Here is a 57,671-nt window from a genome sequence, read left to right on the forward strand (position 1 = left end):
TATGTCATAACTGCGGCGCCTGCCTGCACGCGTGCCAGTACGCGCCGCCCCATGAATTTGCCATTAACGTGCCGAAAGCGATGGCGCAAGCCCGCCTGGAGACGTATCAACAGTATGCCCAGCCCGCCGCTTTTGGCGCGTTATACCGTCGGGCGGGGATCACCGTCGCGCTGGCGCTGATAGTCGGTCTGACGCTCTTTTTATTACTGGCGATGGCGCTGAAAGGGTCGCTGATTCATCCGCCGCTGGCCGGTGACTTCTATCAAATTTTTCCGCATAGCCTGCTGGCATGGATGTTCGGCTCAGTTTTTGTGCTGGCAATCGGTTTGCTTATGGCGGGCGTAATCCGCTTCTGGCGTGAGATCTCGCCGGGCGTACCGCGTTCGGCAGAGATTGCGGAAGCGTCGCACAATGCGTTAACGCTGAAATATCTCGACGGCGGTCACGGCAAAGGCTGTAACGAAGCGGACGATGCGTTCACGCTGCTGCGCCGTCGCTTTCATCACTTTACCTTTTACGGTTTTATGCTCTGTTTTGCCGCCACGGTCGTGGCGACGGGCTATCACTACGTCGCCGGTTGGGAAGCGCCCTACCCGTTTTTTAGCCTGCCGGTCATGCTCGGCACGCTGGGCGGTATCGGTCTGCTTATCGGCCCGGCCGGGCTACTGTGGCTCAATCTGCGGCGGTCGCCGTTACATGGCGATGCGCGCCAGAAACCCATGGATCGCGGCTTTATTCTGCTGCTGTTCTTAACCAGCCTTACCGGGCTGGCGCTGCTGGCAGGCAGAGACACCAGCGGAATGGGCATACTGCTGGCGCTCCATTTAGGCGTGGTGATGGCGCTCTTTCTCACCCTTCCCTACGGAAAATTCGCCCACGGATTTTTCCGCTGCGCGGCCTTACTCAAATGGGCAGTTGAGAAGCGACGCGGAAAACATGCGGGGGATACAGGCAACTGACCCGCAACATCTTACCCATAAAACAATAAAGACAGTGGAGAGCAAACCCTATGGCACAACACACACCTGCAACATCGCGCGCCGGCACGTTCGGCGCAATACTGCGCGTGACAAGCGGCAATTTCCTTGAACAGTTTGATTTTTTCTTGTTCGGATTTTACGCCACCTATATCGCCAGAACGTTTTTTCCGGCGGAAAGCGAATTTGCCTCATTAATGTTGACCTTTGCCGTCTTTGGCTCCGGTTTTTTAATGCGCCCCGTCGGCGCGATTGTGCTTGGCGCCTATATTGACAGAATCGGACGTCGTAAAGGGCTGATGGTGACGCTGGCGATTATGGGCTGCGGTACGTTGCTCATCGCCCTCGTCCCCGGCTACCAAACGATCGGCCTGGCAGCGCCTGCGTTGGTGCTGTTGGGCCGGTTATTACAAGGATTTTCTGCGGGCGTTGAGTTAGGCGGCGTCTCGGTCTATCTGTCCGAAATCGCAACGCCAGGCAATAAAGGGTTTTATACCAGCTGGCAATCCGCCAGTCAGCAGGTCGCGATCGTTGTCGCCGCGTTGATTGGTTATAGCCTGAATATCACGCTGGGACACGACGCGATATCGGAGTGGGGCTGGCGAATTCCGTTCTTTATCGGCTGTATGATCATTCCGCTGATTTTTGTTTTACGTCGTTCATTACAAGAAACAGAGGCGTTTTTACAACGCAAGCATCGCCCCGACACCAGGGAAATTTTTGCAACTATCGCCAAAAACTGGCGCATTATTACGGCCGGAACGCTGCTGGTGGCGATGACCACCACAACGTTTTATTTTATCACCGTTTATACGCCGACCTATGGCAGAACCGTGCTTAATCTCAGCGCGCGGGACAGTTTGATCGTCACCATGTTGGTGGGGGTGTCCAATTTTATCTGGTTACCCATTGGCGGCGCGATTTCCGACCGGATTGGCCGTCGCGCCGTGTTAATGGGCATTACGTTGCTGGCGCTGATCACCACCTGGCCCGTCATGCAGTGGCTGACCGCCGCGCCTGACTTTACCCGCATGACGCTGGTACTGCTGTGGTTCTCTTTCTTTTTTGGCATGTATAACGGCGCAATGGTCGCGGCGTTAACCGAAGTGATGCCAGTCTATGTGCGTACCGTTGGTTTCTCGCTGGCCTTTAGCCTGGCGACGGCGATTTTTGGCGGCCTGACGCCGGCCATCTCTACCGCGCTGGTAAAGTTAACCGGCGACAAAAGCTCGCCCGGCTGGTGGCTGATGTGCGCGGCATTATGTGGACTTGCCGCGACGGCGATGCTGTTTGTACGTCTGAGTCGCGGCTATATCGCGGCAGAAAATAAAGCCTGAAAAAACCACGGGCGGAAAACATTCGCCCGTGGGTGGCAAGGCAGGGTCTTATTGCACGTTATTATGACTGCGAATTTCCTGCCAGACCTTATCGCAGTCAGCCTTGACCGCCTGATCGTTACCCGTGCGCGTCGCCTGAATGCACTGCTGATAGTCCAGTACCCGCACGCTTTCTTCGTTAGCAAATTGCTGATGTTTGCGGTCTTTTTTAAGGACATTCAGTACGCTTTGGCAGGCCTCTATCTTCTCAGGCGAGCCCTGTGCGGTATTGATACAGGCGCTGTACGCCTCTTTCAGCCGGCTATCTTCTTCCGGCGCGGGTGATGACGCGCAGGCCGTCAAACCGGCGGTCATGCTGGCGATGAGTAAAATTTTTTTCATAGGTCGTTCCTCAACAGCGCGGCAGACCGGCAGCCTGCCGCATCTGACATCAGAAAATAGTGAATGGCGCAATAACGATAAATTTCACGTCACGTTCATCCTGGAAGATGTTGCCGTAACCACCGCCCCAGCTTGGAATATTGGAGTGGTTGTCATATTCGGTGAAGTGCAGTTTGAACATGGTGCCTTTGGCACGCCCCTCCTGCAGGGTATAGACCGCATCCAGACTGTATGAGGACTCTTCGATAGTGCGGTTTTTGTCGTAGTAAGCATCCGGGTTACTTTGCCAGGTTGCCGGTTTAGCATCCCAGGCGTAAACGTAAGACGCGCCCACAGCCCAGCCCGGCAGATTCCAGTTTTTCAGGTCATACATCGCGCCGAAGAAAACCGCCTTTTCACCGTTAGCGTTAAAGTCGGAGCGGTTATCCCACCAGATATCCAGACGACCGTTTGAAGAGGCGTAGGTTGGCGTCATACGTTGCAGAAAATAGCCCTGCTGACCGTCCGCTTTCACCCAGGTGCCTTCCAGACGCAGGTCAACCACTTCCGCGACTTTGTAGCCGAAGGTCAACGCCTGCAGCCAGGCCGTACCGTCGTAAATATCATTCACGCTGCGATCGTCTACTTTGTCGCGCGCGCCGTAGAACTGGTAACTGGTGGTGAACGGATTGCCGCCTAAATCAAATTTATAGCTGGCCTTCGCGAAATATTGATCGACATAGCCTTCGGACTGACCAAACGCCGCTTCCAGCACCAGATCATTTTTGAAGTCGTACTTCGCGCCGATGGAGTGGAGATAATCTACATTGGTTTTTTTATCCGCCTGATAAAACTTATCCATTTCGGTATGCCACGGCGCTTTATATTCGTTAGTCCACATGTAGGAAAAACTTAACGCGCCCGCATCGCCATAGTCAAAACTGGCGCCAGCTTCCGCACCCTGATAGGTACCCGGCATAAAACTCCAGTGCGGCGCTAACAGCGTCTGACCGGTAGGCTGAATATAACCGGCGCGCGCCCAGACCGGGCCATATTTAAATTTCGCTGCGGCTTTATAAAGACTGATACCGCTCTTATCGCCGGAATAGTCTTCGTCGTAGCCTTTATTCTTTTTCGAGAAGGCAATTTCGTTTGGATGACCGCTGTCGCCGTTTTCTGCCATTTCAATCGCGGTAAACGCCGCGATATCCAGACCGAACATATCCGCAGCGTAACCAGACTGAAAATCCAGGTTAGCGTTCCAGGTCGCATGAGAAAGGTTAGTTTTATATTTGTCGCCGTCGGTCACATCTTTGCGATCGCGTTCACGCTGCCAATAATAGATGCCGCCCGTTAACGTGGAGTCGTCGAAAAAGCCGGAGGCTTGCGCCTGCGGAACAACGATCCACCCCGACATTGCTGTGATACCGGCGATAGCCAGAGCCAGCGTACTACGTTTGCCACTAAACGTACGCATAAGTTAATCCTCTTTGACGTATAAATTGCTGCCGACAAAAGCGAACAGCGAAAAAATAAAAATAAAAAGTAGCGCTGAGAAACCTCATTTACTACGTTAAATAGACTATTTTTCGCGATGCGAATTATCAATCTCTTTCTGTAACCAGTATGTAATAATATGAGCAACCGCACATATTTAATTGCTTTCTGTTACATTCGACTGCTGGTGGGGGAAGCAGACCGCCAGAAAGAAAATTGACTTGTTTTCCATAGGCATGAAAATAATTGTCTCCTGTTGACCTGACGCTTATAACATTTAGATTAATAATCATTTATCAGATCAATAATTTTCAGAGAATAATTAATTCGCCTCGCAAAAAAGAGAATCGACTTAGAGCCTATCCCACCAGGCGTTATTGGCGCAGCCAGTTTGGACACGGACAGCGCGCAAAAACCGGAGCGTACACGTAGTACGTGAGGTTTGACTCGCTACGCTCGCCCTTCGGGCCGCCGCTAGCGGCGTTCAAAACGCTAACGCGTTTTGGCGAGCACTGCCCAGGTCCAAAATGGCAAGTAAAATAGCCCTAATGGGATAGGCTCTTGGAAATGCAGAGAAAAAACGCCGCAGAACGCGGCGTTGACAAGGTATTTTTACAGCATTCGCCTGTTGGCGCAGTGCTTATTCGCCCGCTTTCGCCCAGGTATCACGCAGGCCCACGGTACGGTTAAAGACCAGCTTATCGGCCGTTGCATAGCGGCTGTCGAGGCAGAAGTAGCCTTCACGTTCAAACTGGAAAGCTTTCCCTGCTACCGCCGCTTTCAGCGACGGCTCGCCATACCCCTGCTTAATCACTAATGATTCGGGGTTGATAACGGACAGGAAGTCCTCCGCGGCGCCTGGATTCGGCACGCTAAACAGACGGTCGTAGAGACGAATTTCAATCGGCAGCGCATGTGCTGCGCTAACCCAGTGGATTACGCCTTTCACTTTACGCCCGTCAGCCGGATCTTTACTCAGCGTATCGGCATCATAGGTACAGAAGATGGTGGTGATATTCCCTTCGGCATCCTTCTCTACGCGCTCCGCTTTAATGACGTAGGCATTACGCAGACGCACTTCTTTGCCCATCACCAGACGCTTGTACTGTTTGTTCGCTTCTTCGCGGAAATCCGCGCGATCGATCCAGATCTCACCGCTAAACGGCACTTCACGGCTGCCCATCTCCGGTTTATTCGGATGGTTAGGCATGGTAACCATTTCGCTCTCACCCTGCGGGTAGTTTTCGATAACCAGTTTTACCGGATCGATTACCGCCATCGCGCGCGGCGCGTTTTCGTTCAGATCTTCGCGAATGCAGGATTCCAGCGACGCCATCTCAATGGTGTTGTCCTGCTTAGTGACGCCGATGCGTTTGCAGAACTCACGAATAGAAGCCGCGGTATAGCCGCGACGGCGCAGACCGGAAATAGTCGGCATACGCGGATCATCCCAGCCTTCGACGTGTTTGTCGGTCACCAGCAGGTTCAGCTTACGCTTGGACATCACGGTGTATTCCAGATTCAGCCGCGAGAATTCGTACTGGCGCGGGTGAACCGGAATGGTGATGTTGTCCAGCACCCAGTCGTACAGACGACGGTTATCCTGGAACTCCAGCGTACACAGAGAATGAGTAATGCCTTCCAGCGCATCGCTGATGCAATGAGTAAAGTCGTACATCGGATAGATGCACCACTTGTTGCCGGTCTGATGATGCTCGGCGAATTTAATGCGATACAGCACCGGATCGCGCATCACGATAAACGGCGACGCCATGTCGATTTTAGCGCGCAGACAGGCTTTACCCTCTTCAAAACCGCCGGTACGCATTTTTTCAAATAGCGCGAGGTTCTCTTCGACGCTGCGATCGCGGAACGGGCTGTTTTTACCCGGCGCGGTCAGCGTACCGCGGTATTCACGGATCTGCTCCGGCGTCAGCTCATCAACGTAGGCCAGGCCTTTATTGATTAGCTCGACCGCATAGGCGTGCAGTTGGTCAAAGTAATCGGAGGAGTAGCGAATATCGCCAGACCAGTGAAAGCCTAACCACTCGACGTCGTTTTTGATCGAATCAACGTACTCGATATCTTCTTTTACCGGGTTGGTGTCATCGAAACGCAGGTTGCACTGGCCCTGATAATCTTGCGCGATGCCAAAGTTCAGGCAGATAGATTTCGCGTGGCCGATGTGCAGATAGCCATTCGGCTCCGGCGGAAAACGGGTATGGACAGTGGTATGTTTACCACTCGCCAGATCTTCATCAATAATCTGACGAATAAAGTTAGTCGGGCGGGCTTCAGCCTCACTCATCGTGGATTCCTCAAAGCGTAAACAACGTATAACGGCATATGATCTTATAAGCCGGACAGACTGACAACCTTTAGTTACTTAAAAAGTGGCTTTGCAGAAAATATTGGGGCTAATTGCGGTAAAAAAAAGCGGCGAAGGTTTCCCTCTGCCGCTTATGTTTCCTGTGATATCGCCGGATGGCGTCTTACGCCTTATCCGGCCAGGAAGCGATTATTTGCTCTTGATCTCGTACAGTGGCGTTTTACCCGCTACCACGTGACCATCCGCTTTGATGACCAGAGCGCTGAAGTCATCGCTGTTGCTGCAAACAACCGGGCTTATCATGGAACGCGCATTGGCATTCAGGAAGTCCAGATCCAGTTCCAGCACCGGCTGACCCGCCGTGACTTCCGCACCCTCTTCTACCAGACGCTTAAAGCCCTGACCGTTCAGCGCGACGGTATCGATACCCATATGGACAACGATCTCCGCGCCTTTTTCGGTTTCCAGACAGAACGCGTGGTTAGTGTTGAAGATTTTCACGATAGTACCCGCCGCCGGAGAAACCACGGTTTTATCGGTGGGTTTCACCGCCACGCCGTCGCCGACCGCTTTGCTGGCAAACGCTTCATCCGGTACCTGATCCAGCGCCACTACCTCACCGGTAATCGGAGAGACCAGTTCAGCGATAGTCACCGCATTCGGCACCGCCTGGGGTTTGGCCGCCGGAGCAGGTGTCGCAACGTGAGCCGCATCAGCAGACGCTGCCGCGACCGGCCCCCGCGCCACCACTTTCTTCATTTCATCGCCAATCGATTCCGCTTTCGCGCCGACAATAACCTGAATGGTCTGTTTGTTCAGTTTCACCACGCCGGAAGCGCCGAGGCGTTTGCAGGCCGCATCGTTGACGCGAGCAGAGTCGTTCACGGTCAGGCGCAGACGGGTAATACACGCATCGATCGCTTTCAGGTTGTCCGTACCGCCAACCGCAGCAATATAGCTGGTCGCCAGTTGCGTTAACCCTTCTTCGGTGTTGCTGTTGGCTTCTTCCGTTACCATCTCATCAACTTTATCTTCGCGGCCCGGCGTTTTCAGGTTAAACATACGAATAACCGCGCTGAACAGCAGGAAGTAGATGATAAAGAATACAACGCCCATCACCAGCAACATCCAGACGTTATTGCTGGCCGCTGGCAGGTTATACATCAGAACATAGTCGATCGCGCCTGCCGAGAAAGAGAAGCCCGCATGGATACCCAGCAACGTCGCGACGAACAGGCTGATACCGGTCAAAATGGCGTGCAGGAGGTACAGCAGCGGCGCCAGGAACATAAACAGGAATTCCAGCGGCTCGGTTACGCCGGTCAGAAACGCGGTGATCGCAACAGACAGCAGCATACCGCCCACCATCGGACGACGTTCTTTCGGCGCGGCGAAATACATCGCCAGAGCGGCGCCCGGCAGGCCAAACATCATGATCGGGAAGAAGCCGGACATAAACATCCCCGCCGTGCCGTCGCCAGCATAGAAGCGGTTGATGTCGCCGTGGAATACAGTGCCTGCGGCATTGGTGAATTCGCCAATCTGGAACCAGGCGATGGTGTTCAGTACCTGATGCAGACCGGTGGGGATCAGCAGACGGTTGATGAAGCCAAAGATACCGGAACCCAGCGCGCCTGCGGAAACGATCCATTCACCGCCCGCATGGATGCCATGCTGTACCGGCGGCCAGACGTAACCGAAAATAGCGGCCAGCACCAGACAGAAAAAGCCCGTTGCGATCGGCACAAAACGTTTTCCACCGAAGAAACTGAGAAAATCAGGCAGTTTGATACCAGACCAGCGATTATAAACCGCGCCGCCGACCAGACCGGTAATAATCCCCGCCAGCACGCCCATGTTGATTTCCGGGTTAATCGTCACCATCGCTTTGGTCATGACGAAGTAACCCACGGCTCCCGCCAGCGCTGCCGCGCCTGCGCTATCTTTAGACCAACTGGAGGCCACGCCGATAGCGAAAACCAACGCCAGGTTATCGAAAATAGACCCGCCCGCTTGCGCGATAAACGGCATATTCAGCAAATCTGGTTGGCCGAATCGCAGCAACAACGCTGCCACCGGCAACACGGCGATAGGGAGCTGCAACGCCCTACCCAGCCGCTGGAAAAAACCTAAAATATTCATCTTATTCCCCCTACGAGACGCCGATATGGCTTCTTTGAAGCCGTTTTTTATTGTGCTGCAAACGTTAAAAACGTGATGTTCTGTAATCGAACGGTGAGATCATCTTCTGCAGAGTGTGTGGAAAATTAATTCGCCTCGCAAATTAAACGGGTGTTTTTTGTGATTATAATCACTAAATATCGTAATTACCCCCACCATCCACTGGCTAACACGGAAAACTTATTTTATGATTCAAAAAATCAGGACGGATTGAACACGAACCCTGGATATCCAGGTTACGCTTAATACGATCCGCCAAATTTTGACATTGATTATTGAGGTGAAGAATGAGACTGATCCCCCTGAGTACCGCAGAACAGGTTGGCAAATGGGCCGCTCGCCATATCGTTAACCGTATTAATGCGTTCAAACCGACCGCCGATCGTCCGTTTGTCCTTGGGCTGCCTACCGGCGGCACGCCGCTAACGGCGTACAAAGCGCTGGTTGAGATGCACAAAGCGGGCGAGGTCAGCTTTAAGCATGTGGTCACCTTTAATATGGACGAATATGTTGGCCTGCCGAAAGAGCACCCGGAAAGCTACCACAGCTTTATGCATCGTAACTTTTTCGATCACGTTGATATTCCAGCAGAAAACATCAATCTTCTCAACGGTAACGCACCGGATATCGATGCGGAATGCCGTCAATATGAAGAAAAAATTCGTTCTTACGGTAAAATCCATCTGTTTATGGGCGGCGTCGGCAACGACGGTCACATCGCCTTTAACGAACCGGCGTCTTCCCTGGCTTCCCGTACCCGTATCAAAACGTTAACCCATGATACTCGCGTAGCGAACTCCCGCTTCTTTGACGGTGACGTAAACCAGGTGCCGAAATACGCGCTGACGGTAGGCGTAGGCACGCTGCTGGATGCGGAAGAAGTGATGATTCTGGTGCTGGGCCATCAGAAAGCCCAGGCGCTGCAGGCGGCGGTTGAAGGCAACGTCAACCACATGTGGACCATTAGCTGCCTGCAACTCCATCCGAAAGCGGTTGTGGTATGCGATGAGCCTTCCACAATGGAACTTAAAGTTAAAACATTGAAATATTTCAATGAATTAGAAGCAGAAAATATTAAAGGTCTGTAATGTTGTCTCCGCCCCGCCAGTCAATGTGGGGCGGTAAATTTTTGATATCGGGGGTCAGAATGTATGCTTTAACCCAGGGCCGGATCTTTACCGGTCACGAAATTCTTGATGACCATGCGCTTGTTGTCGCTAATGGCCTGATTGACCGCGTTTGTCCGATGGCCGAACTGCCGCCGGGAATAGAACAACGCTCATTGAATGGGGCCATTCTCTCCCCCGGTTTTATTGATGTGCAGCTAAACGGCTGCGGCGGCGTGCAGTTTAACGATACCGCAGAAGCCGTCAGCGTTGAAACGCTGGAAATTATGCAGAAAGCCAATGAAAAATCGGGCTGTACTAACTTTCTGCCAACGCTTATCACTACCAGCGACGAATTGATGAAACAGGGCATTCGCGTCATGCGCGAATACCTGGAAAAACATCCACACCAGGCGCTGGGTCTCCACCTGGAAGGCCCCTGGCTTAATTTGGTAAAAAAAGGCACCCATAATCCTGATTTCGTGCGTAAACCAGACGCTGCGCTGGTCGATTTCTTGTGCGATAATGCCGACGTCATCACCAAAGTTACACTCGCGCCGGAAATGGTGCCTGCCGACGTAATCGCTAAACTGGCGAATGCGGGCATTGTGGTTTCCGCAGGTCACTCCAACGCGACGTTAAAAGAGGCAAAAGCGGGCTTCCGCGCCGGGATTACCTTTGCGACTCACCTGTTTAATGCGATGCCGTACATTACAGGGCGTGAGCCGGGCCTTGCTGGCGCTGTTCTGGACGAAGCGGATATTTATTGCGGCGTTATCGCCGATGGTCTGCATGTCGACTACGCCAACATTCGCAATGCCAAACGCCTGAAAGGCGACAAACTTTGTCTGGTGACAGACGCCACCGCACCGGCGGGGGCCAATATTGAGCAGTTCATTTTCGCAGGTAAAACAATATACTACCGCAATGGACTGTGTGTGGATGAAAACGGTACGTTGAGCGGTTCGTCCTTAACCATGATTGAAGGCGTACGCAACCTGGTCGCGCATTGCGGCATCGCGCTGGATGAAGTGCTGCGCATGGCAACGCTCTATCCGGCACGCGCTATCGGCGTTGATAAACATCTCGGTAGCATTGCGCCGGGTAAAGTCGCCAACCTGACCGCGTTCACCCACGATTTTAAAATTATCAAGACCATCGTTAATGGTGACGAGGTCGTTGACTTGAGTAAGTGAGAATATGACACCAGGCGGACAAGCTCAGATAGGTAACGTTGATCTCGTAAAACAGCTTAACAGCGCGGCCGTTTACCGCCTGATTGACCAGCATGGTCCTATCTCGCGCATACAAATTGCCGAGCAAAGCCAGCTTGCTCCCGCCAGCGTAACGAAAATTACGCGTCAACTCATTGAACGCGGGCTGATCAAAGAAGTCGATCAGCAGGCCTCTACCGGAGGCCGCCGCGCTATCTCTATCGTCACGGAAACCCGTAACTTCCACGCCATTGGCGTTCGCCTGGGCCGTCATGACACCACTTTAACGCTCTACGATCTGAGCAGTAAAGTGGTCGCTGAGGAGCATTATCCGCTACCGGAGCGCACCCAGGAGACGCTGGAACATGCGCTGCTCAACACCATCGCCGTCTTTATTGATAGCTGTCAGCGTAAAATTCGTGAATTGATCGCTATCTCGGTGATCCTGCCAGGGCTTGTCGATCCGGAAAGCGGCGTGATTCGTTACATGCCGCACATTCAGGTTGAAAACTGGGGACTGGTCGAAGCGCTGGAAAAACGGTTTCACGTTACCTGTTTCGTGGGACACGATATCCGTAGCCTGGCGCTGGCGGAACACTACTTCGGCGCCAGTCAGGATTGCGAGGACTCGATTCTGGTGCGCGTTCATCGTGGTACAGGCGCCGGGATTATCTCCAACGGACGCATCTTCATTGGCCGTAACGGCAACGTCGGCGAAATTGGGCATATTCAGGTGGAGCCGTTGGGCGAGCGCTGCCACTGCGGTAATTTCGGCTGTCTGGAAACCATTGCCGCCAATGCGGCGATTGAACAACGGGTGCTGAATTTGCTTAAACAAGGGTATCAAAGCCGTGTTCCGCTTGACGACTGCACGATTAAAACCATCTGTAAGGCGGCAAACCGGGGCGACAGCCTGGCCTCGGAAGTCATTGAGCATGTTGGTCGCCATTTGGGCAAAACGATCGCCATTGCTATCAACCTGTTTAATCCGCAAAAAATCGTCATTGCCGGCGAGATCATTGAAGCCGATAAAGTCCTGTTGCCCGCTATCGAAAGCTGTATCAATACGCAGGCGTTAAAGGCCTTTCGCAAAAATTTGCCGGTGGTACGCTCCACGCTGGATCACCGTTCTGCTATCGGCGCATTTGCCTTAGTTAAACGCGCCATGCTCAACGGAACATTGCTGCAACGTTTGCTGGAAAGTTGATGCGCTCTTATAGTATCGGATTATTCACAAATTCCCTGGGTAGTTCATGACCATCAAGAATGTAATCTGCGATATCGACGGCGTGCTGATGCACGACAACGTAGCCGTACCCGGTGCGGCGGAATTTCTGACGGGGATTCTGGAAAAAGGTCTGCCGCTGGTGCTGCTGACCAATTACCCGTCGCAAACCGGCCAGGATCTGGCGAACCGTTTTGCTACCGCTGGCGTTAACGTGCCGGACAGCGTGTTTTATACGTCAGCAATGGCGACAGCCGATTTTCTGCGCCGTCAGGAAGGTAAGAAAGCGTATGTCGTGGGCGAAGGCGCGCTCATTCACGAGCTCTATAAAGCGGGTTTTACCATTACCGATGTGAACCCTGATTTTGTCATCGTTGGAGAGACCCGCTCCTACAACTGGGACATGATGCATAAAGCAGCATTTTTCGTCGCCAATGGCGCGCGCTTTATCGCCACCAACCCGGATACCCACGGTCGCGGCTTTTATCCGGCCTGCGGCGCGCTGTGCGCAGGCATTGAAAAAATTTCCGGCCGGAAGCCGTTTTATGTCGGCAAACCCAGCCCGTGGATCATCCGCGCGGCGTTAAACAAAATGCAGGCGCACTCGGAAGAGACCGTTATCGTCGGCGACAACCTGCGCACCGACATTCTGGCGGGGTTCCAGGCCGGTCTGGAGACCATTCTGGTGCTTTCAGGCGTATCAACAATCAATGATATTGACAGTATGCCGTTCCGCCCAAGCTGGATTTACCCTTCCGTCGCCGAGATAGACGTTATCTAAACCTGCCCCCTGCCCGATGACGCGCCGCTTTCAGGCCTACGGTTCGAACAACATTGTAGGCCTGATAAGCGAAACGTCATCAGGAAAAACATAATTCAATTAAACCACGATAAAACTGAAGATCCATCAATAAATCCGCGCAATACGTAATCATTTTTCACTAATCAACAATGACGATTGCATTTTTCATTTTTCAGACCGTAATCCCCTTGCGCCTTCCACGCCTTTGCGGCATTTTTTAGTCAAGCAAACACAAAAAGTACGACGCAACAGATTAACGGAGAAGGCTATGTGTTCTATTTTCGGCGTATTCGATATCAAAACAGATGCAGCGGAACTGCGTAAAAAAGCCCTTGAACTGTCACGCCTGATGCGCCATCGCGGCCCGGACTGGTCCGGCATCTACGCTTGCGATAACGCGATTCTCGCACATGAACGTTTGTCGATTGTTGATGTTAACGCCGGCGCCCAGCCCCTGTATAACGCCAGAAAAACCCACGTGCTGGCGGTGAACGGTGAAATTTATAACCATCAAACGTTACGCGCGGAGTATGGCGATCGTTACGCGTTCCAGACAGGCTCCGACTGCGAAGTTATTCTCGCGCTATATCAGGAAAAAGGGCCGGATTTCCTTGACGATTTACAGGGGATGTTCGCCTTCGCCCTGTATGACAGCGAAAAAGACGCTTATCTGATTGGTCGTGACCATATCGGTATTATTCCGCTCTACATGGGCTATGACGAATTCGGCAACTTCTACGTAGCGTCAGAAATGAAAGCGCTGACCCCGGTCTGCCGCACCATTAAAGAGTTCCCGGCGGGCAGCTACCTGTGGAGCAAAGACGGCGAAATTCGTCAGTACTATCAGCGCGACTGGTTCGATTACGATGCGGTAAAAGACAACGTCACCGACAAAAACGCGCTGCGCCAGGCGCTGGAAGAATCCGTGAAAAGCCACCTGATGTCCGACGTGCCCTATGGCGTGCTGCTCTCCGGCGGTCTGGACTCGTCGGTTATTTCGGCAATCACCAAAAAATTCGCCGCCCGTCGCGTCGAAGATCAGGAGCGCTCCGAAGCCTGGTGGCCACAGTTGCACTCTTTTGCGGTCGGTCTGGAAGGTTCGCCTGACCTGAAGGCGGCCCAGGAAGTGGCTAACCACCTCGGCACCGTGCACCATGAAATTCACTTCACCGTGCAGGAAGGCCTTGATGCCATTCGTGATGTTATCTATCACATTGAAACCTATGACGTGACCACTATCCGCGCCTCAACGCCGATGTATCTGATGTCGCGTAAGATCAAAGCGATGGGCATCAAAATGGTGCTCTCCGGCGAAGGTTCCGATGAGGTGTTTGGCGGCTACCTGTACTTCCATAAAGCGCCGAACGCCAAAGAGTTACATGAAGAGACGGTCCGTAAGCTACAGGCGCTGCATATGTATGACTGCGCCCGCGCCAACAAAGCGATGTCCGCCTGGGGCGTGGAAGCGCGCGTACCGTTCCTGGATAAAAAATTCCTCGACGTGGCGATGCGTATCAACCCACAGGATAAAATGTGCGGCAACGGCAAGATGGAAAAACACGTGCTGCGCGAGTGCTTCGAGTCTTATCTGCCAGCAAGCGTCGCGTGGCGTCAGAAAGAGCAGTTCTCTGACGGCGTAGGCTACAGCTGGATCGATACGCTGAAAGAAGTGGCGGCGAAACAGATTTCCGATCAACAACTGGAAACCGCCCGCTTCCGCTTTCCATACAACACGCCGTCGTCTAAAGAGGCGTACTTGTACCGGGAAATTTTTGAAGAATTGTTCCCGGTGCCGAGCGCGGCGGAATGCGTACCCGGCGGCCCGTCCGTGGCCTGTTCTTCCGCCAAAGCCATTGAGTGGGATGAAGCATTCAAAACGATGGATGACCCGTCAGGCCGCGCGGTCGGCGTGCATCAGTCGGCGTACCAGTAAATTAACGATGACGAAAGAGCCCTTAGGGGCTCTTTTTTTATAGCAAACCACTTTCGGAAAAACGATTAATAACCAATAATTGCCGAATATTGCGCCACGCTGTTCGCAACCTAACCAAACAGACACTTTCCGACGTTTTTCGATGAAAAAGAGGTTGACGCTTCAAGGCTCAATACGCATAATGCGCCCCGCAACGCCGATAAGGTAACGCGAAAAAAGATGGCTACGTAGCTCAGTTGGTTAGAGCACATCACTCATAATGATGGGGTCACAGGTTCGAATCCCGTCGTAGCCACCATCTTTTTTGCGGGAGTGGCGAAATTGGTAGACGCACCAGATTTAGGTTCTGGCGCCGCAAGGTGTGCGAGTTCAAGTCTCGCCTCCCGCACCATTCACCGATAAGCGTTGTACGGATGGGGTATCGCCAAGCGGTAAGGCACCGGTTTTTGATACCGGCATTCCCTGGTTCGAATCCAGGTACCCCAGCCATATTTCTTCGAGTTTGCGGTTCACCGCGACGGTATTGGGGTATCGCCAAGCGGTAAGGCACCGGTTTTTGATACCGGCATTCCCTGGTTCGAATCCAGGTACCCCAGCCATCGAAGAAATCATCTGGCTACGTAGCTCAGTTGGTTAGAGCACATCACTCATAATGATGGGGTCACAGGTTCGAATCCCGTCGTAGCCACCATATTCAGAACACGTCGAGGTATTCGACCGGTTCGAAAATAATTTGTTGGGGTATCGCCAAGCGGTAAGGCACCGGATTCTGATTCCGGCATTCCGAGGTTCGAATCCTCGTACCCCAGCCAGTTTTAAAGACGCTCTGCTAATGAGCGCAAGAAGTACGACAATTGGGGTATCGCCAAGCGGTAAGGCACCGGATTCTGATTCCGGCATTCCGAGGTTCGAATCCTCGTACCCCAGCCACCTTTAAAAAGCTCGCTTCGGCGAGCTTTTTGCTTTTCTGCGTTTATAAATTCCGAAAGAGGTTTTCCCCTTAATGCCCTGCTATCAGTAAAACGCTATCATAAAGCCTTACAGGGAGCGTTCGGTAACCTCACAATGAATTACCAGTTTTGTTGGTATCTCTTTTTGCGGCCATTAACATTTTTTATGGTCGTCTTGCTCTGCGCTTTCACCTTCATTGATATCACGGCCAGCGCCGCCTGGTTGATTATTTTGGGTCTGGTTTACCCCGTGGCAGTGTCAATGAGGCTACATATACTGCACCAGAAAAAGGCCGTCATGTTGCGCCAGAATAGTGCGGAATGGATAGTGTATCTGCCAGGGATCCCTGTGCAAGAAAAACAAAGCGCGCTGATTAATGTCGCGTTTTCCTCGAAAACGGCGCTGCGTGGATTCTATATTCGCGCCCTGTCCAGCAAAGTCATTCTTCACATCATCACTTTTTATATTCTGTGGTTTGATGTCCAACATGCAACACTGACGTGGTATCGGATTATCGCCGCATTAATCACCCTGGCGATTCTTGTAAAATCAATGAGTTCCACATTACTGATGCTACATAAAGTAGTACGTTGCCAATACAACGTATGCACAATTGAAATGGCATCACCTTGGTATGAAATTGATTTTAAAGGGAAATTAGGTTTATGTGCTTTATTTGCAGTAAAGTAAGATGTCAATACGCTTACCCGACCTGCAATTGAGCGTTTTTACAAACCGGGTAAGGCATTCAGCGGGTTACAACCCCAACGCATACTTCAGCGCCTGACGTTTTAGCACGCCTGCGCGCTGCGCCGCCATCAGCCCCATATTGCGTAAAATACGCAGCGGCGGCAGTTCATTGCTGAACCCGGCATAGAACAGATCCATTCCACTTTGCATCATAAAATTATCTGCCATGCGCCGCGTCTGATAGCGTTTCAACACCGAATGGCTGGCCCAGGACTCGCCATAGCTACGGGCACTCGCCAGCACATCAATCAACGCATCAACATCCCGATACCCCAGGTTGACGCCCTGCCCGGCCAGCGGATGAATGGTATGCGCCGCGTCGCCTACCAGCGCCAGCCCCGGTTGTACATACTGCAACGCGTGACGACGGGTTAGCGGAAACGCGCCCGCCGCGACAGGCATCACCGCCCCCAGACGCGCCGGAAAGTGCTGGTTAATTTCCACCTGCAATTGCGTCATCGATAAACCCTGCAGCTGGCGAATACGTGCCGGAGCGTCATACCACACCAGCGACGCCCAATCGTCGAACAGCGGCAAAAAAGCGCGCGGCCCCGTTGGCGTAAACTGCTGCCAGGTGCTGTCGCCTGGCGAATTTTCACACTTGACGGTGATAAGCATACACGACTGCGCATATTGCCAGGCATGAATGCCAATTCCCGCCATTTGCCGAACCTGCGAATTCGCGCCGTCGGCGCCAATCACTAACTTCGGCGTTACCCATTCGCCGTCGGCCAGTTCCAGCGCATAACCATCGTGGCGGCGGTGCAATGCCGCCAGTGAAGCCGGAACGCGCAGCGTCACGCCGGGGTGCGCTTCCAGCGCCTGCCACAGCGCCTGTTGCAGGACGTTGTTCTCTACCATATAGCCTAACAGCGGCAGCTTGAGTTCAGCGGCGTCGAACACCACATGGGCGTTTTCCCACTCCCAGGTCTCCAGTCGCCGATAAGGATGGCTACGCATCCCCTGCACCGCCTCCCAAACGCCCAGCCCCTTGAGCAGCGCCACGGATGCCGCGCTAATGGCCGAAATCCGCACGTCAGGCTGGCTGTCAGCCACAAACGGCGCAGGCGCGGCATGTTCTATTACCATCACCGTAAACCCTTGCTGCGCCAGACCCAGCGCCAGCGCGCCGCCGACCATTCCCCCGCCGACAATGGCAATTTCCGTTGGTTGATTTGTCATGGTCATTCATCCTGTTACGTTTTAGACAAGTTTACAGGATTTTTTACCCATTAGGACTGACGTCAGTCATACTGGTCACAACCGCGCCAAAGCATTACACTATGCGCCCTGCTTTTCAGCCACTATTTCGCAAGAGCAAGTCGATGACTAAAAAACTCCATATTAAAACCTGGGGCTGTCAGATGAACGAGTACGATTCATCGAAGATGGCCGATCTGCTGGACGCCACCCACGGCTATCAACTGACCGACGTGGCGGAAGAGGCGGATGTGCTGCTGTTGAATACCTGCTCAATCCGCGAGAAGGCTCAGGAAAAAGTCTTCCATCAATTAGGTCGCTGGAGACTGTTAAAAGAGAAAAATCCCGATCTGATTATCGGCGTCGGCGGCTGCGTGGCTTCCCAGGAAGGCGAGCACATTCGTCAACGCGCCCATTACGTCGACATTATTTTTGGCCCGCAAACCTTACACCGCCTGCCGGAGATGATTAACTCCGTGCGTGGCGACCGCAGCCCGGTGGTCGATATCAGCTTCCCGGAAATCGAGAAGTTCGACCGTTTGCCGGAACCGCGCGCCGAAGGCCCGACCGCTTTCGTTTCTATCATGGAAGGCTGCAATAAATATTGTACTTACTGCGTGGTACCGTATACCCGCGGTGAAGAAGTCAGCCGTCCCTCAGACGATATCCTGTTCGAAATCGCCCAGTTAGCGGCGCAGGGCGTGCGTGAGGTCAACCTGCTGGGCCAGAACGTTAACGCCTGGCGCGGAGAAAACTACGACGGCACCACCGGTACCTTTGCCGATCTGCTGCGTCTGGTTGCCGCCATCGACGGCATTGACCGTATTCGCTTTACCACCAGCCATCCGATTGAGTTCACCGACGATATTATCGAGGTGTACCGCGATACGCCGGAACTGGTCAGTTTCCTGCATCTGCCGGTACAGAGCGGTTCCGATCGCGTGTTGAATCTGATGGGGCGCACCCACACTGCGCTGGAATATAAAGCAATCATCCGTAAACTGCGCGCGGCGCGGCCGGACATTCAGATAAGCTCTGACTTTATCGTCGGATTCCCTGGCGAAACTACCGATGATTTCGAAAAAACCATGAAGCTTATCGCTGACGTCAACTTTGATATGAGCTACAGCTTTATCTTCTCTGCGCGTCCGGGAACGCCGGCTGCCGATATGGTTGATGACGTACCGGAAGAAGAGAAGAAGCAGCGTCTGTATATTCTGCAAGAGCGTATCAATCAGCAGGCGATGGCATGGAGCCGCCGTATGCTCGGCACGACACAGCGCATTCTGGTGGAAGGCACGTCACGTAAAAACATTATGGAACTGTCTGGCCGTACCGAAAACAATCGGGTGGTGAACTTTGAAGGCACGCCGGAGATGATTGGTAAGTTTGTCGATGTGGAAATTACTGACGTCTATCCGAACTCCCTGCGCGGAAAAGTGGTGCGTACCGAAGATGAAATGGGGCTGCGCGTCGCCGAAACGCCGGAGTCCGTCATTGCCCGTACCCGTAAAGAAAATGAGCTAGGCGTAGGATTCTACCAGCCTTAACCCTGCTGAAAAGGCAATAATGCCCGATGGCGCTACGCCTGTCGGGCTTCCTGGTCATGGCCTGTCGCCCGACGGGCCTTGCAATTTTCTCTCTTCATCCCCATCTTCATTGCAATGCTTGCGCCTTTTCCCTATGGCGTGAATAATTTCCTTAGATGCCGGTAAATGTTCAGCGTCCGGCGATACAGACACAAGAGGAACAGTTTGAATATAGACACTCGCGAAATTACCCTTGAGCCTGCAGACAACGCCCGTCTGTTGAGCCTTTGCGGGCCGTTTGATGACAATATTAAACAGCTCGAACGTCGTCTCGGTATTGAAATCAACCGCCGTGACAATCACTTTAAACTGACCGGTCGTCCGATTTGCGTGACCGCGGCGACAGATATTTTGCGAAGTCTGTATGTCGATACCGCACCGATGCGCGGCCAGACTCAGGATATCGAACCGGAACAAATTCATCTGGCGATCAAAGAAGCGCGGGTGCTGGAACAGAGCGCGGAAAGCGTGCCTGACTATGGCAAAGCGATCAATATCAAAACCAAGCGCGGCGTGATTAAACCGCGTACCCCGAACCAGGCGCAGTACATCGCCAATATTCTCGATCATGATATTACCTTTGGCGTCGGCCCGGCGGGTACCGGTAAAACTTATCTTGCGGTCGCCGCTGCGGTAGACGCCCTGGAGCGCCAGGAGATTCGCCGTATTCTACTGACCCGTCCGGCGGTGGAAGCGGGCGAAAAACTCGGCTTTCTGCCAGGCGATTTAAGTCAGAAGGTGGACCCGTACCTGCGTCCGCTGTATGACGCGCTGTTCGAAATGCTCGGCTTTGAAAAAGTCGAGAAGCTGATTGAACGCAATGTGATTGAAGTCGCACCGCTGGCCTATATGCGCGGACGCACGTTAAACGACGCCTTTATCATTCTGGATGAAAGCCAGAACACCACTATCGAACAGATGAAGATGTTCCTGACGCGTATCGGCTTTAACTCGAAAGCGGTGATCACCGGCGACGTGACGCAGATTGACCTGCCACGCAACACCAAATCCGGCTTGCGTCATGCCATTGAAGTGCTGGCGGAAGTCGATGAAATCAGTTTCAACTTCTTCCACAGCGAAGACGTGGTGCGCCATCCGGTCGTTGCCCGCATTGTTAACGCCTATGAAGCCTGGGAAGAGGCCGAACAAAAACGCAAAGCTGCGTTGGCGGCAGAGCGTAAGCGTGAAGCCCAGGAGCAGGAACAGAAATGAGCCAGGTGATCCTCGATTTACAGTTGGCCTGTGAAAACCACGCGGGCCTGCCGGATGAAGCTCAGTTTCAACGCTGGCTGGACGGCGTTATTCCGCAGTTTCAGGAAGAGGCGGAAGTCACAATCCGTCTGGTGGATGAGGCCGAAAGCCACGACCTTAATTTGACGTACCGCGGGAAAGATAAACCCACTAATGTTCTCTCCTTCCCGTTTGAAGCGCCCCCCGGCATTGAAATGCCGCTACTGGGCGATCTGATTATTTGCCGTCAGGTCGTGGAGCAGGAAGCGCAGGAACAGAGCAAGCCACTGGAGGCGCACTGGGCGCACATGGTCGTACACGGTAGCCTGCATTTGCTGGGTTACGATCATATCGACGATGACGAAGCGGAAGAGATGGAGTCTCTCGAAACGGAGATTATGCTTGCTATGGGCTATGAGGATCCGTACATTGCCGAGAAGATTGCAGAATAGTAGCTTGCCGGATGGCGGCGCTTGCGCCTTATCCGGCCTACATTCATGCCTTTTGTAGGCCTGATAAGCGTAGCGTCATCAGGCAAAACATGCCGTCACAGCTGAGTATACGCATGACGAGCTTTGTATTAACTAACATGAGAACCCATACGACGCCATGAGCGACGACAATTCACACAGTAGTGACACAGTAAACAGTAAAAAGGGATTTTTTTCCCTGCTACTCAGCCAGCTTTTCCACGGTGAACCTAAAAACCGTGATGAGTTGCTGGCGCTGATCCGTGATTCCGGGCAGAACGAGCTTATCGATGAAGATACGCGCGATATGCTCGAAGGCGTAATGGACATCGCCGACCAGCGCGTTCGCGATATTATGATCCCGCGCTCCCAGATGATTACCCTGAAACGCAACCAGACGCTGGACGAATGTCTCGATGTTATCATCGAGTCCGCCCACTCGCGTTTTCCGGTGATCAGCGAAGATAAAGATCACATTGAAGGGATTCTGATGGCCAAAGATTTGCTGCCGTTTATGCGCAGCGATGCCGAAGCCTTCAGCATGGACAAAGTGTTACGCACCGCGGTTGTCGTACCGGAAAGCAAACGGGTTGACCGTATGCTCAAGGAATTCCGCTCCCAGCGCTACCATATGGCGATCGTGATTGATGAGTTTGGCGGCGTTTCCGGCCTTGTGACTATCGAAGACATCCTCGAACTGATTGTCGGTGAAATTGAAGATGAGTATGACGAAGAAGACGATATTGACTTCCGTCAGCTTAGCCGCCATACCTGGACGATTCGCGCGCTGGCGTCGATTGAAGACTTCAATGACGCTTTCGGCACCCACTTCAGCGATGAAGAGGTCGATACCATCGGCGGGCTGGTGATGCAGGCGTTCGGCCATTTACCGGCCCGCGGCGAAACCATTGACATTGATGGTTACCAGTTCAAAGTGGCGATGGCCGATAGTCGTCGTATTATTCAGGTGCATGTCAGGATCCCGGATGACTCGCCCCAGCCAAAACTGGACGAATAACAGCAATAGTGGACTAAAAATGGCATTTGCCTCGTTAATTGAACGCCAGCGTATTCGCCTGCTGCTGGCGTTATTATTCGGCGCCTGCGGAACACTGGCTTTCTCTCCGTATGACGTCTGGCCCGCAGCGATAGTGTCGCTTATCGGGCTGCAGGCCTTAACGTTCAATCGCCGCCCGCTCCAGTCTGCCGCCATCGGCTATTGCTGGGGACTCGGACTTTTCGGTAGCGGGATTAACTGGGTTTATGTCAGTATCGCGCAATTTGGCGGCATGCCGGGCCCGGTTAACGTTTTTCTGGTGGTGCTGCTTGCAGCTTATCTCTCGCTGTATACCGGACTGTTTGCCGGGATTTTGTCGCGCCTGTGGCCAAAAACCAACTGGCTGCGCGTCGCTATCGCCGCGCCTGCAGTATGGCAAATCACCGAATTTTTACGCGGCTGGGTGCTGACCGGCTTCCCCTGGCTGCAATTTGGCTATAGTCAGGTCGACGGCCCGCTAAAAGGCCTGGCGCCGGTAATGGGCGTCGAAGCGATCAACTTCCTGCTGATGATGGTCAGCGGCCTGTTAGCGCTGGCACTGGCGACGCGGAACTGGCGTCCGCTGGCTGTCGCCGTGATTCTGTTTGCTTTGCCCTTTCCGCTACGTTATATCCAGTGGTTTACGCTGGAACCGGCCAAAGCGACCCAGGTATCGCTGGTGCAGGGCGATATCCCGCAGTCGCTGAAGTGGGACGAAAACCAGCTACTGAATACGCTAAAAATTTATCTCAACGAAACTCGCCCAGAGTTAGGCAAATCACAGATTATTATCTGGCCTGAGTCGGCGATTCCGGATCTCGAAATCAATCAGCAGCCTTTCCTTCGTTCGCTGGACGAGATGTTACGCGAAAAAAATAGCACGCTGATCACCGGTATTGTCGATGCGCGTCTCAATAAACAGAATCGATACGACACCTACAATACGATTATTACGTTGGGCAAGGATAATCCATACAGTTATGACTCGCCCAATCGCTACAATAAAAATCACCTTGTACCCTTTGGCGAGTTCGTTCCGCTGGAGTCTATCCTGCGTCCGCTGGCGCCGTTCTTCGATCTGCCCATGTCCTCCTTTAGCCGCGGCCCTTATATCCAGCCGCAGTTACATGCGCACGACTATAAGCTGACGGCGGCAATCTGTTATGAAATTATTCTTGGCGAACAGGTGCGGGATAACTTCCGCCCGGACACCGACTATCTGCTGACGATTTCTAACGACGCCTGGTTTGGTAAGTCCATTGGCCCGTGGCAACATTTCCAGATGGCGCGGATGCGTTCGCTGGAGCTGGCGCGTCCGTTGCTGCGCAGTACCAATAACGGTATTACGGCGGTGATTGGCCCGCAGGGCGAAATCCAGGCGATGATCCCGCAGTTCACACGCCAGGTACTGACCACCCACGTCACGCCAACCACGGGGTTAACTCCCTATGCCCGTACCGGCAACTGGCCGCTATGGGTACTGACCGCGCTGTTTGCTTTTGGCGCGGTAGTGATGAGTCTGCGACAACGACGGAAATAATCTCTCCCCAGGCCGGATAGCGCTTCATTTATCCGGCCTGAAAATCCTCCTTTTTCCCCCATTCTGGCACGTCTATTGCTTTGTTAAACATGGCAAACCTGTTCTGGCTGCTTGTGCAACCGGGTCGCACCAAAATCGATCATCGGTAGCACCTGAACGGTGCAATGTAGGATTTTTGCCTCTGAACGGTGCGGCGCACTTCGCAAAAATAAACAATATCGCAGCAAAATATTTACAACGAGCCACACTAAATGTTAACAAACACACATAACACTGCACGCGCAAGTTGCAGGCAATAACAACATCACAATAGCTATCAATGCGTCGACGGCGCAGATGATAAAGGAGTTGGATATGCAATTACGTAAGCTAACCACAGCAATGCTGGTCATGGGACTGTCTGCGGGCCTTGCGCACGCAGAAGATGGCGCGCCTGCCGCTGGTAGCACCCTGGACAAGATCGCTAAAAATGGCGTGATCGTCGTCGGGCATCGCGAATCTTCTGTGCCCTTTTCTTATTACGACAACCAGCAGAAAGTGGTCGGCTATTCCCAGGACTACTCCAACGCTATTGTGGAAGCGGTAAAAAAGAAACTTAACAAGCCCGATCTGCAGGTGAAGCTGATCCCGATCACCTCGCAAAACCGTATTCCGCTGTTGCAAAACGGAACCTTCGATTTTGAATGTGGTTCAACGACTAACAACCTTGAGCGCCAGAAACAGGCCGCCTTCTCCGATACGATTTTCGTCGTCGGGACGCGACTGCTGACTAAAAAAGGCGGCGATATTAAAGACTTCCCGGATCTGAAAGGCAAAGCGGTCGTCGTCACCTCCGGGACGACCTCTGAAATTCTGCTGCATAAGCTTAACGAAGAGCAAAAGATGGGGATGCGTATTATTAGCGCGAAAGACCACGGTGACTCGTTCCGCACCCTGGAAAGCGGTCGCGCCGTCGCCTTTATGATGGATGACGCGCTGCTGGCCGGCGAGCGCGCCAAAGCCAAGAAACCGGATAACTGGGAGATTGTCGGTAAACCGCAGTCCCAGGAAGCCTACGGCTGTATGCTGCGTAAAAACGACCCTGAGTTTAAAAAGCTGATGGACGATACCATCGCCCAGGCGCAAACCTCCGGCGAAGCGGAAAAGTGGTTTGATAAGTGGTTTAAAAATCCGATCCCACCGAAAAACCTGAACATGAATTTCGAGTTGTCTGACGAGATGAAAGCCCTGTTCAAAGCACCAAATGATAAAGCGCTTAACTAACTAAAACTAAATGGGACGGGACTCCTGTCCTCTCGATTGTCGCTCAGCACGGACAGACTATAAGCCTGATGGTCGTTCCCCATCGGGCCTGAAACCGCAAATCGCCGGGCAACAATCTTCGAGGGTAGCGCTGCTACCCTTTTTTTTCGGAGTAGATGTATGTCAATAGACTGGAACTGGGGTATTTTTTTACAGGAAGCCCCCTTCGGCAATACCACCTATCTCGGCTGGCTATGGAGTGGTTTTCAGGTCACCGTAGCCCTTTCGATTACCGCCTGGATTATCGCTTTCCTGGTAGGATCTATTTTCGGCATTTTACGTACCGTTCCCAACCGTTTCCTCTCCGGACTGGGCACATTGTACGTAGAACTGTTCCGCAACGTGCCGCTGATCGTGCAATTCTTCACCTGGTACCTGGTGGTGCCTGAACTGTTGCCGGAAGATCTTGGCATGTGGTTTAAGGCGGAACTCGATCCCAATATTCAGTTTTTCCTCTCCTCAATGATCTGTCTGGGACTGTTTACCGCCGCCCGCGTTTGCGAACAGGTGCGCGCCGCGATTCAGTCTCTGCCTCGCGGGCAGAAGAACGCGGCGCTGGCGATGGGGCTAACGCTGCCGCAGGCTTATCGCTATGTCCTGCTGCCGAATGCCTATCGCGTTATCGTACCGCCAATGACGTCAGAGATGATGAACCTGGTGAAAAACTCGGCTATTGCCTCAACCATCGGCCTGGTGGATATGGCGGCGCAGGCAGGCAAACTGTTGGATTACTCGGCGCACGCCTGGGAATCCTTCACCGCCATTACGCTGGCCTATGTGCTGATTAACGCCGTTATCATGCTGGTCATGAGCCTGGTTGAACGCAAAGTCCGCCTGCCGGGCAACGTGGGGAGCAAATAATGTACGAATTTGACTGGAGTTCGATTATCCCCTCACTGCCTTACCTGCTGGCCGGGTTGGTCATCACGCTGAAGATCACCGTCACCGCCGTTGTCGTGGGGATAGTCTGGGGAACCATTCTGGCCGTCATGCGCCTCTCAAGCTTTGCCCCTATCGCCTGGTTTGCTAAAGCGTATGTTAACGTTTTCCGTTCCATCCCGTTGGTGATGGTCTTGCTGTGGTTCTATCTGATTGTACCCGGCTTTCTGCAAAACGTGCTGGGACTATCGCCGAAAACCGATATCCGCCTGATCTCCGCGATGGTGGCATTCTCTATGTTTGAAGCGGCCTACTATTCCGAGATTATTCGCGCCGGTATTCAAAGTATTTCCCGCGGGCAGTCCAGCGCCGCGCTGGCGCTGGGGATGACCCACTGGCAGTCGATGAAGCTCATTATTCTGCCGCAGGCGTTTCGGGCGATGGTGCCGCTGTTGCTTACGCAGGGCATCGTGCTATTTCAGGACACCTCTTTAGTTTATGTACTCAGCCTGGCGGACTTCTTCCGCACCGCGTCGACTATCGGCGAGCGTGACGGAACTCAGGTCGAAATGATTCTGTTCGCCGGCGCCGTTTATTTTGTTATCAGCCTGAGCGCGTCGTTGCTGGTCAGCTATTTGAAGAAAAGGACAGTTTAATGATTACCCTGAAAAATGTTTCAAAATGGTATGGTCACTTTCAGGTGCTGACCGATTGTTCAACAGAAGTGAAAAAAGGTGAGGTGGTGGTAGTCTGCGGGCCATCGGGTTCCGGTAAATCCACGCTGATTAAGACCGTCAATGGTCTGGAACCGGTGCAAAAAGGCGAAATTACCGTTAACGGCATTATTGTGAACGACAAAAAAACCGATCTGGCGAAACTGCGTTCCCGCGTGGGCATGGTATTCCAGCACTTCGAGCTGTTTCCCCACCTGTCGATCATCGAAAACCTGACGCTGGCGCAGGTGAAAGTGCTGAAACGCGATAAGGCCGCCGCCCGCGATAAAGGCCTGAAGCTGCTGGAGCGCGTTGGCCTGTCTGCACATGCCAACAAGTTCCCGGCGCAGCTTTCCGGCGGTCAGCAGCAGCGCGTGGCGATCGCCCGTGCGCTATGTATGGACCCTATCGCCATGTTATTCGATGAACCGACTTCCGCGCTCGATCCGGAAATGATCAACGAGGTACTGGACGTAATGGTCGAGCTGGCGAACGAAGGGATGACCATGATGGTGGTGACGCACGAAATGGGCTTTGCCCGTAAAGTGGCTAACCGGGTGATCTTTATGGATGAAGGTAAAATCGTCGAAGATTCGCCAAAAGAGGAGTTCTTCGCTAACCCCAGTTCCGATCGCGCAAAAGACTTCCTTGCGAAAATCCTGCACTAATCTTCCCGGCGCGCACGTCAGAGTGCGCGCTATCTCACGCTTTACCGCTTCGCTTCTCGAAACGTATCCAGCCGGGCGTTAACCTTGTCACAAAGTACCGCTTACAAGGAGCCACAATGGCACTGCCCATTATTATTGATTGCGATCCGGGTCATGATGACGCGATCGCCCTCGTTCTCGCCCTCGCCTCCCCTGAACTGGAAGTGAAAGCGATCACCTCTTCCGCCGGCAACCAGACGCCGGATAAGACGCTGCGCAACGTGCTGCGGATGCTGACACTGCTCAAACGCCCGGATATTCCGGTGGCGGGCGGCGCGGTGAAACCGCTCATGCGCGAACTGATTATCGCCGATAACGTTCACGGCGAAAGCGGCCTCGACGGCCCGGCGCTGCCCGAGCCGTCATTCGCCCCGCAAAGCGGCACTGCCGTTGAGCTGATGGCAAAAACACTGCGCGAGAGCGCACAGCCGGTCACCATCGTCTCCACTGGCCCACAGACCAACGTGGCGCTGCTGCTGAATAGCCATCCGGAACTGCATACGAAAATCGCCCGCATTGTGATCATGGGCGGCGCGATGGCGCTGGGTAACTGGACGCCCGCTGCGGAATTTAATATTTACGTCGATCCGGAAGCGGCAGAAATTGTCTTCCAGTCAGGCATTCCGGTGGTGATGGCCGGGCTGGACGTCACTCATAAGGCACAGATTCACGCTGCCGATATCGAGCGTTTCCGCAACATCGGCAATCCAATTTCGACGATCGTGGCTGAACTACTCGACTTCTTCTTTGAATATCACAAAGACGAAAAATGGGGATTTATCGGCGCGCCGCTGCACGACCCGTGCACCATCGCCTGGCTGCTCAAGCCCGAGATTTTCACCACCGTTGAGCGTTGGGTTGGCGTGGAAACCCAGGGGAAATACACCCAGGGGATGACGGTGGTGGATTATTATTTTCTGACGGGGAATAAGCCGAATGCGACGGTGATGGTCGATGTAGACCGCCAGGGATTTGTCGATTTGCTGGCGGAACGGCTGCAATACTACGCATAAAGCGCAAAGTAGAATCCAGGGATGAACAGCGATGTTTTGGCGTAACAATAGACCTGAAATCAGCCTGCTACAGCACGACGTAGCCCATATTACGTTTTCAGTACGTAACGGAAAAGCATTGCTTCGTCCCTGCGTTATCCACGATCCCGACTCTGACGCCGGTATTCATACGCTCTCCTGGCATGGCTCGCCGCTGATTCGTTTTTACACTGAAGCCTGGTGCCCAACCTGCGCAGAATTTGTTTATGCTGGTTTTAGCAATGATGATGAAGGCGCCGCGGAGTTTTTATCCTCACTTGCCGAGTGGAATCAGCCAGGAGTCGGGTTGAACGAAGCATTTACCGCCCTGACGCCGCTGTTTTCACTCTTTGCCGATGGCTATTACCGACTGGAGGAACGCGAACTTTATCCCACAGATGGCAACGGACATTTTTTCTGGGCGGTGGGTAACGAAAAACAACCGAATCCCGCGACCACAGGGCAGTGGATTGCTGACGTGGACTATCACTACCAGTCCGGCGAACCCTGTTTTTTACTGCCAGGCCAGCCCCCATCGCGATTTAACCCACAACGCGCCGGGTATTATCGCGATAAGCCAGAGAGCCACGCGCTGGCCTGGTATATGAATGACAGCTGGCTTTGCGTCCTGCTTGATGGTCACCATAAAGCCACCGCCGCCGCGCTGGAAGGCCGGCCCGTGAAGACCTGGGTCATCAGCCAGCCGGTGGCGATGACATGCTACGAGACGCGACAGCAATGCCTGCGATTTTATGACGGCGAGCGCCTGGAAGAAGCCCAGTTTCAGCGCCGCATCCCCCTGAAAATACAGTACGAAAAACTACCGCCATCCCTTTGGGAGGATTACTTTACTCGCCATGACGAACGTTATACCCGCGTCAACTGGCCGAACGCATTGGCTAACTGCGCAACGCATTATCCCGATCTTGCGGCCTGCGCAGATATTATTGCCGCAGGCGATTTGAGCGAAGCCGGCCTCAACAAAATCATGGCGCAAGGGATCACCGAAGAGGGATTTCCCGCCGTACTGTTACGCGCGCTGTTTTATACCCATTCTCCCTTGTTGATTGATTTTGTCCGTTTTCTGACTCGCGCACCCGGTTATGCTTGCCACTACCCGCTGGCGTTTCGTTTACTGGCCCAGAAACGCACGCCACAGGCCGATGCTTTTTTCCTCGATTTCGCCATCAATGATGACGGCGAGCGCCCGGAGTTAACGAATATTATGGATGAATACTTTCGCCAGGCGTGACATTGATAAAGATCACCACGCCAGAGGGTGGTGTTCTTTATTCTATAAACTCTCTTTCCCGATAAATTAAACGCAATGGATAATGCAACGTTAGCGATTGGTATCGATCTCGGTACCACCAATAGTTTAATCGCCGTCTGGCAAGACGGAGCCGCACAATTAATACCTAATAAATTTGGTGAATATTTAACACCATCCATAATTAGTATGGATGAAAATAAGCAAATTCTGGTGGGAAAACCTGCCGCAGCTCGTAAAACATCTCATCCAGATAAAACCGCTGCCTTATTTAAACGTGCAATGGGCAGTAATACTCACTGGCATTTGGGTGAAGAGTCGTTTAATGCGCCGGAATTATCTTCGCTGGTTTTACGCTCGCTGAAAGAAGATGCGGAAGACTACCTTCAGCAGCCAATCAAGGACGTCGTGATCTCGGTTCCGGCTTATTTCAGCGATGAGCAGCGTAAGCATACACGCCTTGCCGCTGAGCTTGCGGGGTTAAACGCCGTGCGCTTGATCAATGAACCCACGGCGGCGGCAATGGCTTATGGCCTGCATACGCAGCAAAACAGCCGTTCGCTGGTTTTCGATCTGGGGGGCGGAACCTTTGATGTGACCGTTCTGGAATACGCTACGCCGATTATCGAAGTTCACGCCTCCGCTGGCGATAACTACCTCGGCGGCGAAGATTTCACGCATTTGTTACTTGATGAAGTGCTGAAACGCTGGAACCTCGATAAATCAGCGCTGACGGATAGCGATCTGGCTGCGCTGTATGCCTGTGTTGAAGCCGCAAAATGCGCCAGCAGCTCCCCGCTGCGCATGAGCTGGCTTTATCAGGAGAGCGTTCTGGAAAGCACGTTTTATGACGATGAGCTGGAAGCCCTGTGGCTACCGTTGCTCAACCGGCTGCGCACGCCCATTGAGCAGGCGCTGCGCGACTCCCGACTCAAACCGGAGCAAATTGACAGCCTGGTGCTGGTCGGCGGCGCGTCACAGATGCCGCTGGTGCAACGCATCGCGGTGCGCTTATTCGGTAAATTGCCCTATCAAAGTTACGATCCCAGCACCATCGTGGCGCTTGGCGCCGCAACTCAGGCCGCCTGTCGCCTGCGCCATGAAGACGTTGAAGAGGTGATCCTCACGGATATCTGCCCCTACTCGCTGGGCGTGGAAGTCAACCGACAGGGAGTGCCTGGTATTTTCTCGCCCATCATTGAACGCAATACCACCGTTCCGGTGTCAAAAGTGGAAACGTACTCCACCATGCACCCTGAGCAGGACTCTATTTGCGTCAGGGTATACCAGGGCGAAAGCCATAAGGTGAAAAATAATATCCTGATTGATTCTTTTGACGTCATGCTGAAGCCGAACGGGCACATTCAGGCCATTGATATTCGTTTTAGCTACGATATTAATGGTCTGCTGGAAGTTGACGTGCTGCTGGAAGACGGCAAGAGTGAATCCAGAATCATCAGTCACAATGCCACCTCACTGACGACGCAGCAAATCGACGCCAGCCGCGAGCGCCTGCAGGCGCTGAAAATTTATCCCCGCGATATGCTGATTAACCGGACGTTTAAAGCACAGTTAGAGGAGCAGTGGTCACGCGCGTTAGGCGATGAGCGCGAAATGCTGGGGGAGATTATTACCGATTTCGACGCGGCGCTGCTGTCTAATGATATGCAGCGCGTCGATGATGTGCGCCGTCGCGCCTGTGAATATCTGGGTATTGACGAGCCGAAAGCGCCGTAACGGCGCTTTCACTGCCCCTGTTCAGAAAAAATGGAAGAATCGATTTAACGCGCAGACAATCAACGCGATCAAACCGACAATCTTCATGATTTTCATCACCCCGCCAGATTCCGCCTGACGGGGTGCTTCGGTTTTCGCTTCAGAAGACAATTTTTTCTCAGCCGCCAGCCTGAGCTCTTCCGCCAGCTCCTTTTTGTCGCGAATATCGCCTGGCTTCATGGCAATTTTAGATGACAATGCCTGCGTTATCAGCGCCTCCAGCGGACAGGCTTGCCCCTCCTCCAGCCGGATCAGCAGGCGAAAAAAGGGCTTTTCTTTGGGAAACGCTTCCAGCACCACCTGCTCCGCCGTCCGGTACAGATCCAACAGCGGCGTTTCGGGTTCCCCCTGGGTACTCAGCCGCGAATTTGCCCACGCCATCGCTTTTCGCTTATAAAACAGGGAGTCAACAAATGAACGCCCCAGCGGTGATAACCTACCGCTGTGCAAAATATCCGCCCACAGTAAACGCGTGCGCGCGCTTTCACCGGGCACATATTCGGCATCCACCATACAGCGCGCTTCGACCGCCATCACCGCCAGCGGGAAGAAATCAGGCCGATGCTGGCGGCACCAGCCCAGCAACAGGTCGTCCGCCTGCGTGGAGGGATAACGCTGCCAGAAATCGCAAAGATCGGCCAACAGGCTTTCCCCTTCACCGCAGAGCAAACGCTGTTTGCACAGGTAATAGTGCGCATCTTCGTTATCCGGCTCCGCGGCCTGCCAGCGACGAGCAATATCGACCAGTTCCGCCATGCCCCACTGCTCGGCGCTAAACCAGTGTAATAGTTTACGATGCAGCTGTTTATCATCGGGAATTATCCAGGCTCCCTGAACCTGCAGAGCGTCGGCAAAATGTTCGGGATAAAAGCGCCAGATACTCTCAAGCTTAAAAAAATAGGCGTCAGTTTGGTCTTGAACAACAAGAGGCAATTTGGCCAGATTTAGCAGATCAAACGCATCGCCCCGCTTTACGGTCTCCAGAAATGCTTCCAGCTCTTCTCCCTCAGCATCATCGTCTGCTTCCTGCGGCTGCCAGTTCAGACGCTGCGCCAACAATGCCAGGCAAGACAGCGAGATCGTTTCCGTTTTCATGGCGATGTCGCACAACTGCCAGCGCAGCTTATCTATCTCATCCATTGAACACTGGTTCAATTGCTGAATAAATTTCTGCCATGCCGAGGGCTGAAAGCGATCGCGCTCTGATGCCAGCAATTCCCTGAACGCCACCAGTATTTCATGTTCGTCGCCCACCTCTTCCGTTTTTGCGTCCTCCGCAGGCGAGGCGGCCCAGTGCTGCGCTTCTTCATAGGCCTGGCGCAATCGCTTAAAACCCTGCGGATCGCTCTCAGGGTGGAATGAGGGCAACAGGGCAAGATAAGCCTGACGGATACATTCCAGATCGGTGGTAGGTTCAATGCCCAGGATTTCCCAACAGATATTCATAAATCGCTCACTCCTTTAAGCGTTTCCGGGCATGTCGGTTGTTCGTTGAGCGGACGCCACGGTAGCTGCGCATAATAACTCTCTGTCGTAGAGGCCAGTTCATTAAACATCCGCGCGCCTGAAGCGTCGTACTTTAGGTGAGCGAAATATGCCTGTATGGTGTCCCCTTTAGCCTGCCAGTACAGCCGACCCAACGAATAGGCGGCAAAATATTGCGTCCAACCGTCGTAAAAATAGTACGCCCGCGCATAGATACGCGATTGCAGCCACAGGCTTTCCTCTTCCGTCAGCCATTGATTCAACACCCCCATCCGGCATAAAAACCCCATACGCACATAGTCCCAGGCTTTAATGCCGCCACGCCCGCAGCATAGTGCGGTTTCGGCAACAAATCGCGCATAAATCTGGCCCTGTTCGCTAAGCTGTGCGGTGAATTCGCGCCATTGATGAGGAGATAGCGTAAACCAGCGGATATAAAAGGGAGCCAAATCTGCCGCATGACCGTCGTCCGTCATTCGATAGATGGTTTGAATAAGATCTTCACGATTATCAATCCCCCATGAATCGGAGAGATCGACAGCAGGAATTCCGGTATACATTGCTGGAGAGGTATGCGAAGGCTCATTGCCGATATATAGCACCTCCATCGGCGTGGAGAGCGCAAAAAGTAAATATTGTTCTTCCTTGTCCATATTCGATATCCCTAATGCATAAACTGGCGTAATACATGGCCGACAACGCCAATAAATAAAATGATTTTAATCACCTGCCAGAGGCCAAAGCCGCCGCCAGATTCCTCCGTACTCGGCGAAGTCACCGTCGTCACCGGTTCTTCATCTGCGACTACAGCTTCACACGGTGTGGCGACAGCCGCAGCCCGCCCCAGCAACCCGCGAATAACCAGCGCTTCCAACGGGCAGATATCCGGCGCATCAAGCTTCGTTACCAGACTCTGTAACAATGCCGCTGACGGCTCCTCGGCGCACGCCAGGCTATCCGCCACCTGATACAACAGCCAGTATGGATGCTGGCTATGCGCCTCACTCACCGCTGGCGCGCCATAATTCAAACGCCGCGCAATAAAACTTTCGCTTAGCGGCGATAATGCGCCGCTGTGCAGCGCCTCGGCCCACAGCAAGCAGGAACGAGCGCTTGAGCCGGGAATATACAGCAGCTGTTCAGCGTTAATATCCACCTGCTCACGCCCCTCAACCGCCATCACCAGCAGCGGGAAAAAGTCCGGTCGATGCTGACGGCACCAGCGCAGCAACAGATCGTCAAGCTGGGTAGAAGGATGCGCCCACCACTGCGCGTAAAGTTCTGGCAGCAGGCTATCGCCTTCACCGCAAAATACGCGCTGGGCTAAGTAGTAATAACCCGGCGTTGCGTTATCGGGTTCGGCTTCCTGCCATGCCAGGGCGACAGGCAGCAGCTCCGCAATACCCCAGTGCAAGGTGCTGAACCAGCGTAACAGACGTCGTTGAAAGCGTAGATTGTCCGGGATAATCCAGGCGCCGTGCTGCGCCATAAGTTGGGCGAAATAGAGAGGATGCTCGAAAAAGGTGTTGTCCAGGGCATCATAAAAAGCAATGGTCTGGTTTTGTACCGCCACTGGCAAATGCAGCAATAGCGAATAATCAAACAGGTCGCCACGGCGGATTTCAAACAAAAGATCCTCCACCTCCTCGGCATCGACATCTCGATTATCACTCCCCTGTTCCCAGGCCAGGCGATCTGACAGCAGTTTCAGACACGAGTACGAAATAGGAAAGGTCTTCATCGCGATAGCGCACAGCCACCAGCGCGATTTTTCGACCTGTGAAATCGATAATTTATTGATCTGTTGGATAAACTCCTGCCATGCCTGCGGCTGAAAGCGCCGTTCGCCATCCGCCAGCAAATCACCGAATATCTCCCTGAGATAATTCACCCACGGGGTATCGGGATCCTCATCAACCACCGTAATGGCGGGCGATGTTGTCCCCTGCAATGCATTCTCATAGGCTTCTCGCAATTGCTTGAAACCCTGCGGATCGGTTTCCGGATGAAATGACGGCAGCAGCGCCTGATAAGCCTGACGAATGGCGTCGGTATCCGTGGTGGCCTCAATGCCAAGGACTTGCCAACAGGTTTTCATAGATCGCTCACCTCCTGAAGCGTGTCCGGGCATTCAGGGTAATGGGGCAGGTAGCGCCACGGCAGCGTGGCGTAAAAACTGTCCTTCCCGGCGATCAGCTTATTCATCATACGTCGCCCCGCGTCATCAAACTCCTTACGGGCGAATGTCTCGCGTAGCAGCGGTAGGTTATCGCAATGCCGTAACTGCCAGTACAAACGCCCGGTGTAATAGGCGCTGAAATATTGCAACCAGCCGGAATAATAGCTGAGCGCGCGAAGCTGTATCCGCGACTGCAGCCACAGGCTCTCCTCTTCCGTCAGCCATTCATTGAGCACGCCCATGCGGCAGAGAAACCCCATCCGCACATAATCCCAGCAGCGAATACCGCCTTCGCCGCAACACACGGCGGTATCAGCGACGAATCGGGCATAAATGCGATCTCCCTCGTCCAGCGCGTCGGTATACTCCTGCCACTCCTGCGGCGCATACCTGAACCAGCGGCGATATAGCCATTCCAGTTGCGTGGCATGACCGTCATCCGTCATGCGGGAAATGGTCTGAAGCAGTTCATCACGATTTTCAATACCCCACGACGATTCAAGATCGAAACGTTTTATCCCTAAATACATTTTCGGTGACGAATGTGAAGGTAAACAGTCCTCGTTCAATACTTCCATCGGCGAGGAAAGTGCAAAGAGTAAATATTGTGATTCTTTATCCATAATAAATCGCCAAAATATATTCACACCACAAATAAAAACGCAATTGAAAACTAAAATAGAGTACAACAAAGCCAAATCGCAATATATTATTAATCTAAAAAACAATGGCGGGATAAATTAAAAAATGAATCATTCCATAACCAGTCATCCCTGCGACAACGTATCTTTAGCACAATTAACCGAACTGGCGCAGTCAGGAAATAGTGAAGCTCAATATATATTAGGCCGTTTATATAATGACGAACGTATAGATGGCAGCGAAGAGGATAAGCTCTCTTTTTATTGGCTACAGCAGGCGGCCGAGCAAGGGCATTGCGAGGCGCAATATTGGCTCGGCTTACGATACAAAGACACGCCTACCGACATGAAAGATAATACGCTGGCTTTATTCTGGTCAGAAAAAGCCGCACAGCAAGGACACCGCCACGCTTTCAACATATTAGGCTGGGTTCAGGAAGGAGAAACCGGGATGGCGCCAGATTATGCCCAGGCCGTTGCCTGGTATCGCAAAGGAGCAGAACAGAGCCACAACCTTGCGCAATATAATCTCGGGAGAATGTATCGTTCAGGAACTGGCGTAGAGCAAAATGATACACAGGCACTCTACTGGTTTAAACAGGCAGCATTACAAGGCCATTGCGCCAGCCAGGAAAGACTGGCGTATATGTATGGCAATGGGAAAGGATGTCGGAAAAATTTATCCCTTGCCGCTCTTTGGTACAAGAAGAGCGCGCTACAAGAGAGCAGCTACTCGCAATATCAGATGGGCTATTGTTATTACATCGGAGAAGGTATCAAACAAGATTACCAGCAGGCAATATACTGGTTTCGAAAAGCGGCAGACCAGGGTGACGATGGTGCCTATAACAGTATCGGCTGGATGTACAAATGCGGTCATGGCGTCGAGCAAAATTATTCGCTAGCACTGGAATGGTTCCACAAATCAGCAGAATGTAACAATTCATCGGGCTGGTACAACCTCGGATGCATGTACAGAGATGGACACGGTACCGCACAAGACCTACAACAAGCGCTCTACTGGTTCAAAAAAGCACAGCCCACGGGCAAATGGAACGTCGATGAAGAGATCCGCAAACTGGAAGCCCAACTGCACGCTTAACATGGCGGACGGCAACCGTCCGCTCACGATAATGAACCTTACGGCTCAAACGGCCTGCGCTGGAACTGATCGTGGCCACACTTCGGGCAGAGCGGCAACACATCCGGCGTGTAAACCGCCAGATGATAGTGGCATTTCTCGCACACCAGATTCCCCAATCCCACCACTTCGCCACTATGATACACTCCGTGGTGATTCAAATCCTGGAATACCTCGCGCCATTCCAGCTGGGTTTTGTCGGTAATGTCCGCCAGTTCCTGCCAGAGACTCTCTTTAATCACCCGTAAGAAGACGCTATCGTCCTGGCTCTCTTCGTAGCTCATGGCGAACTCTTCCAGATCGCGTCTGACAGCGCGCGTCAGTTCGTCCACCTCGGTTCGCGTTAACTCCCCTGTTTGCATCACGCGCTGGCGCGCCTGCTCCACCAGCGCATCAATGTCGCGCTCGCCATTGCGTAAACGCTCGCTTAATGAGGCCACCAGTTCACGGTAATATTGAGCAACCTTGTTCATCACTTCACCTCTTGGATCGTTAACTGCCTATAATAATAGACGTTATTTGCGTTACGCTTTGCAAGGCTGCCCACAGAGTCTGTAAATTCTTGTCAGGCCGACTCGCGTATCCAGCGCGTCAGCGAGGTACGATCGACATTTAACCGTTTCGCCACTAACGATTTATTATCCCTTTCCGCCTCTAATAATTTTCTCAAAATACGCAGGCGAATCGTTTTATAATCGCCAGCCAGCATCTGGCAGTCGTGGCAGGTAGTTGGCTCGCGTCGGCTCCCCTCTTCCAGATCGTCCAGCAAGAGGCGACCCTCATCCAGCGTTGCCGGGGAGTGATCAATAGAGAGTACCAGCCGTTCGATAATATTGCTTAACTGCCTGACGTTTCCGGGCCAGGCGAAGCGCTGAAGCTCCTGCCACAGCGCCGGGGTTAACGTTAGTGCCGGGCGTTTATAATGCTGGCTGAAACTAGTAAGCAGCGACAGGCCGATGGCTTTGATATCCTCCGGACGTTTGCGTAGCGGGATGGTGGTCACTTTTAATACGTTAAGCCGATAGTAAAGATCTTCGCGAAATGTCCCGTCCGCAATGAGCTTCGTTAACGTCTGATTGGTCGCCGCAATCACGCGAATATCAACAGGTATCATCTGGTCTGAGCCCAGCCGCATAATCTGCCGCTCCTGCAATACCCGTAATAAGCGCGTCTGTAGCGGTTTATCCAGCTCGCTAATCTCATCCAGAAAAATGGTACCGTGGTGCGCTAATTCAAACAGGCCTATTTTGCCTTTCGGCGACGCGCCGGTAAATGCGCCGGCGACATAGCCAAAGAGTTCGCTCTCCAGAATCTGAGGGGCCATCGCGCCGCAGTTAATGGCGACAAACGGGCCGTTGACGCGTTGGCTGGCATTATGAATACTTTGCGCCAGCACCTCTTTTCCCGTCCCGCTTTCGCCATTAATTAAGATAGTCGCGTCCGTACCGGCATAATTTTTAATGATCGCCAGACGACGCAGCATTTCCGGGTTTTCGGTAAGCAGATCGTCGAAATGATAGCGGGCGCTCAAGCCACGGCGAGACAATTCCTGGCGGCGAACATGATGTTCCGCCCCCTGTAAACTGGAGACGGTTTGCATCGTCAACACCACCCGGCTTAACTGTCTGGCCGCAAATACCGGATACAGATTAACCACCATCGCGCCTTGCGGCGTATCGACGACTTTCGCGCTGACGGTTTTTCCCTCACGTAATGTATGTCGCTCCTGGTGCAATACCTGTTTCAGGAAAGATGCGTCATAAATTTCACCGGAGGCGTTAATTTTAAAAAGTTGGCTCGCATATTTATTGTAATGCAGTAACGCGCCGGTATCATCAAGCGTGATAACAGCTTTATCAAACTGATCGAGAATCAGCTGCAGATGATGGCGCTCCAGTAATTGGCTGCGAAAAGCCAGATATAATGAGCGGGCTTCTTCCAGAGCTTCGGTTATTGAGGCGGGGCTGGAATCAAGTAAACGGAATTGCGAGCCCAGCGGTGAAAAATAATCCTGACAAACGGTATCGCCAACAATGCAATCTAATGGCGTGGACGCTAATTGCCGCTTCAGGCAAGAAATCGTTTCTTTATCATTTCCCTGTAAGGTAAAAATTTTATAGTTAATATTTAACTGTTCCGCTACGCGCGCGCATCCTTTGATCACACTGGAAAAGCCGACAATACCGACAGTGCCTTTTTGTCCTTTAAAAGGGATAAGCGCATCAAGAATGTCGTAGCCGGACATTTTAATTTCGACTACCGGTAATTTACTGTGCTTTTTTAATATTTCCGCACAGCCGCCACGACTAATCAGTACCTGGTGCCCACGGGACTCTAATAAAGGTAGCTCATCCAGGATACGATTAAGCGTCGTTTGATGAATAGTGACGGCGTAATCCAACTGCGCGACCAGCGCCTCGGCAGCCTTTGCCAGTTGCGGGTAAGGAGAGACAAAACAGAGAGGAGATGCGGCTATATCTTTCGTCTTATTCATCACTCACCATCCTGTTGGTTTATGAACGGGCGAGACCGCCCGTCGTGATTTATTTTCCGCCGAAACGCTAACCGCCTGCGGCGGCTGGGTTCAGTTTACGATCGTAGCGTTTTTTTATCCATACGGTCAGGAAGGGGGCGCACAGAGCGGTAATAATCGTCGAGGCCGCCACCTGCGCCGCCGCCGTCGACGCCAGGTCGGTAAAATGCGGATCGAGCAGCGCGATTGCCGCTGGCGTCGCGACAGCGTTGCCAGAGGTGGTGGATACCGCCGCGCCTGCCACGCCGCTGCCTCCCGTCAGACGATCGGCGAAAATATTAAAAAATCCGCCAATCGCCACCGTCATGAGTCCCAGTAAAATGCCTGAAGAACCTGCCGTGATAAGTCTTGCGAAATCAATACCGTATCCTAACCCAAAGGCAAAAAAGGGAATCGTTACCACGCTGCCCTGTTTAAGAAACTTGCGCATGTCCTCATCCAGATTGCCCAAAATCATGCCAATGATAATGGGAATAATAACCGCCACCAGATTCATAAAGGGTATCGACACCATGCCTGCCGACCCTAACGCCAGCATGGTGAAAAAGGGACCATCGTTCAACGATATTACCGCAATCGCGCCGCCGTCGGTTTCATCGCCGTACTCCCCCACCAACGCGGCATATAACCCACTGTTCGAGTTGGTCATCGCCGAAATAATCGCTAAAGCCGACAGACCTAATAACCCATCCGGGCCGCAAAATTTTCCGACCAGAATGCCAATAATCACGCCGCTGGCAAATTTCGCAAAGGTGATCGCAGCGCCTTTTTTCAGCGCTTTCGGCGCGGCTTTAAACTGGATATCCGCGCCCATACAGACTAAAAACATGCCTAAAATCGCCATTGCGCCATGCGAAATAGAGGTGACAAAACCGCCTATTTCCAGCGCCTCCGGCGCAAAGGTTTTAAACAATGCGCCGATGATTAGCGGTACAACCATCATACCACCAGGAAAACGTTCCAGTGTTTTTTTAATTTTCATAGCTTATTCCCAGGAGATAACCGGACAGCTTGTGCTGCCCGATTTGGTATCAGAACGTCGGCGCGATCTTATAAATAGAGAATTCGTTATGACCTAAATCTTCTGATTTAGTCGTTTTCCCATTCGCGACGCGTAAAATTTCCTGATAAATTTCCTCGCCCATTTGCGTAATAGAAGCCTCGCCAGACATAATGGCGGACACATCAATATCAATATTGTCCTGCATCATTTCCCACGTTGCTTTATTACCCGTAATTTTTATTACCGGCGCTATTGGGTTACCGGCAGGCGTTCCGCGACCCGTAGTAAAAATAACGATCTGCGCTCCACCCGCCACCATGCCGGAAATAGATTCAATATCCTGCCCCGGGGTATCCATAATCCACAGGCCCGGATGCGTTGGACTATCGGCATATTCCAGGACGCCCTGTAACGGCGCATGACCTGCTTTATGCATACAGCCTAACGATTTTTCTTCAATGGTAGTCAACCCGCCTTTAATATTGCCCGGCGTCGGCTGTCCCCCGCGAATATCCTCGCCCAGCGCTTTTGCTCGCGCCTCGCAGCCGACCACTAAATCAATAAGCTGTTGACCAACCTCCGGCGTCACCGCGCGTTTCGCCATCACATGCTCGGCGCCAATAAATTCCGTCGTTTCAGAAAGAATTGAGCTTCCGCCGCAGCGTATCAGCTTATCCGAGGCGACCCCGCAGGAAGGGTTAGACGCCAGCCCCGATGTCGTATCTGACCCGCCGCACTCCATCGCCAGCAGCAGCTCGCTAACCGGTGCTTGCTGCGGTTTTTGCATGGAGAGTTGTTGCGCATAGTCGCGGGCCAGCGAAATCCCTCTGGCCTGACATTTAAGCGTGCCGCCCTCTTCCTGAATGGTGATGCAGGAGGTCGGTTTGCCAAATGCGGTAATCTCTTCTGCGATGCGCAGCGGCTCCGCGCCTTCACAGCCTAAGCCCACAACCACAATAGCGCCGACGTTGGGATTATTCGCCACATTAATCAATGTCTTTTCCGTCAGACGCGCATCGCCTGCCACCTGGCAGCAGCCAAAATCGTTATTCACCCATGTCGCGCCTTTTACCTGCCGGGCAATATCCTGGGCAACTTTATTCGCACAAACGCTGGTAGGTAAAATCAGTACATAATTACGGATGCCAAAACGGCCGTCAGGGCGGCGGAACCCCAAAAAAGTCTCATTGCTCATAATCATTTTCCCTTGTTTTATATTATTTCCAGTCACCACGTCCGCGTTCACTTTCCACATTGTGGACGTGCACATAGTCGCCACTTTTTATTTCCTGAGTGGCGCGGCCAATGGATTCGCCATATTTATAAACTTCGCCATGAAAAGGCACATCGCAGATGGCGAATTTGTGACCAAATGGCACATCCTGATGTAACACAACGCTTATCTCGCGTTCGCCAATGAACATTGTGGCGGTTTCGCCGGCCTTGAGCGCCGTAATAGCCGTCGCGACGCAATCCTGAGGGTGAATCACCACTGCATTTTTTTTCACGATTAACTCCTTTGCTTTAGTCCTGTCTTCCCTAATCAAAAGACGTGCCACTTTTTAACAACATGATTTATATGACTTTATTTTCATGAGATGATCTGGCGATGACAGGAACTGCGGTAATTTGCCTCAGTCGTGTCGCATTTTGCGTCACCTGCTCATGGACGCCTGGCGCGACAAATGTTCTACCCCCTGTTTTGACGTGCGTGTTTGGGCTATGCTATGCGGATCTAAACACCACCTCTAAAGCTACATTTGTAGCTGTATCGAAAACAGGACTACTGGCTGCCATGCAAGAGCAATACCGCCCGGAAGAGATAGAATCCAAAGTACAGCTTCACTGGGATGAGAAGCGCACATTTGAAGTGACCGAAGACGAGAGCAAAGAGAAGTATTACTGCCTGTCGATGCTTCCCTATCCTTCTGGCCGACTACACATGGGCCACGTACGTAACTACACCATCGGCGACGTGGTTGCCCGCTACCAGCGTATGCTGGGCAAAAACGTGCTGCAGCCAATCGGCTGGGACGCCTTCGGCCTGCCGGCGGAAGGCGCGGCGGTGAAGAACAACACCGCGCCGGCACCGTGGACGTACGACAACATCGCGTATATGAAAAACCAGCTCAAAACGCTGGGTTTTGGCTATGACTGGAGCCGTGAAATCGCGACCTGCACCCCGGAATACTACCGTTGGGAACAGAAGTTCTTCACCGAGCTGTATAAAAAAGGCCTGGTGTACAAGAAGACTTCTGCCGTTAACTGGTGCCCGAACGATCAGACCGTTCTCGCCAACGAACAGGTGATCGACGGCTGCTGCTGGCGTTGCGACACCAAAGTTGAGCGTAAAGAGATCCCACAGTGGTTTATCAAAATCACCGCTTACGCAGACGAGCTGTTGCGCGATCTGGATAAGCTGGACCACTGGCCTGATACCGTAAAAACGATGCAGCGCAACTGGATTGGCCGCTCTGAAGGTGTGGAAATCACCTTCGATGTGAAGGGTTACGATAACACCCTGACCGTCTATACCACCCGTCCGGATACCTTTATGGGCGCCACCTACCTGGCAGTGGCCGCCGGTCATCCGCTGGCGCAAAAAGCGGCGGCGAACAACGCCGAGCTGGCGGCGTTCATCGACGAATGCCGTAACACCAAAGTGGCCGAAGCCGAAATGGCGACCATGGAGAAAAAAGGCGTCGACACCGGCTATAAAGCGATTCATCCGTTAACTGGCGAAGAGATCCCGGTCTGGGCGGCAAACTTTGTGCTGATGGAGTACGGCACTGGCGCGGTGATGGCCGTTCCTGGTCACGATCAGCGCGACTACGAATTTGCCTCCAAATACGGTTTGACCATCAAGCCGGTGATTCTGGCCGCCGACGGTTCCGAGCCGGATCTTTCCGAACAGGCGCTGACCGAAAAAGGCGTGCTGTTTAACTCCGGCGAGTTCGACGGTCTGGCCTTTGAAGCGGCGTTTAACGCCATTGCCGATAAACTGGCGGAAAAAGGCGTCGGCGAACGTAAAGTGAACTATCGTCTGCGTGACTGGGGCGTTTCCCGTCAGCGTTACTGGGGCGCGCCGATCCCGATGGTCACCCTGGAAGACGGCACCGTGCTGCCGACGCCGGAAGATCAACTGCCGGTTATTCTGCCGGAAGATGTCGTCATGGACGGCATCACCAGCCCGATTAAAGCCGATCCTGAGTGGGCGAAAACCACCGTTAACGGTATGCCGGCGCTGCGTGAAACCGACACCTTCGACACCTTTATGGAATCGTCATGGTACTACGCGCGTTACACCTGCCCGCAGTATCAGGAAGGAATGCTGGATTCGAAAGCGGCAAACTACTGGCTGCCGGTCGACATCTACATCGGCGGTATTGAACATGCCATCATGCACCTGCTCTACTTCCGCTTCTTCCATAAGCTGATGCGCGATGCGGGCATGGTCACCTCTGACGAGCCGGCTAAACAGTTGCTGTGCCAGGGCATGGTACTGGCGGATGCGTTCTATTATGTCGGCGAGAACGGCGAACGTAACTGGGTTTCGCCAGTTGACGCTATCGTCGAGCGCGATGAAAAAGGCCGCATTGTCAAAGCAAAAGACGCAGCGGGTCATGAGCTGGTCTACACTGGCATGAGTAAAATGTCCAAGTCGAAAAATAACGGTATCGACCCGCAGGTAATGGTTGAACGTTATGGCGCGGACACGGTACGCCTGTTTATGATGTTCGCTTCTCCGGCGGATATGACTCTGGAATGGCAGGAGTCCGGCGTAGAAGGCGCAAACCGCTTTATTAAACGCGTCTGGAAGCTGGTTTACGAACACACCGCTAAAGGTCCTGTCGCGGCGCTGAACGTCGATGCGCTGAGCGAAGATCAAAAAGCGCTGCGTCGCGATGTGCATAAAACCATTGCCAAAGTGACCGATGATATCGGCCGCCGTCAGACGTTCAACACCGCCATTGCGGCGATCATGGAGTTGATGAACAAACTGGCGAAAGCCCCGCAGGAAGGCGAACAAGACCGCGCACTGCTTCAGGAAGCGCTGCAGGCCGTCGTGCGTATGCTTAACCCGTTCACGCCGCACGTCTGCTTTACCTTGTGGCAGGAGCTGGGTGGCGAAGGCGATATCGACAACGCGCCGTGGCCGGTAGCCGACGAGCAGGCAATGGTGGAAAACACCACGCTGGTTGTCGTGCAGGTTAACGGTAAAGTTCGCGGTAAGATCACCGTTGCGGTGGATGCCACCGAAGAACAGGTGCGTGAACGTGCAGGCCAGGAACATCTGGTGGCAAAATATCTTGATGGCGTTACCGTGCGTAAAGTGATTTACGTTCCGGGTAAACTCCTCAATCTGGTTGTTGGCTAAGCGCGGGAGGAAGCGTGCGATATCTGGTAACACTGTTGTTATCTCTGGCGGTGCTGGTCACCGCCGGATGCGGCTGGCATCTGCGTAGCACTACGCAGGTTCCGGCTTCAATGAAAACGATGATCCTCGATTCCGGCGATCCGAACGGTCCGCTAAGTCGTGCGGTACGTAATCAGTTACGGCTGAATAACGTAAACCTGCTTGATAAAGACACAACGCGCAAAGACGTTCCGTCTCTGCGGCTTGGAACGGTGACTATTTCGCAGGATACGGCGTCAGTGTTCCAGGACGGCCAGACGGCGGAATATCAGATGGTAATGACCGTCAATGCCTCGGTATTGATTCCGGGCCATGACATCTATCCTATCAGCACGAAAGTGTACCGTTCGTTCTTCGATAACCCGCAGATGGCGTTGGCGAAGGATAACGAGCAGGCCATGATCGTTCAGGAGATGTACGACAAAGCCGCTGAACAGCTGATTCGTAAGCTGACCAGCGTCCGCGCGGCGGATATTCAGGCGACGAAAGAGGAGGCTACCGCCGACAATGAGACGGCGGCGCCCGCCTCTACGCCAGCACGCGTCTCCACTACGCTGAGTAACTAATGATCAGGTTGTATCCTGAACAACTCCGCGCGCAGCTCAATGAAGGGCTGCGTGCGGCATATCTGCTATTGGGCAACGATCCGCTGCTGCTGCAGGAAAGTCAGGACGCTATTCGTCTGGCGGCTGCGTCGCAAGGCTTCGAAGAGCACCACGCTTTTACTCTCGATCCCAGTACCGACTGGGGATCGCTTTTCTCACTCTGCCAGGCGATGAGCCTGTTCGCCAGCCGTCAAACGCTGGTGCTGCAACTGCCGGAAAACGGGCCTAACGCGGCAATGAACGAGCAACTCGCCACCCTGAGCGAGCTGCTGCATGACGACCTGTTATTAATAGTACGCGGAAACAAGCTCACCAAAGCGCAGGAAAACGCCGCCTGGTATACCGCGTTGGCAGACCGTAGCGTTCAGGTCAGTTGTCAGACGCCGGAGCAGGCGCAGCTTCCCCGCTGGGTGGCCGCCAGAGCGAAAGCACAGAATTTGCAACTGGATGACGCCGCGAACCAACTGCTGTGCTATTGCTATGAGGGCAATCTGTTGGCGCTGGCGCAGGCGCTGGAACGGCTGTCGCTGCTTTGGCCTGACGGTAAGTTAACGCTTCCTCGCGTGGAGCAGGCCGTCAATGACGCCGCCCACTTTACCCCTTTCCACTGGGTGGATGCGTTACTGATGGGGAAAAGCAAACGCGCGCTGCATATCCTGCAACAGCTACGCCTTGAAGGCAGCGAACCGGTTATTCTGCTGCGCACCCTCCAGCGAGAGCTGCTGCTACTGGTAAATCTCAAACGTCAGTCCGCGCATACGCCGTTACGCGCGCTGTTTGATAAACACCGGGTCTGGCAAAACCGTCGCCCCATGATCGGCGACGCGTTGCAGCGTCTCCATCCTGCACAGCTTCGCCAGGCCGTGCAGTTACTGACGCGTACAGAAATTACGCTCAAACAGGATTATGGTCAGTCGGTATGGGCAGACCTTGAAGGGCTGTCGCTCCTGCTCTGCCATAAGGCGCTGGCAGACGTATTTATTGATGGGTGATATGAAATCGTTACAGGCTTTATTCGGCGGCACCTTTGATCCGGTGCATTATGGACATCTTAAACCTGTTGAAACGCTGGCGAATCTGATCGGCTTATCGCGGGTGATTATTATGCCTAACAATGTGCCGCCGCATCGCCCCCAGCCGGAAGCCTCCAGCGCGCAGCGTAAATATATGCTGGAGCTGGCTATCGCCGATAAGCCGCTTTTTACGCTGGATGAACGCGAGCTACAGCGAAACGCGCCCTCTTACACTGCGCAAACGTTGAAAGCATGGCGCGAAGAACAGGGTCCCGAAGCGCCGCTGGCGTTTATTATCGGCCAGGACTCTCTGCTTAACTTCCCCACCTGGCATGATTACGACACCATCCTTGATAACACTCACCTGATCGTTTGTCGTCGTCCGGGCTACCCCCTTGAAATGACGCAGGCGCAACACCAGCAGTGGCTGGAACAGCATCTGACCCATACGCCGGACGATCTGCACCAGTTGCCAGCCGGTAAAATTTACCTGGCAGAAACGCCATGGCTTAATATCTCCGCAACCCTCATCCGCGAACGGCTGGAAAAAGGCGAGTCCTGCGACGATCTGTTGCCGGAAAACGTGCTGAACTACATCAATCAGCAGGGGTTATACCGGTAAGCACATTGCGCAGCGCCGACAGCAGACGCTCGTTTTGCGCAGCGCTGCGTATCGCCACACGATAATAGCGGCTGTCCAGCCCCGGGTAGTTAGCGCAGCTACGGATTAAAATCCGCTGCATCAGCAACCGTCGCTGCAGGTCAATATCCTCTCGCTCACAGCGTAACAACAGATAGTTTGCCCGCCCGGGATAAATCGTCAGCAGGGGGAGCTGACAAAGCGCCTGATAAAACCGGGCGCCCTCCTCCCGTAACCAATGCCAGGTCGCCTGTTGCCAGGCGCTATCCTGTAACGCTACCTCACCGGCCAGCGCCGCCAGCGCGTTAACCGACCACGGCATTTGTTGGCGACGCATCCGCGCTACCGCCGCGTCATCGCTATTGACGAGATATCCCAACCGCAGGCCGGGAATGGCATAAAATTTGGTCAGCGAACGCAGCACCCAGATATGCGGATTATCTTTAAGAGCAGGAATAAAGCCCGTCTCATGCGGAATAAAATCGATAAACGCTTCATCCAGGATCAGGTTAATGTTCAGCGATTTGCAGCGATCGGCAATGGCCTGTAATAACTGCCGCTCCGGCAGCAGGCCGGTAGGATTATTGGGCGTACACAGAAACAGGCAGTCCAGATCGGGCGTCAACGCCTCAAGAATGGCATCGGTAAGCTGCCAGCCATCCGCTTCGCGTAGAGACCAGCGACGAATTTCACAGCCACTTTGCGCCAGCGCCCGGCCATACTCCGCGAAACCTGGCGTGACAATCATTGCACGACGCGGTTTAAGACCGCTCGCCACGGTAAAGATTGACTCCGTCTCGCCATTTCCCGCCAGTATCCACGATGCCGGCACCTGATGATGACGCGCCAGCGCCTGGTGCAAATGAAAATAATCGGCGTCCGGGTAGCGCTCAATGCAGTCCAGATTGTCGATAAGCGCGCGTTTCACGCTGACAGGCATACCCAGCGGATTAATGTTTGCGCTAAAATCCAGTAACTGGTCAGGCGAGATGCCCAACACCGTCGCGGCTTCCCGAATATTACCGCCATGCGCGCTGTTGAATAACGCCATTATGCCTCCGGCCAAAAAACGCTATTTTAGTGAAAAAAACGTTGCGCAATCAGGGGCATTATCATGTTTTGCGCATTTAACCTCATGAGGAATACCATGCGATTGTGGCTGGTGCGTCATGGCGAAACCGAGGCCAATGTCGCCGGGTTGTATAGCGGACATGCTCCCACGCCGTTAACGGAAAAAGGGATTGGTCAGGCGAAAACGCTACATACTTTATTGCGCCACGCGCCATTTGACCGGGTGTTATGCAGCGAGCTGGAGCGCGCGCGCCATACCGCCCGGCTCGTACTGGAGGGCCGGGATGTGCCGCAACACATCTTACCTGAGCTTAATGAGATGTACTTCGGCGACTGGGAAATGCGCCATCACCGCGACCTCACCCATGAAGATGCCGAAAGCTATGCCGCCTGGTGTACGGACTGGCAGAATGCGGTTCCGACCAATGGCGAGGGTTTTCAGGCTTTTACCCGGCGCGTAGAGCGCTTTATCTCGCGACTCGACGCGTTTAGCGATTGCCAGAACCTGCTGATCGTCAGCCATCAGGGCGTACTCAGCCTGTTGATTGCCCGTCTGCTCGCAATGCCCGCCGCCTCGCTATGGCATTTCCGGGTAGAACAGGGATGCTGGAGCGCAATCGACATATGCGAAGGGTTCGCCACCCTGAAAGTATTAAATAGTCGTGCCGTCTGGCGGCCTGAGTGATGAATTTTCCGTTTTTTCTCGCCGCAGCGGTTTCGCCCATTGACAGCCCCCGACAGGCTGTTATTCTCCGCAGCCAGGCTTTTTTCACCTTGCAGAGCTTTGCAGAAATTGTTTTACAAAAATGGCGATGCTTTCTGTGACGTGGGATGGGATGATAATCTGGTTTTAAACGCCGATCCGGCGACATAAGTCCCGGTATCGCCGCTGATTCAGGTATACTACACGGCGTCCCGCCGGAAGGTTAGCGTTAACTCGCAACGCCTTACCGGTCCAGCCTGTTGGCCTTTTTTCTATCGTTATAACGCAATTATTCACCCAGGGGGAAAACTTGCAGGGTAAAGCACTCCAGGATTTTGTTATCGACAAAATTGATGACCTGAAAGGTCAGGACATCATCGCCTTAGATGTTCAGGGTAAATCCAGTATCACCGACTGTATGATTATTTGTACCGGCACCTCCAGCCGTCACGTTATGTCTATTGCCGACCACGTGGTGCAGTCGTCGCGCGCGGCCGGTATGCTGCCGTTGGGCGTCGAAGGCGAAAATGCGGCTGACTGGATTGTCGTCGATCTGGGCGATGTGATTGTGCATGTCATGCAGGAAGAAAGTCGCCGCCTGTATGAACTGGAAAAACTCTGGAGTTAATGCGTGAAGCTGCAACTTGTCGCTGTCGGCACGAAGATGCCCGACTGGGTTCAAACGGGATTTACGGAATATCTGCGTCGTTTTCCGAAAGATATGCCCTTTGAGCTGATCGAAATCCCTGCGGGCAAACGCGGCAAGAACGCGGATATCAAACGCATTCTCGACAAAGAGGGCGAGCAGATGCTGGCCGCCGCCGGTAAGAATCGCATTGTTACCCTGGATATTCCAGGCAAGCCGTGGGATACGCCGCAGTTAGCCAACGAGCTGGAGCGCTGGAAACAGGACGGGCGCGACGTCAGTTTGCTGATTGGCGGCCCGGAAGGATTATCTCCCGCCTGCAAAGCGGCAGCGGAACAGAGCTGGTCGCTCTCGGCGTTAACGCTCCCTCACCCGCTGGTTCGGGTTCTGGTTGCGGAGAGTTTGTACCGGGCGTGGAGCATCACAACCAACCACCCTTATCACCGTGAGTGATCGTGAAGTCTTGAGAAGATTAAGCAGCGGATGAAACGACAAAATTCTTTTCGTGACTATACGGCTGAGTCCGCACTGTTTGTGCGTCGGGCGCTGGTCGCCTTTTTGGGTATTTTGCTGCTGACCGGCGTACTGATCGCCAATTTGTATAATCTGCAAATCCTTCGTTTTACCGATTACCAGACCCGCTCGAACGAAAACCGTATCAAGCTGGTGCCAATTGCGCCAAGCCGCGGGATAATCTACGACCGTAACGGCATTCCCCTTGCGCTGAACCGCACTATCTATCAGATTGAAATGATGCCGGAAAAGGTGGATAACGTTCAGCAAACGCTGGATGCGCTACGCAGTGTGGTCGATTTAAACGACGACGATATCGCCGCCTTTAAAAAAGAGCGCGCCCGATCCCATCGCTTTACTTCTATTCCGGTGAAAACAAACCTGACGGAAGTTCAGGTCGCGCGCTTTGCTGTCAACCAGTACCGTTTTCCGGGCGTCGAAGTCAAAGGCTATAAACGCCGCTATTATCCATACGGATCGGCGCTGACCCACGTTATCGGCTACGTATCGAAAATCAATGATAAAGACGTCGAGCGTCTTGACAGAGAAAACAAACTGGCGAACTACGCCGCCACCCATGACATCGGCAAGCTGGGCATTGAGCGCTACTATGAAGATATTCTGCATGGGCAAACCGGTTATGAAGAGGTTGAAGTCAACAACCGCGGCCGCGTTATTCGCCAGCTTAAAGAGGTGCCGCCGCAGGCCGGACACGATATCTACCTGACGCTGGATCTCAAGCTCCAGCAGTATATTGAAACGCTGCTGGCAGGCAGTCGCGCGGCGGTGATTGTCACCGATCCGCGTACCGGCGGCGTGCTATCGCTGGTCTCCATGCCAAGTTACGACCCTAACCTTTTCGTGGACGGCATCTCCAGCAAAGATTACTCCGGGCTGCTTAACGACCCGAACACGCCATTAGTGAACCGCGCGACTCAGGGTGTCTACCCACCCGCTTCTACCGTTAAGCCTTACGTCGCCGTATCGGCGTTAAGCGCTGGCGTCATCACCCGTAACACCAGTCTTTTCGACCCTGGCTGGTGGCAGTTGCCGGGGTCTGAGAAACGTTATCGCGACTGGAAAAAATGGGGCCACGGGCATCTGAATATCACCAAATCCCTTGAAGAGTCGGCGGATACCTTCTTCTATCAGGTTGCCTATGACATGGGAATCGATCGCCTGTCAGAATGGATGGGTAAGTTCGGCTATGGTCACTATACCGGAATTGATCTCGCAGAAGAGCGCTCTGGTAATATGCCGACCCGCGAGTGGAAACAGAAACGCTTTAAAAAACCGTGGTATCAGGGCGATACGATTCCGGTGGGCATCGGCCAGGGCTACTGGACGGCAACGCCGATTCAGATGAGTAAGGCGCTGATGATCCTTATTAACGACGGTGTAGTTAAAGTCCCGCACCTGTTAATGAGCACCGCGGAAAACGGTAAACAGGTGCCGTGGGTACAGCCGCATGAGCCGCCGGTGGGCGATATTCACTCCGGCTACTGGGAAATAGCGAAAGATGGCATGTATGGCGTCGCCAACCGCCCTAACGGCACGGCGCATAAATATTTTGCCAGCGCGCCCTATAAAATCGCGGCGAAGTCGGGCACCGCGCAGGTCTTTGGCCTGAAGGCCAACGAAACGTACAATGCGCATAAAATCGCCGAGCGCCTGCGCGACCATAAATTGATGACCGCCTTTGCGCCGTATAACAATCCCCAGGTCGCCGTCGCGATCATCCTTGAAAACGGCGGTGCAGGCCCGGCAGTAGGCACAATCATGCGCCAAATCCTTGATCACATCATGCTGGGCGACAACAACACCCATTTGCCTGCGGAAAACCCGGTGGTTGCAGCGGCGGAGGACCAATAATCATGACGGATAATCCGAACAAAAAAACCTTCTGGGATAAAATTCATATCGATCCCACGATGCTACTCATTCTGCTGGCGTTACTGGTTTACAGCGCGTTGGTCATCTGGAGCGCCAGCGGCCAGGACATCGGCATGATGGAGCGTAAAATCGGTCAGATTGCGATGGGGCTGGTGGTCATGGTGGTGATGGCGCAGATCCCGCCGCGCGTGTATGAAGGCTGGGCGCCCTATCTTTATATCATTTGTATCATTTTGCTGGTCGCCGTTGATGCCTTCGGCGCAATATCCAAAGGCGCGCAGCGCTGGCTCGATCTGGGAATCGTTCGCTTTCAGCCTTCGGAAATAGCCAAAATCGCCGTGCCGCTGATGGTCGCCCGCTTTATTAACCGTGACGTCTGCCCGCCCTCGCTGAAAAATACCGCCATCGCCCTGGTATTAATCTTTATGCCTACCCTGCTGGTCGCCGCCCAGCCGGACCTGGGGACGTCTATTCTGGTCGCCCTTTCCGGTCTCTTTGTCCTATTTTTGTCTGGCCTGAGCTGGCGCTTAATTGGGGTCGCCATTGTATTGATCGCTGCATTTATTCCTATTTTGTGGTTTTTCCTGATGCACGATTACCAACGCCAGCGCGTCATGATGCTCCTTGATCCGGAGACCGATCCGCTGGGCGCGGGCTATCATATTATTCAGTCTAAAATCGCCATTGGCTCAGGCGGCCTGCGCGGTAAAGGCTGGCTCCACGGCACCCAGTCGCAGCTGGAGTTTTTACCCGAACGCCATACCGACTTTATTTTCGCGGTACTGGCGGAAGAGCTCGGTCTGGTGGGCATCCTGATTCTGCTCGCGCTCTATATTTTGCTAATAATGCGCGGTCTGTGGATTGCCGCCAGAGCGCAAACTACATTTGGTCGCGTGATGGCTGGCGGATTAATGTTAATATTATTCGTTTATGTCTTCGTAAATATTGGTATGGTGAGCGGTATTCTGCCTGTGGTTGGAGTACCTTTACCCCTGGTCAGCTACGGGGGCTCCGCACTGATTGTGCTGATGGCCGGGTTCGGGATTGTGATGTCGATCCACACCCACAGAAAAATGTTGTCGAAAAGCGTATAAGGGGTGCGCAATGCGTAAGCAGTTGCCTGTAATCTGCGTCGCGGCAGGGATAGTACTACTCGCGGCATGTACTAATGACGGCGGTCAGCAGCAAACCACCGTCGCGCCGCAACCTGCGGTATGTAATGGTCCGACTGTGGAAATCAGCGGAGCGGAACCGCGTTATGAACCTCTGAATCCGACCGCAAACCAGGATTATCAGCGTGACGGTAAAAGTTATAAAATCGTTCAGGACCCGTCCCGCTTTAGCCAGGCTGGCCTGGCCGCTATTTATGATGCGGAACCCGGCAGTAATTTAACCGCCTCCGGGGAGATGTTCGATCCGATGCAGCTTACCGCCGCCCATCCGACACTGCCTATCCCCAGCTATGCGCGAATCACCAATCTGGCCAACGGTCGCATGATCGTCGTGCGTATTAACGATCGCGGCCCCTATGGCACCGATCGGGTCATCTCCCTGTCCCGCGCAGCGGCGGATCGTCTGAATACCTCGAATAATACTAAAGTACGGATTGACCCCATTATCGTGGCGCCGGATGGTTCGCTCTCCGGCCCGGGGATGGCCTGTACGACGGTGGCGAAACAGACCTACGCTCTGCCCCCGCGCCCTGATTTAAGCGGCGGAATGGGAAGCGCCTCTTCAGCGCCTGCGCAACCGCAAGGCGACGTTCTTCCGGTCAGTAATTCCACGTTGAAAAGTGACGATACCACCGGTGCGCCGGTGAGCAGTAGCGGCTTCCTCGGCGCGCCGACTACGCTGGCGCCTGGCGTGCTGGAGAGTAATGAACCGACGCCGACACCACAGACAGCGCCGGTTTCCGCGCCGGTGACGGCTCCAGCGACTGCGACGCCGGTAAGCGCGCCTGCTGCCGCGGCCCCGGTATCTGCCCCGGTGAGCGCGCCTGCCGCCGCGGCGAGCGGTCGTTTCGTCGTCCAGGTCGGCGCCGTCAGCGATCAAACGCGTGCGCAGCAGTACCAACAGCGTTTAAGCCAGCAGTTCAGCGTACCAGGGCGCGTAATACAAAACGGCGCGGTCTGGCGTATTCAACTGGGGCCTTTTGCCAGTAAAGCCGAAGCCAGCGCGTTACAGCAACGTTTGCAAACAGAAGCACAATTACAGTCCTTTATCGCCAGCGCGCAGTAACCGATCGCAGGTATCTGTACTGTCAATTTCTGTAAATGACATTAACAAAGTCACGCGGAAAGTCAGATGCCTGCCAGTTATGCTTTTGCTATAGTAGGGCTCTTTTTTTAATTTCATCACGGACGTCGTAGTTCAGACCATGAAGACCACTTTTTCCGCTCGTTTTATGCAGCGCATGGCGCTCACCACGGCGCTTTGTGCCGCGTTTATCTCAACCGCACATGCCGATGACCTGAATATCAAAACTATGATCCCGGGCGTTCCGCAGATCGATGCGGAATCCTACATCCTGATCGACTACAACTCCGGCAAAGTTCTGGCGGAACAAAACGCCGACGAACGTCGCGACCCGGCTAGTCTGACGAAGATGATGACCAGTTACGTCATCGGACAGGCAATGAAAGCGGGTAAATTTAAAGAAACCGACCTGGTTACCGTCGGTAATGACGCCTGGGCCACCGGCAATCCAGTATTTAAAGGTTCCTCGCTGATGTTCCTCAAACCGGGAATGCAGGTACCCGTCTCTCAGTTGATACGCGGCATCAATCTGCAATCCGGTAATGACGCCTGTGTGGCGATGGCTGATTTCGCCGCCGGTAGCCAGGATGCTTTCGTCGGGCTGATGAACAGCTATGTGAACGCGTTAGGGCTGAAAAATACCCACTTCCAGACCGTACACGGCCTGGACGCCGACGGACAATACAGTTCAGCTCGCGATATGGCGCTGATTGGTCAGGCGTTAATTCGCGATGTGCCTAACGAATATGCCGTTTATAAAGAAAAAGAGTTCACCTTTAACGGCATTCGCCAGTTAAACCGTAACGGTCTGCTGTGGGATAACAGCCTGAATGTGGACGGCATCAAAACCGGCCATACCAGCAAAGCGGGCTATAATCTGGTCGCTTCCGCAACCGAAGGCCAGATGCGGTTGATTTCCGCCGTAATGGGCGGACGAACCTATAAAGGCCGTGAAACAGAAAGCAAAAAACTGCTGACGTGGGGCTTCCGTTTCTTTGAAACCGTTAATCCGCTGAAGGCTGGTAAAGAGTTCGCCTCTGAACCCGCCTGGTTTGGTAATACCGATCGCGCCTCGCTGGGCGTCGATAAAGACGTTTACCTGACGATCCCTCGCGGTCGCATGAAAGATTTGAAAGCGAGCTATGTACTGAATACCGCAGAACTGCACGCGCCGCTGCAGAAAAACCAGGTAGTCGGCACCATCAACTTCCAGCTGGACGGTAAAACCATCGAGCAGCGTCCGCTGGTCGTACTGCAAGAGATCCCGGAAGGGAACTTCTTCGGTAAAATCATTGATTACATTAAATTAATGTTCCATCACTGGTTTGGATAAAAATTGAACGCTTGAAAGTGTGATTTTCGTCCCCATATACTATGCATCAGTAAAACTCCCGCCCTGTGGCGGGAGTTGTTATTTTTTTTACGTAATGCCGGAGCTGACATGAAAACCAAACTTAACGAACTGCTTGAATTCCCTACGCCATTTACTTACAAAGTAATGGGGCAGGCGTTACCTGAGCTGGTTGATCAGGTGGTTGAAGTGGTACAGCGCCATGCGCCTGGTGATTACTCTCCGACGGTAAAACCGAGCAGCAAAGGCAACTACCACTCGGTCTCTATCACCATTAATGCCACCCATATTGAACAGGTTGAAACGCTGTACGAAGAACTGGGCAATATTGATATCGTGCGAATGGTATTGTAATACATCCAGACGGTTACCCGGTCTTATCCGGGTAACTCCCCGCCTCCCCCGCTGTGATATACTTTCCTCTCTTTTTTCATTCTCTACGGAGATGCCGTTTTGTATCAGGATAAAATCCTTGTCCGCCAGCTCGGCCTTCAGCCCTATGAAGCTATCTCTCAGGCCATGCATAACTTTACCGATATGCGCGATGAAAACAGCCATGATGAAATCTGGTTGGTTGAGCATTACCCGGTGTTTACCCAGGGCCAGGCCGGTAAAGCGGAACATATATTGATGCCTGGCGATATTCCCGTTGTGCAGAGCGATCGTGGAGGACAGGTGACCTATCATGGTCCGGGCCAACAGGTAATGTACGTTTTACTTAACCTGAAACGACGTAAACTGGGCGTGCGTGATTTAGTCACCCTACTTGAACAGACCGTGGTGAATACGCTGGCTGAAATTGGTATTGAGGCGCATCCGCGCGCCGATGCGCCGGGCGTCTATGTGGGTGAAAAGAAAATCTGCTCGCTGGGTTTACGTATCCGTCGCGGCTGCTCATTCCACGGTTTAGCGCTAAACGTTAACATGGATCTTTCTCCTTTCCTGCGTATCAACCCGTGTGGTTATGCCGGCATGGAAATGGCTAAAATAACGCAGTGGAAGGAAGACGCTACCACGGATAATATTGCGCCCCGCTTGCTGGCGAATATTTTAGCTCTGCTAAATAATCCACCGTATGAATATATTGCTGCTTAATGCGTAAAATATAATGGCCCAAGAAATTTATGGGTCATTAATCATATATGATTTGAATGCTTTACTTCTCCCCCCGCTTTCTATATTTTCGTTATATCCCTGCTGTAGCCGCCAGGCGGCATGGCCTCTTCAGTCCTCATGATGAGGAATTTTCCGTGAACAAAATCCCGGCCTTGCTGTTACTTATCTTATTGAAATGACTAAAAATACATTCATAAGAGTAATTTTAAAACCAACTCATAAATGCAAAATATACTATTTCATCTATTATTCATAATACGAATGAATTCGGAGCCAGAGCGTGAGTGATAATAATCAGGCAGAAAGACAACCGGCCGATCAACACCTACAAGACAAACCGCAAATTTTCAGAACACTGAGAAATATTGACCTCAATCTGTTGACGATTTTCGAGGCCGTATATGTCCATAAAGGGATCGTCAATGCAGCGAAAATCCTTAACCTGACGCCGTCAGCCATCAGCCAGTCCATTCAAAAATTACGGACTATATTTCCCGATCCGCTGTTTATTCGCAAAGGCCAGGGCGTAACGCCCACGACGTATGCTACGCATCTGCACGAATACATCAGCCAGGGGCTGGAATCTATTCTTGGCGCCCTGGATCTTACGGGCAGCTATGATAAGCAACGCACCATTACAATTGGCACGACGCCTTCGGTCGGCGCGCTAGTGATGCCGATTATTTACCAGGCCATCAGGCCGCGTTATCCTCAGCTTTTGCTGCGCAACATTCCGGTAGACGATGCCGAAAGCCAGCTTAGTCAGTTTCAGACCGATCTCATTATCAATACCCATAGCTATAACAACCGGAGCATCCAGCATCACGTCCTGTTTAGCGATACGCTTGAGATTGTCTGCCGCCAGCATCACCCGTGTCTGGCGAACGCCATTACTGAAGAGAGACTGAACAGCGCGGATCACACCTTTCTGATGCTGGAGGGACAACATCTTTCCCTGCTGCGCCAGCGACTGCAGGAGACATTTCCCGATCAGCAAATCAGTTTTAGCAGCTACAATATTTTTACCATTGCCTCGCTGATCGCCAGCAGCGATCTGCTG

Annotated in this window: 50 protein-coding genes and 7 tRNA genes (2 of these 57 cut by a window edge); 42 read left to right on the plus strand and 15 right to left on the minus strand. The window is 53.1% G+C overall.

Annotated elements, in window-relative coordinates; genetic code table 11:
• A protein-coding gene (gene tcuB, locus J4613_RS11000; protein ID WP_111742405.1) for a tricarballylate utilization protein TcuB crosses the window boundary here: on the plus strand, window positions 1-959 show its 3' portion. Its footprint begins 181 nt before the window's first position; only the last 959 of its 1,140 coding nucleotides appear in the window; its start codon lies beyond the left edge, outside the window; it ends in the stop codon at window positions 957-959.
• Between the two features lie 50 nt (window positions 960-1,009).
• Window positions 1,010-2,314: a tricarballylate/proton symporter TcuC gene (tcuC, locus tag J4613_RS11005; protein WP_000057014.1), complete on the plus strand. Its 1,305-nt coding sequence runs from the start codon at window positions 1,010-1,012 to the stop codon at window positions 2,312-2,314.
• 48 nt (window positions 2,315-2,362) lie between these two features.
• Here tcuC and chiQ read toward each other — a convergent pair whose 3' ends face one another.
• The 4 genes from chiQ to nagE all read right to left on the minus strand — a co-directional run bounded on the left by chiQ (window position 2,363) and on the right by nagE (window position 8,642).
• Window positions 2,363-2,695, minus strand: a complete 333-nt coding sequence (gene chiQ, locus J4613_RS11010) for a ChiQ/YbfN family lipoprotein (RefSeq protein WP_000722258.1) — start codon at window positions 2,693-2,695, stop codon at window positions 2,363-2,365.
• 49 nt (window positions 2,696-2,744) lie between these two features.
• A complete protein-coding gene (gene chiP, locus J4613_RS11015; protein ID WP_001258803.1) occupies window positions 2,745-4,151 on the minus strand; it encodes a chitoporin in 1,407 nt (468 codons plus the stop codon).
• 660 nt (window positions 4,152-4,811) lie between these two features.
• On the minus strand, window positions 4,812-6,479 hold the full coding sequence (gene glnS, locus J4613_RS11020) for a glutamine--tRNA ligase (RefSeq protein ID WP_001287181.1): 1,668 nt from the start codon (window positions 6,477-6,479) through the stop codon (window positions 4,812-4,814).
• 210 nt (window positions 6,480-6,689) lie between these two features.
• Window positions 6,690-8,642 (minus strand): PTS N-acetyl glucosamine transporter subunit IIABC, encoded by a 1,953-nt coding sequence (gene nagE / locus J4613_RS11025; RefSeq protein WP_001023068.1) that lies wholly within the window; start codon window positions 8,640-8,642, stop codon window positions 6,690-6,692.
• A 326-nt stretch (window positions 8,643-8,968) separates the two neighbouring features.
• Here nagE and nagB point away from each other — a divergent pair, with 326 nt between their 5' ends.
• The 13 genes from nagB (at window position 8,969) to J4613_RS11090 (ending at window position 16,602) form a co-directional block, all read left to right on the plus strand.
• A complete protein-coding gene (nagB, locus tag J4613_RS11030) occupies window positions 8,969-9,769 on the plus strand; it encodes a glucosamine-6-phosphate deaminase (RefSeq protein WP_001237059.1) in 801 nt (266 codons plus the stop codon).
• Between the two features lie 59 nt (window positions 9,770-9,828).
• A complete protein-coding gene (gene nagA, locus J4613_RS11035; protein WP_000271186.1) occupies window positions 9,829-10,983 on the plus strand; it encodes an N-acetylglucosamine-6-phosphate deacetylase in 1,155 nt (384 codons plus the stop codon).
• A 4-nt stretch (window positions 10,984-10,987) separates the two neighbouring features.
• Window positions 10,988-12,208: a DNA-binding transcriptional regulator NagC gene (gene nagC / locus J4613_RS11040; protein ID WP_000187578.1), complete on the plus strand. Its 1,221-nt coding sequence runs from the start codon at window positions 10,988-10,990 to the stop codon at window positions 12,206-12,208.
• Between the two features lie 46 nt (window positions 12,209-12,254).
• Window positions 12,255-13,007, plus strand: coding sequence for a ribonucleotide monophosphatase NagD (gene nagD, locus J4613_RS11045; RefSeq protein ID WP_000153143.1), 753 nt, complete (start codon window positions 12,255-12,257; stop codon window positions 13,005-13,007).
• Between the two features lie 289 nt (window positions 13,008-13,296).
• The gene (gene asnB / locus J4613_RS11050; RefSeq protein ID WP_000337034.1) at window positions 13,297-14,961 is read left to right on the plus strand and encodes an asparagine synthase B; all 1,665 of its coding nucleotides are present in this window, start codon (window positions 13,297-13,299) and stop codon (window positions 14,959-14,961) included.
• Window positions 14,962-15,182: 221 nt separating this feature from the next.
• A tRNA-Met gene (locus J4613_RS11055) sits at window positions 15,183-15,259 on the plus strand.
• Window positions 15,260-15,267: 8 nt separating this feature from the next.
• Window positions 15,268-15,352 (plus strand) — tRNA-Leu (locus J4613_RS11060).
• A gap of 23 nt (window positions 15,353-15,375) precedes the next feature.
• A tRNA-Gln gene (locus tag J4613_RS11065) sits at window positions 15,376-15,450 on the plus strand.
• Window positions 15,451-15,485: 35 nt separating this feature from the next.
• A tRNA-Gln gene (locus J4613_RS11070) sits at window positions 15,486-15,560 on the plus strand.
• A 15-nt stretch (window positions 15,561-15,575) separates the two neighbouring features.
• A tRNA-Met gene (locus J4613_RS11075) sits at window positions 15,576-15,652 on the plus strand.
• A gap of 46 nt (window positions 15,653-15,698) precedes the next feature.
• Window positions 15,699-15,773, plus strand: a tRNA-Gln gene (locus J4613_RS11080).
• Window positions 15,774-15,816: 43 nt separating this feature from the next.
• Window positions 15,817-15,891 (plus strand) — tRNA-Gln (locus J4613_RS11085).
• A gap of 135 nt (window positions 15,892-16,026) precedes the next feature.
• A complete protein-coding gene (locus J4613_RS11090) occupies window positions 16,027-16,602 on the plus strand; it encodes a membrane protein (protein ID WP_001109079.1) in 576 nt (191 codons plus the stop codon).
• A 66-nt stretch (window positions 16,603-16,668) separates the two neighbouring features.
• On the opposite strand, the gene ubiF is transcribed toward J4613_RS11090, so the two are convergent.
• Window positions 16,669-17,844: a 3-demethoxyubiquinol 3-hydroxylase gene (ubiF, locus tag J4613_RS11095; RefSeq protein WP_079971568.1), complete on the minus strand. Its 1,176-nt coding sequence runs from the start codon at window positions 17,842-17,844 to the stop codon at window positions 16,669-16,671.
• A gap of 143 nt (window positions 17,845-17,987) precedes the next feature.
• On the opposite strand from ubiF, the gene miaB reads away from it, so the two are divergent.
• The 12 genes from miaB to J4613_RS11155 all read left to right on the plus strand — a co-directional run bounded on the left by miaB (window position 17,988) and on the right by J4613_RS11155 (window position 31,366).
• Window positions 17,988-19,412 (plus strand): tRNA (N6-isopentenyl adenosine(37)-C2)-methylthiotransferase MiaB, encoded by a 1,425-nt coding sequence (gene miaB / locus J4613_RS11100; protein ID WP_001519200.1) that lies wholly within the window; start codon window positions 17,988-17,990, stop codon window positions 19,410-19,412.
• Window positions 19,413-19,616: 204 nt separating this feature from the next.
• Window positions 19,617-20,663, plus strand: coding sequence for a PhoH family protein (locus J4613_RS11105; RefSeq protein WP_001018045.1), 1,047 nt, complete (start codon window positions 19,617-19,619; stop codon window positions 20,661-20,663).
• On the plus strand, window positions 20,660-21,133 hold the full coding sequence (ybeY, locus tag J4613_RS11110) for an rRNA maturation RNase YbeY (RefSeq protein WP_000084477.1): 474 nt from the start codon (window positions 20,660-20,662) through the stop codon (window positions 21,131-21,133). The genes J4613_RS11105 and ybeY overlap by 4 nt, the downstream gene beginning before the upstream one ends.
• Window positions 21,134-21,290: 157 nt before the next feature.
• Window positions 21,291-22,169 carry a CNNM family magnesium/cobalt transport protein CorC gene (corC, locus tag J4613_RS11115; RefSeq protein ID WP_001278615.1) on the plus strand — a complete coding sequence of 293 codons (879 nt, stop codon included), beginning with the start codon at window positions 21,291-21,293 and terminating at the stop codon, window positions 22,167-22,169.
• Window positions 22,170-22,188: 19 nt separating this feature from the next.
• Window positions 22,189-23,727, plus strand: a complete 1,539-nt coding sequence (lnt, locus tag J4613_RS11120) for an apolipoprotein N-acyltransferase (protein ID WP_023239021.1) — start codon at window positions 22,189-22,191, stop codon at window positions 23,725-23,727.
• A 354-nt stretch (window positions 23,728-24,081) separates the two neighbouring features.
• On the plus strand, window positions 24,082-24,990 hold the full coding sequence (locus J4613_RS11125; protein WP_001518176.1) for an amino acid ABC transporter substrate-binding protein: 909 nt from the start codon (window positions 24,082-24,084) through the stop codon (window positions 24,988-24,990).
• A 159-nt stretch (window positions 24,991-25,149) separates the two neighbouring features.
• Window positions 25,150-25,890, plus strand: coding sequence for a glutamate/aspartate ABC transporter permease GltJ (gene gltJ / locus J4613_RS11130; RefSeq protein ID WP_000020930.1), 741 nt, complete (start codon window positions 25,150-25,152; stop codon window positions 25,888-25,890).
• Window positions 25,890-26,564 carry a glutamate/aspartate ABC transporter permease GltK gene (gene gltK, locus J4613_RS11135; RefSeq protein ID WP_000272799.1) on the plus strand — a complete coding sequence of 225 codons (675 nt, stop codon included), beginning with the start codon at window positions 25,890-25,892 and terminating at the stop codon, window positions 26,562-26,564. The genes gltJ and gltK overlap by 1 nt, the downstream gene beginning before the upstream one ends.
• Window positions 26,564-27,289, plus strand: coding sequence for a glutamate/aspartate ABC transporter ATP-binding protein GltL (gltL, locus tag J4613_RS11140; RefSeq protein ID WP_000631369.1), 726 nt, complete (start codon window positions 26,564-26,566; stop codon window positions 27,287-27,289). The genes gltK and gltL overlap by 1 nt, the downstream gene beginning before the upstream one ends.
• Window positions 27,290-27,405: 116 nt before the next feature.
• Entirely contained in the window at window positions 27,406-28,341 is a 936-nt protein-coding gene (gene rihA / locus J4613_RS11145) for a pyrimidine-specific ribonucleoside hydrolase RihA (RefSeq protein WP_080169985.1), read from the plus strand.
• A 31-nt stretch (window positions 28,342-28,372) separates the two neighbouring features.
• Window positions 28,373-29,611: a hypothetical protein gene (locus J4613_RS11150; RefSeq protein ID WP_080169984.1), complete on the plus strand. Its 1,239-nt coding sequence runs from the start codon at window positions 28,373-28,375 to the stop codon at window positions 29,609-29,611.
• Window positions 29,612-29,686: 75 nt separating this feature from the next.
• The gene (locus tag J4613_RS11155) at window positions 29,687-31,366 is read left to right on the plus strand and encodes a molecular chaperone HscC (protein WP_000368035.1); all 1,680 of its coding nucleotides are present in this window, start codon (window positions 29,687-29,689) and stop codon (window positions 31,364-31,366) included.
• A gap of 21 nt (window positions 31,367-31,387) precedes the next feature.
• Here J4613_RS11155 and J4613_RS11160 read toward each other — a convergent pair whose 3' ends face one another.
• Genes J4613_RS11160 through J4613_RS11175 form a run of 4 tightly spaced genes read right to left on the minus strand, consistent with a single transcriptional unit; the run spans window position 31,388 to window position 35,692 of the window.
• Window positions 31,388-32,851, minus strand: a complete 1,464-nt coding sequence (locus J4613_RS11160; RefSeq protein WP_080169983.1) for a J domain-containing protein — start codon at window positions 32,849-32,851, stop codon at window positions 31,388-31,390.
• Window positions 32,848-33,543 (minus strand): DUF1266 domain-containing protein, encoded by a 696-nt coding sequence (locus tag J4613_RS11165; protein WP_000356622.1) that lies wholly within the window; start codon window positions 33,541-33,543, stop codon window positions 32,848-32,850. The genes J4613_RS11160 and J4613_RS11165 overlap by 4 nt, the downstream gene beginning before the upstream one ends.
• 11 nt (window positions 33,544-33,554) lie before the next feature.
• Window positions 33,555-34,988: a J domain-containing protein gene (locus J4613_RS11170; protein ID WP_111742406.1), complete on the minus strand. Its 1,434-nt coding sequence runs from the start codon at window positions 34,986-34,988 to the stop codon at window positions 33,555-33,557.
• Window positions 34,985-35,692 carry a DUF1266 domain-containing protein gene (locus J4613_RS11175; protein ID WP_111742407.1) on the minus strand — a complete coding sequence of 236 codons (708 nt, stop codon included), beginning with the start codon at window positions 35,690-35,692 and terminating at the stop codon, window positions 34,985-34,987. The genes J4613_RS11170 and J4613_RS11175 overlap by 4 nt, the downstream gene beginning before the upstream one ends.
• Before the next feature lie 124 nt (window positions 35,693-35,816).
• Here J4613_RS11175 and J4613_RS11180 point away from each other — a divergent pair, with 124 nt between their 5' ends.
• Window positions 35,817-36,812 carry a tetratricopeptide repeat protein gene (locus tag J4613_RS11180; protein ID WP_061378689.1) on the plus strand — a complete coding sequence of 332 codons (996 nt, stop codon included), beginning with the start codon at window positions 35,817-35,819 and terminating at the stop codon, window positions 36,810-36,812.
• A 38-nt stretch (window positions 36,813-36,850) separates the two neighbouring features.
• Here the strand turns inward: J4613_RS11180 and J4613_RS11185 are convergent, their stop codons facing one another.
• From J4613_RS11185 to J4613_RS11205, 5 genes are all read right to left on the minus strand, one after another.
• Complete coding sequence (locus tag J4613_RS11185) at window positions 36,851-37,324, minus strand: zinc ribbon-containing protein (protein ID WP_001044884.1); 474 nt, start codon at window positions 37,322-37,324, stop codon at window positions 36,851-36,853.
• A 92-nt stretch (window positions 37,325-37,416) separates the two neighbouring features.
• Window positions 37,417-39,345 (minus strand): sigma-54-dependent Fis family transcriptional regulator, encoded by a 1,929-nt coding sequence (locus J4613_RS11190; protein ID WP_001044182.1) that lies wholly within the window; start codon window positions 39,343-39,345, stop codon window positions 37,417-37,419.
• 67 nt (window positions 39,346-39,412) lie between these two features.
• Window positions 39,413-40,366 (minus strand): 2-keto-3-deoxygluconate permease, encoded by a 954-nt coding sequence (locus J4613_RS11195; protein WP_000694477.1) that lies wholly within the window; start codon window positions 40,364-40,366, stop codon window positions 39,413-39,415.
• 49 nt (window positions 40,367-40,415) lie between these two features.
• Window positions 40,416-41,588, minus strand: coding sequence for a UxaA family hydrolase (locus J4613_RS11200; protein ID WP_001670689.1), 1,173 nt, complete (start codon window positions 41,586-41,588; stop codon window positions 40,416-40,418).
• A 16-nt stretch (window positions 41,589-41,604) separates the two neighbouring features.
• Window positions 41,605-41,946 carry a UxaA family hydrolase gene (locus J4613_RS11205; RefSeq protein ID WP_001574029.1) on the minus strand — a complete coding sequence of 114 codons (342 nt, stop codon included), beginning with the start codon at window positions 41,944-41,946 and terminating at the stop codon, window positions 41,605-41,607.
• 236 nt (window positions 41,947-42,182) lie between these two features.
• On the opposite strand from J4613_RS11205, the gene leuS reads away from it, so the two are divergent.
• The 4 genes from leuS to nadD are packed head-to-tail and all read left to right on the plus strand — an operon-like array spanning window position 42,183 to window position 47,044.
• Entirely contained in the window at window positions 42,183-44,765 is a 2,583-nt protein-coding gene (leuS, locus tag J4613_RS11210; protein ID WP_001157916.1) for a leucine--tRNA ligase, read from the plus strand.
• 14 nt (window positions 44,766-44,779) lie between these two features.
• Window positions 44,780-45,370 carry an LPS assembly lipoprotein LptE gene (gene lptE / locus J4613_RS11215; protein WP_001269950.1) on the plus strand — a complete coding sequence of 197 codons (591 nt, stop codon included), beginning with the start codon at window positions 44,780-44,782 and terminating at the stop codon, window positions 45,368-45,370.
• Entirely contained in the window at window positions 45,370-46,401 is a 1,032-nt protein-coding gene (gene holA, locus J4613_RS11220) for a DNA polymerase III subunit delta (protein ID WP_000620491.1), read from the plus strand. The genes lptE and holA overlap by 1 nt, the downstream gene beginning before the upstream one ends.
• Window position 46,402: 1 nt before the next feature.
• Window positions 46,403-47,044, plus strand: a complete 642-nt coding sequence (gene nadD / locus J4613_RS11225) for a nicotinate-nucleotide adenylyltransferase (RefSeq protein ID WP_001518902.1) — start codon at window positions 46,403-46,405, stop codon at window positions 47,042-47,044.
• Here the strand turns inward: nadD and cobD are convergent.
• The gene (cobD, locus tag J4613_RS11230; RefSeq protein WP_079834986.1) at window positions 47,019-48,113 is read right to left on the minus strand and encodes a threonine-phosphate decarboxylase CobD; all 1,095 of its coding nucleotides are present in this window, start codon (window positions 48,111-48,113) and stop codon (window positions 47,019-47,021) included. The two genes, nadD and cobD, sit on opposite strands and share 26 nt — an antisense overlap.
• A gap of 96 nt (window positions 48,114-48,209) precedes the next feature.
• Here cobD and J4613_RS11235 point away from each other — a divergent pair, with 96 nt between their 5' ends.
• From J4613_RS11235 to J4613_RS11280, 10 genes are all read left to right on the plus strand, one after another.
• Complete coding sequence (locus J4613_RS11235; RefSeq protein WP_001241922.1) at window positions 48,210-48,818, plus strand: adenosylcobalamin/alpha-ribazole phosphatase; 609 nt, start codon at window positions 48,210-48,212, stop codon at window positions 48,816-48,818.
• 328 nt (window positions 48,819-49,146) lie between these two features.
• Window positions 49,147-49,464, plus strand: coding sequence for a ribosome silencing factor (gene rsfS, locus J4613_RS11240; protein WP_001161670.1), 318 nt, complete (start codon window positions 49,147-49,149; stop codon window positions 49,462-49,464).
• Window positions 49,465-49,467: 3 nt separating this feature from the next.
• Window positions 49,468-49,935, plus strand: a complete 468-nt coding sequence (gene rlmH, locus J4613_RS11245) for a 23S rRNA (pseudouridine(1915)-N(3))-methyltransferase RlmH (protein ID WP_000776107.1) — start codon at window positions 49,468-49,470, stop codon at window positions 49,933-49,935.
• Between the two features lie 30 nt (window positions 49,936-49,965).
• Window positions 49,966-51,867, plus strand: coding sequence for a peptidoglycan DD-transpeptidase MrdA (gene mrdA, locus J4613_RS11250; RefSeq protein WP_000828700.1), 1,902 nt, complete (start codon window positions 49,966-49,968; stop codon window positions 51,865-51,867).
• A gap of 2 nt (window positions 51,868-51,869) precedes the next feature.
• The gene (gene mrdB, locus J4613_RS11255; protein ID WP_000131713.1) at window positions 51,870-52,982 is read left to right on the plus strand and encodes a peptidoglycan glycosyltransferase MrdB; all 1,113 of its coding nucleotides are present in this window, start codon (window positions 51,870-51,872) and stop codon (window positions 52,980-52,982) included.
• Window positions 52,983-52,992: 10 nt separating this feature from the next.
• The gene (gene rlpA / locus J4613_RS11260; RefSeq protein ID WP_001231306.1) at window positions 52,993-54,126 is read left to right on the plus strand and encodes an endolytic peptidoglycan transglycosylase RlpA; all 1,134 of its coding nucleotides are present in this window, start codon (window positions 52,993-52,995) and stop codon (window positions 54,124-54,126) included.
• Between the two features lie 139 nt (window positions 54,127-54,265).
• Entirely contained in the window at window positions 54,266-55,477 is a 1,212-nt protein-coding gene (gene dacA / locus J4613_RS11265) for a D-alanyl-D-alanine carboxypeptidase DacA (RefSeq protein WP_000858711.1), read from the plus strand.
• 108 nt (window positions 55,478-55,585) lie between these two features.
• Entirely contained in the window at window positions 55,586-55,849 is a 264-nt protein-coding gene (ybeD, locus tag J4613_RS11270; protein ID WP_000850547.1) for a DUF493 family protein YbeD, read from the plus strand.
• A 99-nt stretch (window positions 55,850-55,948) separates the two neighbouring features.
• Window positions 55,949-56,590: a lipoyl(octanoyl) transferase LipB gene (gene lipB / locus J4613_RS11275; RefSeq protein WP_000284009.1), complete on the plus strand. Its 642-nt coding sequence runs from the start codon at window positions 55,949-55,951 to the stop codon at window positions 56,588-56,590.
• A gap of 301 nt (window positions 56,591-56,891) precedes the next feature.
• On the plus strand, window positions 56,892-57,671 hold the 5' portion of the coding sequence (locus J4613_RS11280) for a YbeF family transcriptional regulator (protein ID WP_001282817.1). The gene runs 174 nt beyond the window's last position; 780 of the gene's 954 nt are visible here — the first part of the coding sequence; its start codon is at window positions 56,892-56,894; the stop codon falls past the right edge of the window.

The sequence above is a fragment of the Salmonella sp. 32020114201800008SM genome, from assembly GCF_017572025.1.
GTDB lineage: Bacteria > Pseudomonadota > Gammaproteobacteria > Enterobacterales > Enterobacteriaceae > Salmonella > Salmonella enterica.

Coding starts and splice junctions, on each gene's coding strand:
- miaB (WP_001519200.1), top strand. CDS start 17,988: ATGACTAAAAAACTCCATATTAAAACCTGGGGCTGTCAGATGAACGAG.
- J4613_RS11190 (WP_001044182.1), bottom strand. CDS start 39,345: ATGAATAAGACGAAAGATATAGCCGCATCTCCTCTCTGTTTTGTCTCT.
- J4613_RS11150 (WP_080169984.1), top strand. CDS start 28,373: ATGTTTTGGCGTAACAATAGACCTGAAATCAGCCTGCTACAGCACGAC.
- gltL (WP_000631369.1), top strand. CDS start 26,564: ATGATTACCCTGAAAAATGTTTCAAAATGGTATGGTCACTTTCAGGTG.
- glnS (WP_001287181.1), bottom strand. CDS start 6,479: ATGAGTGAGGCTGAAGCCCGCCCGACTAACTTTATTCGTCAGATTATT.
- J4613_RS11175 (WP_111742407.1), bottom strand. CDS start 35,692: ATGGATAAAGAATCACAATATTTACTCTTTGCACTTTCCTCGCCGATG.
- holA (WP_000620491.1), top strand. CDS start 45,370: ATGATCAGGTTGTATCCTGAACAACTCCGCGCGCAGCTCAATGAAGGG.
- J4613_RS11165 (WP_000356622.1), bottom strand. CDS start 33,543: ATGGACAAGGAAGAACAATATTTACTTTTTGCGCTCTCCACGCCGATG.
- gltJ (WP_000020930.1), top strand. CDS start 25,150: ATGTCAATAGACTGGAACTGGGGTATTTTTTTACAGGAAGCCCCCTTC.
- asnB (WP_000337034.1), top strand. CDS start 13,297: ATGTGTTCTATTTTCGGCGTATTCGATATCAAAACAGATGCAGCGGAA.
- nagC (WP_000187578.1), top strand. CDS start 10,988: ATGACACCAGGCGGACAAGCTCAGATAGGTAACGTTGATCTCGTAAAA.
- leuS (WP_001157916.1), top strand. CDS start 42,183: ATGCAAGAGCAATACCGCCCGGAAGAGATAGAATCCAAAGTACAGCTT.
- rihA (WP_080169985.1), top strand. CDS start 27,406: ATGGCACTGCCCATTATTATTGATTGCGATCCGGGTCATGATGACGCG.
- rlpA (WP_001231306.1), top strand. CDS start 52,993: ATGCGTAAGCAGTTGCCTGTAATCTGCGTCGCGGCAGGGATAGTACTA.
- chiP (WP_001258803.1), bottom strand. CDS start 4,151: ATGCGTACGTTTAGTGGCAAACGTAGTACGCTGGCTCTGGCTATCGCC.
- ubiF (WP_079971568.1), bottom strand. CDS start 17,844: ATGACAAATCAACCAACGGAAATTGCCATTGTCGGCGGGGGAATGGTC.
- J4613_RS11160 (WP_080169983.1), bottom strand. CDS start 32,851: ATGAATATCTGTTGGGAAATCCTGGGCATTGAACCTACCACCGATCTG.
- J4613_RS11235 (WP_001241922.1), top strand. CDS start 48,210: ATGCGATTGTGGCTGGTGCGTCATGGCGAAACCGAGGCCAATGTCGCC.
- dacA (WP_000858711.1), top strand. CDS start 54,266: ATGAAGACCACTTTTTCCGCTCGTTTTATGCAGCGCATGGCGCTCACC.
- nagE (WP_001023068.1), bottom strand. CDS start 8,642: ATGAATATTTTAGGTTTTTTCCAGCGGCTGGGTAGGGCGTTGCAGCTC.
- J4613_RS11170 (WP_111742406.1), bottom strand. CDS start 34,988: ATGAAAACCTGTTGGCAAGTCCTTGGCATTGAGGCCACCACGGATACC.
- nagB (WP_001237059.1), top strand. CDS start 8,969: ATGAGACTGATCCCCCTGAGTACCGCAGAACAGGTTGGCAAATGGGCC.
- tcuC (WP_000057014.1), top strand. CDS start 1,010: ATGGCACAACACACACCTGCAACATCGCGCGCCGGCACGTTCGGCGCA.
- ybeD (WP_000850547.1), top strand. CDS start 55,586: ATGAAAACCAAACTTAACGAACTGCTTGAATTCCCTACGCCATTTACT.
- lnt (WP_023239021.1), top strand. CDS start 22,189: ATGGCATTTGCCTCGTTAATTGAACGCCAGCGTATTCGCCTGCTGCTG.
- J4613_RS11090 (WP_001109079.1), top strand. CDS start 16,027: ATGAATTACCAGTTTTGTTGGTATCTCTTTTTGCGGCCATTAACATTT.
- J4613_RS11185 (WP_001044884.1), bottom strand. CDS start 37,324: ATGAACAAGGTTGCTCAATATTACCGTGAACTGGTGGCCTCATTAAGC.
- nagA (WP_000271186.1), top strand. CDS start 9,829: ATGTATGCTTTAACCCAGGGCCGGATCTTTACCGGTCACGAAATTCTT.
- mrdB (WP_000131713.1), top strand. CDS start 51,870: ATGACGGATAATCCGAACAAAAAAACCTTCTGGGATAAAATTCATATC.
- nadD (WP_001518902.1), top strand. CDS start 46,403: ATGAAATCGTTACAGGCTTTATTCGGCGGCACCTTTGATCCGGTGCAT.
- mrdA (WP_000828700.1), top strand. CDS start 49,966: ATGAAACGACAAAATTCTTTTCGTGACTATACGGCTGAGTCCGCACTG.
- cobD (WP_079834986.1), bottom strand. CDS start 48,113: ATGGCGTTATTCAACAGCGCGCATGGCGGTAATATTCGGGAAGCCGCG.
- corC (WP_001278615.1), top strand. CDS start 21,291: ATGAGCGACGACAATTCACACAGTAGTGACACAGTAAACAGTAAAAAG.
- nagD (WP_000153143.1), top strand. CDS start 12,255: ATGACCATCAAGAATGTAATCTGCGATATCGACGGCGTGCTGATGCAC.
- gltK (WP_000272799.1), top strand. CDS start 25,890: ATGTACGAATTTGACTGGAGTTCGATTATCCCCTCACTGCCTTACCTG.
- ybeY (WP_000084477.1), top strand. CDS start 20,660: ATGAGCCAGGTGATCCTCGATTTACAGTTGGCCTGTGAAAACCACGCG.
- chiQ (WP_000722258.1), bottom strand. CDS start 2,695: ATGAAAAAAATTTTACTCATCGCCAGCATGACCGCCGGTTTGACGGCC.
- J4613_RS11180 (WP_061378689.1), top strand. CDS start 35,817: ATGAATCATTCCATAACCAGTCATCCCTGCGACAACGTATCTTTAGCA.
- J4613_RS11155 (WP_000368035.1), top strand. CDS start 29,687: ATGGATAATGCAACGTTAGCGATTGGTATCGATCTCGGTACCACCAAT.
- J4613_RS11195 (WP_000694477.1), bottom strand. CDS start 40,366: ATGAAAATTAAAAAAACACTGGAACGTTTTCCTGGTGGTATGATGGTT.
- J4613_RS11200 (WP_001670689.1), bottom strand. CDS start 41,588: ATGATTATGAGCAATGAGACTTTTTTGGGGTTCCGCCGCCCTGACGGC.
- J4613_RS11125 (WP_001518176.1), top strand. CDS start 24,082: ATGCAATTACGTAAGCTAACCACAGCAATGCTGGTCATGGGACTGTCT.